Consider the following 57,671-nt stretch of genomic DNA (forward strand, 5'->3'; position numbering starts at 1 on the left):
CATGCCGAGGCGGAGCACCGCCCTGCGCGCGTCGTCGAACCGTGACCGCAGCTCCTGGTCGCGGCGGCGCTCCCGGTCGAACAGGTGCCGTGTCCGCTCCACCTCCAGGGCGTGCTCCGCCCGCCAGCGCTCCGTGCGCGCGGCCCGGTAGGCGGCCAGGGCGGTGGCGCCGAGTGTGCTCAGGGCTGTGACGGCGCCGGTGATGAGCGCGACCAGCACGGTGGTGTCCATCCGGTCGGGTCACCAGCTCCCGCGTGGGGTCAGCCCTCGGGCGGAGGTCAGCTCGGCGCGGATCCGGTTCCGGATGCGCCGGGCCTCGCTGGCCGACCGGTCGCCGACGAGGACGGAGTCGAGGACGTCGAGGGCGGACTGGCTCTGCCCGACGCGCCACAGGGCCTGGCCGATGCCGGTGCGCAGGCTCGGGTCCCCGTGCACGCGCCCCGCGGCCGCGCGCAGGCCGTCGAGCGCCGCCGCGCGCTGTCCCGCCTGGAGGCGGCTGCTCGACTGGGCGACGAGCAGCCGCGCCACACCGGTGCCGTCCCCGACCGCTTCCAGCAGCTCCGCCGCCTCGGCGTAGTAGGCGGCGGCGACGGCGGGGTCCCCGCGTTCGAAGGCGAGGTCGCCCAGGAGCGAGGTGAGCAGGGCGCGCTCGCGGGGTCGGGGCGGCGGGGTCGCCCGCAGCGCCCGCCTCGCGTGCTCCCCCGCCAGGTCGGGCTCACCCCGGGTGTGGGCCCGACGGGCGACGACGACGCGGTCGGCGATCGTCCACGGTTCCGGGGTGGCCTCGATGCGGGGATGGGCCGCCAGGTCCGCGAGGGGACGGGTCAGGCGCGGGTGGCGCAGGCGGTAGCCGGTCCCGTCGGCCCCGGGGGCGACCAGGTGGCGGTCCTGGAGTGTGTGGACCAGGCCCCAGGTGAGGTCGGGGTCGCGGACACCGTCCGCGGCGGGGGGCGGGGCGCCCGGCCCGCCCGCGGCGGCGGCGCGGCGCAGCCAGGCGTGGGGCAGGTCCCGGGGCACGAGGTGCTCCGCGGCGACTTCCTCCAGGACGAGGCTCAGGTGGACGGCGAGGGCGTGGTCGACGTCGTCGGCGGCGAAGGCGTCGGAGCCCTCGGCGTACAGGAGCGCGCCGACGGTCTGGAGCAGGGCGGGGTCGACGGTCTCGGTGAGGGCGGCGGTGTCGGCGCCCCGGGCGGGCGGGCCGGGGACGGTCCGCACCTCCTCGACGAGGCGCTCGGCGACGGGCAGGGGGCGCCGGACGCCGGCCGTGTCGAGGGCGCGGGCGGTGGCGTGGACGGCGGAGTCGGGGGGCAGCGCCCCGACGCGCACCTCGGTGTGGTCGGTCCCGTGCGCGGCGATCATCCGGCGCAGGTCGGCCAGGTGCTCGGTGCGGACGGTGAGGAGGAGGTGCAGCCCGGGGTGCTCGTCCAGCGCGACGAGGAGTTCGTCGACGAGCGCGGCGCGGTGCGGTCCGGGGCCGTCCGGTGCGCGCAGCAGGGGTTCGGTCTGGTCGAGGGCCGCGAAGAGGGGCCGCTGGCGGCCGTAGCGGTCGGTGCGCTCATGGTCGCGCAGGAAGTCGGTGGTGGAGGTGCCCGGCCCGTGGGTGGGGAACTCGCCCGGGTTCCAGGAGGCGAGGAGGGCGCGGGTGAAGGGGTTCTGTTCGGGAAGGACGGCACTGGGGAAGGCCGGGTCGAGGAGCAGGTGCCCCACCGGCAGGACGCGGGCGCCCCGGTCGGTGAGGGCGGGGACGGCCCCCGCGCGCAGGAGGGAGGTCTTCCCGACACCGGCGTCCCCGTGCAGAAGGGTCAGGCGCGTTCCGCTCCACGCCTCGACGAGGGTGTTCACCGTCGCCGTCCGGCCGTGGAACAGGTGGCGGTCACGGGCGCCGAAGGGCCGCGCGCCGACGAATGGTCCCGTGCGGTGCGCCCGACCGACGAAGTTTCGTGACATGAAATCATCTCCGAAGCGTGGAGAACGGTTCGGTGGCCCCGCGGACCGGTGGTGTCACCGGTGCGCCCGAGGGGTTCCGATTTCACCCCGGGGACGTCATTGTCCGGTGCCTTTTCCGGATCCGCGACCCCCACGACAGCACGTGTGGGGAATGGTCGCGAAGGGGCTCTTGGTCCGGAAGCGGACGCATCCCCGAGGATGAGGCGTCCCCGGCCGCCTGGGCGTCCGGACCCGGGCGAAGCGGCGGTCCCGGGACGGACACGGCCTGGGGCGTGTTTCTCGCAACGGCCCCCTGAGGGGGTGTGGTTCGGGCGTCGGCGGGGTTCTTGTGGAGGGGGCCGCGCCGTAGGCGTCGGTTGAGGGTGGTGGAGGGCGACGGGCGGTCCGAAGCGCGGCGAAGGACCCGAGAAACACCGCCTAGCCGTCCTCGTCCGGATCGCTCGTGAACGCGGCGATCGCCTCCGAGGCGGCCGATCCGGGTTCCAGGACCGACCGCAGCGCCCGCACGATCGCGCTGTCCCCGTACCCGTCGAGGTCACGCAGGGTCAGGCCGTCCGCCTCCACCAGGGCGGCCGCCCCGGGGACGTGCTCGTGTGGCATCGATCATGTCCTTCCGACCAGAGAGAAAGGAGAGAACGGTTGCGTTGACGCGGCAGCCGCCCTCCTTTACCGTTTTTTCGGTTGTCCCATGGAGTTTCTACCACCGGCCTGTCCTTCCCTAACATCTTCGCCTACGCTGAGTTCGTATTCGCAGTTCCCACACCCCGCTGACCGAAATCCTCGACTCAACACCAGGAATCTTCCGAAACCAATCCAGAATGCCTGGTGGGGACGATGTGAAACCGGAGGACATCGCGTGAGCGCTTCCAGGCCCAACTCCCCACGCTTCCCCAAGGTCTGGGGGAGGGTCCCACCGCAGAACAAGAACTTCACCGGTCGCGCCGAACAGCTCCAGAGCCTGTACGACGGGCTGCGCGGCCGGGTGACCGCGGTCGTACCGCACACCCTCCAGGGCTACGGAGGCGTCGGTAAGACGCTCATGGCGGTGGAGTACGCCCACCGCTACCGGGAGGAGTACGACCTGGTGTGGTGGATCATGGCCGACCAGCCCGGGCTCGTCCGCTCGGCGCTGGCCCACCTGGCCCCGCACCTGGACCTGCCCGGCCCCGGCCTGACCGGTGTGGAGGACGCGGCCAACGGGGTCCTCGACGCGCTGCGCCGGGGCGAGCCGTACGCGCGGTGGCTGCTGATCTTCGACAACGCCGACGAGCCCGAGGACCTCACCGACGTCATCCCGCAGGGGCCCGGCCACGTGCTGGTCACCACCCGCAACCACCGCTGGGAGGCGGTGGCACGGACCGTGTCGGTCAACGTCTTCCCCTCGCACGAGAGCGTGGAGTTCCTCAAGCGGCGCATCCCCCGGGGGATCAGTATCGAGGACGCGGTCGAGCTGGCGGAGGCGCTCGGCCACCTCCCCCTGGCGCTGGAGCAGGCCGGGGCTCTGCAGTCCGAGACCGGGATGTCGGCGCGCGAGTACATGCGGCTGCTCTCCGAGCGCACCGGCTCCCTCCTGCGCGAGGGCAAGCCCCCCGAGTACCCGGAGCCGATGACCGCCGCCTGGCAGCTGTCGGTGGCCAAACTCCAGGAGAACCTGCCCGAGGCCATGGAGCTGCTGCGCTGCTGCGCGTTCTTCGGCCCCGACCCCATCCCGCGCGACCTGTTCTTCCCGGTGGAGGGCGGGGAGATCCGCCCCGAGCTGGCGGAGCTGATGGCCGACCCCATCCGCCTGAGCCGGGCGATCGGCCAGCTGGGGCGGTACGCGCTGGTGCGGCTGGACAACGCCAACCGCACCGTCCAGGTGCACCGGCTCATCCAGGCCCTGCTGCGCGAGGAGCTCGATCCCGCGATGCGGGACTCGATCCGCGCCGAGGTGTGGTCCCTGCTCAGCGCGTCCGCGCCGGAGAGCCGGACCGACCCCGCCGCCCAGGCCCGCTACCAGGAGCTGCTGCCGCACGTGGGACCCTCCCGGGTGGCGGAGAGCACCCGCCCCGAGGTGCGCAGGTTCGCGCTGAGCATGCTCAGCTTCCTGTTCGTGGTCGGCAACTACGAGACCGCCAGCCGCTACGCGCGCGCGTTCATCGACCAGTGGGTGGCCGACTCCGGAGACGAGGACCCCCACGTCCTGGAGGCCCAGCGCCTGTACGCCAACCGGCTGCGCGACCTGGGCCGCTACCAGGAGGCCCACGACCTCAACCGCGCCATCCTGCCGAAGGTGCGCCGGACCCTGGGCCGCACCCACAGCGAGACCCTGAACGTGCTGTCGGGGCTGGGGGCCGACTACCGGGCGCGCGGGGACTTCTGGCAGGCCCGGGAGCACGACGAGGAGACTCTGCGGCTGCACGAGGAGACCCTGGGCCCCAACGAGTCCGCCACCCTGCGCGCGCTGCACAACCTCGGTATCGACTACGCGCTGACCAGTGACTTCACCGGCGCCCAGGCAAGGCACGAGCGCGCGTACATGCTGTACAAGCGGCGCAGCGCCGCCCCCGGTTCGCCGGTCCTGCTGTCGTTCTGGCATGGTCTGGCCCTGTCGGTGCGCCTGGCGGGGGACTTCACCGAGGCCTGCGACCTGGGTGAGGACGCGCTGTCCTACGGGCGTGAGCAGCTGGGGGTCGAGCACCCGAGGACGCTGCGCACCCAGATGGACCTGGCGATCGCCCGCCGCATGTCCGGTGAGTTCGAGGAGGCGCTCGAACTGGCGCTGGACGTGCACTCTCGGTACCTGCGGCTGTACGGGATCGACCACCCCGAGACCCTGGCCGCGGCCATGTGCCTGACCAACATCTGGCGGATGACCGGGGAGCTGACGGGTGCGCTGGAGCTGGGTGAGGACACCGACCTGCGGTACGTGCGGGCGTACGGCCCCGAGCACCCCTACAACCACGGGTGCACGAGCAACGTCGCCCTGCTGTACCGGCTGCTGGGCGACGCGTCGCGGGCGCGGTCGATGAACGAGTCGGCGCTCGCCGCCCTGGACGGCAAGCTGGGCCGCGACCACCACTACTCGTTGGGGGTGGCGATCAACCTGGCCAGCGACCTGTCGGCGCTGGGCGAGACCAAGAACGCGGTGCGCCTGGGCCGGGGCACCCTGCGCCGGCTGCGCTCCCTGCTGGGCGACGACCACCACAACACGCTGGCGTGCGCGGCCAACCTGGCGCTCGACCTGCGGGAGGAGGGCGTTTCGGAGGAGGCCGACGCCCTGGCGGAGACCACGCACACGGCGCTCGTGCGAACGCAGGGCAGGGAGCACCACATCACGGCGGCCGTGCGGCGGGGCAGTCGGATGATCACCGACTTCGACCCGCCGCTGCTGTGACCGTCCGCCGCCACGGGCGATGCGGGGCGGCGCCGAAGCCCGAGGGGCGTGAACCACCCGCTCCGTCCCCCGGTCCGGTCAGCCCGGCCGGACGCCGGGCCCGGGGCGCCCCGCCGCCACCGGATCTTCGTTGCGGGCGCGCCACCGGTCTCGGTGGCGGCGGGCCGCGGCGCAGGCCGCCTCGGCGGTCCCGTCGGGCACCTCCTCCTCCAGCCAGGAGGCGAGTGTCCGCTCGGTCGCCGCGAGGAACCGTGCTCCGTCGGGGGTGAGCCTCCCGGACCCGGCCACCGTACGCGCGGCCCCGTGGGCGGCGGAGCGCCAGTGCGCGAAGTCGGCGTGGGCGCGCCGGGCCTCCTCTCCCCGGGCCACCAGGCGGTGGCGGCGCCAGAACCCGGCCACCCCCAGGTGGGCGTACACCCCCTGGAGGAGCCCGGACACGGGCCTGGGGTCCGGGCGCCAGGGCGCGTAATGCGTGCTCCCGTCGTCCGGGAGGGTGAGCGGGACCAGGTCGAGCAGAGCCATGAGTTTGGCGTGCTGCACCTCGTGCGCGAAGGTGAGCGCGAACCACACGGGGCCGGGTGGGCCGGACAGCCCCAGGGCGCCGAAGGCGTGCCGGGCGGTCGCGCTCGTGTGCGCCCCGCCGGGCGCGATCATGGGGGTGAGCGCGACGACGGTGTCGGCGACCTCCTCGGCGATGGTCCAGTGGTCGGTGACCAGGAGTTCCCACGCCTCGCGCAGGCTCACCCGCCACTCCTCGACCTCCCGTTCCGGCAGGCGGCGGGCGACCAGGTCGGCGCCGGGGAGCCGGTCGGGGTCCTGGTCGTCCAGGAGCAGGTCGAGGCGCCGTCCGGCGTGTTCGGCTGACATCCGGCGCAGCGCGTGCCACCCGGGGGCGTCCTGGTGCGGGTCGTCGGGGACCTCCACCCGGGCGTTCCCCCTCGACAACAGCGCGCGGCCGCCCGCGGCCTCGACGACGGCCGGGCCGCCCTCGCCCCGACCGAGCAGGGCGCGGCCGAGGGCGGGCAGCGGCGCGGTCGGTCCGAACAGCGGAACCTCGATCCGCGCGGTCAGCCCGGCTCGCAGAGCGGCGGCCGCCGCGAGCGCCGACATCGCGCCCAGCCGGGGCTCCTCGTCGCGGTGGCCGTCCAGCGCCAGGGCGGTGCGGCGCGCCCACACCCCGACCGACGGGTGGCGCAGGACCGCGGCGACCGCGTCCGGGGCGGCCTCCTGCGCTGCGGCGAGCAGGTCGTAGGCCTCTCGGGCTCGTGCCGCGCCGGGGTGCGGCCGGGCGAGGGCGGCGTCCAGGACCCGGCGGACCAGGAGCAGGTGTTTGGCGTACTGGGTCCGGCGCAGGGGACCGGTGGCCGCGTGGCCCCCCGCGCCCCGGGCGAGCGCGTCGAACACGGTGTCCGGGAGCGGGCCTTCGGGGGCCATTCAGCGTCCTTCCCGCAGGCGTGCGACATCCGCGGCCACGGTCGCCCGGACGTGCGAGATGAGCCGGTACAGATCCCGGCAGTACACCGAGGGGTTGCGGAACCCGGATCCGCTCCGGTACCGGTGCGGGTACAGTCCGCCGCCGCACACGCGGGCCAGGGGGCAGGCCGCGCAGGTGGCGCTCAGGGCCCGGACTCCGATCTGGCGCGCGGCGACGGAGGGCAGGTACAGGGTCTCGTCGAAGGTGTGGGTGAGGGTGTGCAGTGGGGTGGCGGCCGCGCCGTCGTAGGCGGATCTGAGGCTGTCGACCTGTTCGATGGAACCGTCGGTCTCCACGACCACGAGCGCCGCGGGGGACAGGCCGACGCTCTCGGTGCGCGAGGGGCGGCCCAGGACCAGGCGGATGATCTCGTTGAACAGGCGGATGTTGGTCTCGCGCTCGGGCGCGTGGTACCAGCGGTCGAAGACGGCGACGAGCCAGGAGCCGTAGGCGGCGCCGTCCGGGGTCCAGCCCCGTGGCGGGGTGTCCCAGTTGCCGTGCGGGAGGAGCAGGTCGACGGTGGGCGGGTCGAACTCCAGAAGCGCCTCGTAGGTGGCCACGGGGTCGGACTCCAGGTCGACGGTGGCGAGGAGTCCGCTCATCAGGTGGCGGTGACGCGGGGAGCCGAGCAGCTCCAACCCGGCACGGACCTCGGCGTGGGTGCCGTGTCCGTTGGCGCGGCGGCGGTGTCGGTCGTGGTCCTCCTCCGTCCCGTCGACGCTGACGCCGACGCGCACGCCGAGTTCGTCGAACAGGTCGAGGAAGTGGGTGTCCAACAGGACACCGTTGGTCTGCAGGCGCAGGTCGACGTGGACGTCGGGTTCGTTGGCCTTGCGCAGGGCCTGGACGGTGTGGCGCAGGTGGTCGAGTCCGACGAGGAGCGGTTCGCCGCCGTGCAGGATGACGTCGACCCGGCCGCGGCCGTGGGCTCGGGCGTGCTCGGCGATCCGCTCGGCGACCCGCTCGACGACGGGCCTGGCCATGCGGCGGGGTTGGTCGCGCCACCCCTGGTCGGCCATCTCGTACATGTAGCAGTAGTCGCAGGCGAGGTTGCACCTGCTGTGCACCTTGAGGACGAACTCGCGCAAGGGGGTCGGGCGCCATCCCCGGGCGAGCAGGTCCTCGACGTCCAGGGTCTCGGGCCATTCTCCGTGGATCCGTGGCCGTTCACGGACCCGTGTTCCTCTGTTGTCGGCGCTCCGTGCCACGCTGGTGTCCTCCTGGGGGCGAGAGCACACGTGAAATATCCGCGAGTATCGCGTTTGGGTGATATGTACTCTCTTGGCGGGTGAGCAAACCTCACTCACTCTCCCTCCGGGCGGAGCCACCCGCACAGCCCGCCCCCAACCCGTCCACGGGGCCGGAGCGGCGAGCGCGCCCGCCTCTGGATTCCTTCCCCGGCCGCGGCCGCCCGACGCCATACCAGAGGGACATTGGCCGGTTTCGGTCACCACGAAAAAGATTAAACCCCTTTTCTTGCGGTAGCGCCGGATTAGACATGGTTCACACCGGAAATTCGGTGCGGTGACCCACGCTTTTACCATCGCCTTTCACCGCACGCCCGACGCGACCAGGAAACACCCCGGAGCGAACGCCCGGCGCAAAGGCGCGGTCGACCGGCGTCGGCGACGTCCCCGACTCCGGTGCCGATCGGAGCCGGACATGGACCAAGGTCCCGATTTCCGGCGTTCTCCCACACGCGAGCGGCCGACGGGGTTAGCCTGATGCTGCTTCGGAGATCCACTCTCGGTGAGTCCGCCATGACTGAACGCATCCTGTCCGCCGTCGACGAGTGTCTGGACTGGGCCCGGGGGCTCGGCCCCCCGGTCGTCGTGGACGTCGACGCCCTCCTGTTCCTCCTGATGACCCACCGGGACGTCGGGGCCCCCGACCCCGGGGACTGGACCACCACCGACGTCCACGACATCGCCCGCACCGTCCGCGACTGGGAGCGCGTGCCGGACACGCTCCGGGACACCTGGCTGACCTGGTGCGACCACCTCGTCGACCGGGGCGGGCTGCTCTCCGGCGAGAGCCCGCGCAGACTGCGCGCGGCCATAGCGGCGGTCGACCTGACCCCCGGCGGTCCTCCCCCGGAGCCCGCGGCCGCCGACCCCGCCGACGAGGCCGTCCTGCCGCTCCTGGACCGTCTGGGTGTCGGCGGGGACGGCGCCCCGGACCCGCTGCCCCCGATCGTGCCCGCGGCACCGGAGGAGCTGGGAGCCGCGGCGCGGTCGTGCCCTCCCCTGGCCGAGGCCGCGCGGCTCACCGCGTGGGTGGGCGAGGGGCGGCCGCTGGACCGCGCCCTGCCGCATGACGCGCTGAACCGCGAGGACACCGACGCCGCCGCCGGCTCCCTCGGGGTCGCCCCGGACGAGGTGCACCGGATCCTGCGGGTGGCCCGGGAGGCGGGGCTCCTGCGCTCGACCTACACCCGGATCCTGCCCGGGCGCGCTGCCCGCGCCTGGGCGGAGGGCGACCCGGGGACGGCGGCCGACGCCTGGGCGGACGCCTTGCTGGTGATGACCGGATCACGCGGTATGACGGCCTTCCTCCTGCTCACCGACCTGTTCGTCTGCGGGCGCCCACGCACCCCGGAGCAACTGGTCGAGGTGTACGGGCCCGGGGTCGCGCTCGGCCGGTGCCCGGACGGACCCGCCGACCACGTCCGCTCGGTCCTGGAGACGCTGGTCGGCCTGGGCGCGGTCGAACGGGTCGGTGGGAACGGCTTTCGCGTCACCCCGTTGGGGGACCACTTCGCGGTGCGGCAACTGCGCCACTCGGGTGCCGACGTCCAGCTCGCTCCCTCGTTGGAACGCATGGAGGCCGAACACGTCCTCACGGTCCTGGAGAAGGGGCGTCCGGTCGACGCCGAGGGCCTGATGGCACGGTGGACGTCCACCCGCGACGCCCACACCGTGGCCCGGGAGCTGCTGGAGGCCTCCGCGGAACCGCGCGCCTGGCACCGCAGGAACCTGGTCGTCGCCACCCTGGCCGACCTGCGCGCCGATCTCACGCCGGTGCTGCGCATGTACGTCCACCACCCCGTCCTCGGCGGGTGGGCGCGGCGGCTGCGCGGCACGCACACCGAACCGCCCACGTCGCACCAGGTGGTGTGGGCCGTCCTGGACAGCTACGCGGTCCTGGTCGAAGCCGGTCGGCCGTTGCCGGACCGGGACCGGGAGCGCTACGCCGGGTGCGCCGAGCAACTCACGCGCACGATGTGGCTGACGGGGCATCCGGCCGCCGAGACCGTGCTCGACCGGCTCGCCGACGGCGCCCTGGGCGAACCGCTGGCCGAGGCCGCCCGCCGGGTGCGGCCGGTCAGCTGTTGAACGTCCGCGGGCCCCTCCACCCCGGGGCCCGCGAACGGGGACGGTCGCGGTGCGAGGTGTTCAGCTCTTCAGCGCCAACGCGTAGACCTGCAGGTCGACCCCGGGCACGGGTGTCCAGTCGCGTTCCGGCACCCGTGTGAAGCCACGGGCGCGGTAGACGAACTGGGCCGCGCGCATCTGCGGCAGGGTGGACAACACGATCCGGACCACGCCCTCCTGGCGGGCTCGCTCCACGAGCGCGTTGACCAGGGCGCGGCCCACGCCGAGCCCCCGTGCCTGGGGCGCCACGGCGAACGCCCGGATCTCGGCCTCGTCGGCGCTCCGGGCGACCTCGCTGTCGGGCGACCACGGTTCGTACATGATCGTCCCCAGCAGCCTCTCCCCGTCCACGGCCACCAGAACCTCCCCCGTTCCGTCCGCCCCCAGCAGCCGGAGCGTCTCGGCGTACGCGGGGCTGGCCTCCAGCAGTCCGTCGGCGAGGTAGGCGGTCACGCGCAGGTCGCTGACGGCGGTCATCTCTTCAGGCAGTACTCGACGCACGATCATGCACGTCATTCAACAGGAAGAACCCCCGGCCGCGCGGCTCCCGAGGCTGCGGGTCGGGGGTTCTTGGGTCGCGTGTGGGGACGGAAAGGCCCGGACCGGCCCCGAGGAGGGGTCCGTCAGGTTCCCTTGATGGCCCCGCACTCCCCGCCGTCCGGGTCGGCGGCGTCCTCACGGGCGTTGTCCAGGTCGTAGGGGTCCTCGGGTCGGCCCTCGGGACGATCGCCCCTGGGCAGCTCGTCGGGGTAGGCGGGGGTCCAGGTGTGCTGGTCCAGGCAGTGCGCCGGACCCACCGAGCGCGTCCAGTAGGGCCAGAGCTCCCAGGTGCCGTCGCCCATGTCGTAGAAGGACACCTCGCCGAGGTGCGAGGTGACCAGGCGGACCGACGCGGGGTCGCCAGGGCGGGCGACCGGGTGGACGATCGTGTACTCGGTGCGGACCGCCAGGTAGTCCAGCCCGTTCGGGTCGCTCGCCTCCTCGGCCCACATCCGGCCGTCCACCTTGACCACGTCGCCGATCGGTTCGGCCGTGCCGGGGGTGAGGTTGAAGGGGATGTACCGGGTGTCGATCTCCGGGTCCTCGTGCCCGTGGTTCTCCAGGTACCAGTCCAGGGACTGGGGGGTGAGAAGGGCCGTGAACTCGCTGTTGTCCTCGTCGAAGACGGCGTCCTGATCGAGGTAGACGGCCTCCATGAGCTCCCGGGTGAGCTCGTAGGCCTCACGGACCCGCGCCTGCGGGTAGGGCCCGACGGCGTCGATCTCCCCTGGGACGTCGAACCCCTCGGCGTAGCCCTCCGCCTCGGTGCCGCCGAAGGGATCGTCGCGGTCGACCTCGTCGAGGATGACGATCCCGTTCTGTTCGAGCGCGTCGTCGGCGAGGTCCTCGAGCAGCTGTTCGACGGGTGCGCAGGCGGTGAGGGTCAGCGCGGCGGCCAGAGTGACGCACAGAGCCGTATGGGAGAGACGTGACATGGGGGATGCCTCGATGTGTTTGAGCGAAATGCGAACAATGACACCTTTCTTACCAGCGTGAAACGCACCCGATCCGACGTTGTCCACAGCCCTGCGTCAAACATCGTCGAAACGTGCCACACTCGCGACCAGGAGGAGACATGGCCCCCTGGACGAACGGCACCGCCGATCTCGCACCCGTCATCCGCGTCCACGGCGGTGTCGTGAGCCCCACGGCCCGCCACTGCCCCACCCACCTGCGCACCAGGACCGAGCACGCCTTCGGCGCGGCCGCTCCCGGCAAACACCCCTACCTCGCGCGATCCGCGCTGAGCCCCCTGACGGCCGTGCTGGATCTGGTCGAGCACCGCGGACGGTCCGTCGAGGACGCGTGTGCGCACCTGCCCACGCGCGGCGGACGCGCTGTCCGGATCATGGGGGAACCGGTCGCGCCCCCGCACGAGGGACTCCTGGCCTGGACCCGGCATGCGGCCCGTACCTACCTCGGCGCCCTGGCCGCCGGCTCCGGGGAGCGCGCCGACGGGGTGGACCGCGTCCCCGTCGCGGACCCGTGGATCCTCCGGTACCTCCCGGAGACCGGCTCGGGGCGTGCCCGGCCCTACGAGGTGTGCGTATGGGGGCGCCGGTACCTGCTGCGCGACGGCCCTCGGATCACCCGGGAACTGCGCGTGCCCGTTCCCGGACCCACACGGCCACCCGGGCCGGAGGAGGTGGCGGTCACCGCCTTCGTGGTGGCCACAGGGGCGCACGTCGACCGCGCGGCGTTCGAGGCCCGCCCCTGGCGGTACGTCGGCGGCGCGCCGTACGCGACGCGCCCGCACCGCCTCCCGGAGGAGGCGCCCGCGCGTGTCCGTGTGGTCCAGGTGTCGTGTCTGGACGGGAGCGAGGCCACGCTCTTCGAGGGAACGGTCACCGAGGCCGGGGAACGGTACGCCGCCTTCGGCCGGGAACCGCTGCGGGCGGTGCTGGCCCCGGGCGGGCGGGTGCCGGGAGCCGACTGCCGTCCGTGCCGGAGCCGGGACCGCTGCGGGCGGCTGCCGCGCGCTCCCGGCCTGTTGGGCGTGCGGGACCGGTCGCGCCCGCGCCGCACCTGGTCGGTGACGGCGGGGTCGTACCACCGGGAGTGCCCGGCCAAGGCCCACTTCCACGCGCTCGGGCTACCCTCCGGGGCGGGCGGCGATGGGCCCGAGGGCGCCGCCGCCCGACGCGGACACGCCGTCCTCTCCTGGATCGCCGGGCGGCACCGACGCTCCCCCGCCCGCGTCTGCACCGCCGACGACCTTCCTCCGGACGGGGACGCCTGGTCGGCGGGCGGGGTCGACGTCACCGGCCGCGCCGCACGGACGGGAGCATCGATGCTCGAACGCCATCTGGCCGTCTGCCCGCTGAGCGACGCCTCCCGACCGGGCGCGGTCCACGTCGACTATCCGCTGACCGTCGACGACCCACTCGCCGACGTCCTCGTCCGTTGCAGCGCCGGCCTCGTGTTCCGCCGCGACGGGGCGTGGGTGCTCCGAGAGCTCACGACGGCACGGACCGGCACCGTCGCGGACCTGGACCGCCTGCTTCACGACCAGCCGCGCCTCGCCCTGCTGGTCCTGCTGGGCACGGCGGTCGTGCCCCCGACGGCCCCTCGGCCGACGATCGAACTGGAGGTCCTCACCCCCGACGGAGCCCACGTGCGGGCGGTCGACCCCGACCTACCGCGGAACCGTGCCACGGCCCGGGCGGTCGTGCGGGCGCTGGCCGCTCCCTGGCACGCGGACACCGCCCACGTGGCCGTCCCCGGGCCGGCGTGCCGCACCTGCCCCTATCGGCGTTGGTGTCCGCAGGCGGCCGGTTCAGCCACCGGCCCGGCCGGTGTGGCCGGCTCACGCGTCGAATCATCGGCTTCTCAGTCCTGAAGGGCCGAGCTCGCGGGACGCCCGCCCGGCTGCCGGGTCGACCTCCAGCGCCCAGGAGCCTCCGGGAGTCACCAGGGGCGGAGGGCCGCCGCCCCGCCTCCTGCGCCTCCCGGTCTCCGCAGGGCCATGACGTGGGAAGCGTCGCGGTCCGCCCGGCGGCCGACGCCACCACATCTTTCCATTGACAAGTTACCCTCTCACAGGGGTATCTTGCCATTGGCAAGTCCTCTCCCGTGAAGCAATCTTTCCACTGGAAAGTTTAGAAGGAGCCACCGTGGAACCCCTCATCACCCTTGTCGGCGTCACCCTGGTCCTGGGGGTCTGCGGAGCTCTCGGCGTGCGTCGGCTGCGTCCGTGGCCGGTCGCCCTGCGCGGCGGGCTGGCGGCGATGTTCGCGCTCACCGGCACGGTCCACTTCGTCGGAATGCGCGAGGAACTCGTCGCGATGGTCCCGCCCGCGCTGCCCGCGCCGGGTCTGCTGGTCACCGTGACCGGTGTCCTGGAACTCGTCGGCGCCGCCGCGTTGCTGTGGACTCGGACCGCGCCCTGGTCGGCCGCCGGCCTCACCGTCCTGCTCCTGGCGATGTTCCCCGCCAACGTCCACCTGGCGCTGTCCGGCGCCGACCTGGCGGCGCACCAGGAACTCGTCCCGCGCACCGCGCTGCAGGCGGTGTTCCTGGCCGCGACCGTCACCGTCGCGGCCACACACCTGCACCGCGCTCGTCGGCCGAGCCCCGACACCGACGGGTCAGGTGTCGGTGGTGAGGGAGTGCGCCCAGTCCAGTAGTCTGCGGCGCCTGGCCCGCGCCGGGAGCTCCACCACCGGCCAGTGGTGTCCGGCGGAGGCGGTCGGGGTGTCGGCCGCATCGGCGCAGAGCCGGGCGTCGGACCGGCAGGCGCCACGCCGAGGGCCGGTGTCGTCGGCTTCCACGCACGTGTCGAGGCCACCCCACGGCGCTGGGGTGCCCGCGTCCTCGAACAGCAGGGCCGCGGCCCGCTCCAGTTCACCGTCGCCGAAACGGCCCCCGCCCCCGCGCACGTACCCGGCGAGCGCCCTGCCCAAGGGGCTGAGTGCACCCTGGGCGGCCACCCCCATCAGTTCCGCCTCGTACAGGGAGTGGACGAACGCCTCGACCACGGCTCCGGAGTCCCCGGCGGCCGGTCGGTACCACAACGCCGACCGGACCAGCCAGAACAGCCCGGGCGGCAGACTCTGGTCCCGGTCCTCGACGAGCCCGGCGGACAGCAGCGGACCGGACGTGACCCCGCTCCCCAACCCCTCGGGGAGGGCGCCCAGCGCCAGGACCAGGGCGGACCGCAGCGCGGTCGCGCCCGGCAGTGTCTGCGTCCCGGGGATGCCCGCCTCCGAGCCGTCCGGACCCCAGGTCGGCACCCCCGGAAGCCGCAGCCACGCCTCCAGAAGCGGGGCGACCCGCTTCGGCGGCTCGACGCTCCTCCAAACCGGAGCCCAGTCGGCCGTGGTGATCCGGCGTCCGTCACGTACGAGCAGCCCGGCCTCGTGGGCGGTCTCCACCCACAGCCGGGCCTCGGCCTCACCCACGCCCAGCGCCCGGACGAGCCGGTCGCGGTCCCCGGCGCTGACGCCGACCACCCGGCGCAGGACCAGGGGCCGGGCCGCGATCTCCTCGACCAACCGGTCGACCGCGTCCAGTGCCGCGCTGACCGCCGCCCTCGCCTGGTCCACCACGGCGGTCGGGTCAGTGGGGAGCCCCACGGGCTCGGGTGGTGACGGGGCGAAGGGGAGGGGCCCGCTCTCCCGAACCGTCGCGGCCACCTCGCGCGGCGGCATGGCCCTGGCCGGCCCGACCGGCACCAGGAGTCCGCGTTCGGCCAGCCAGTCGGTGTCCGGGTCGCCCGACCCCTCCGGACGGATCCGGTAACGCGACCGGCCATCCTCCTCGAAGCAGTCCGTGGCCAGGACCCTTCCCCTGGCCGCGAGCTGCCGTAGCAGAGTGACGGCCCCCTCCGGGGCGGTGTCGAGCAGCGCGCGCACCTGGTCGGGGTCGGTCAGACGCGCGACGATCGCACGCCTCACCACGGCGGGCTCCCGTGTGGGGTCGGCACCGAGCGCCAGGGCGACCCGGTGCAGCTCCGTGGCGGCCAGGACCTCGGTGAAGGCGGAGAAGACCCGTGGCCCCCACCGGTGGACGCCGAACGCCTCCACCAACCCCAGGGCGAGGTGGTAGCGGTCATCACCGGCGGGCCAGACGAGGGCACGCCCCTCCAACTCGCTGAGCGCCGCCTCGGCCGCGCGCCGAGCGGTGCCGTGCCAGGTGCCGATCCGGGCGAGGAGTTCGGCACGGTGCAGCGGTAGGGCGGTGGAGCCACCGGAGCGGCGCGGCCTCCTTCCGAGGCGCCGGGAGGCGGCCTCGGTCCTGGCGGTGACGTCCGCCGCCGCGACGAGCAGGTCGCACTGCGCCGCGGTCAGCGCGTCGAACACCCCGGTGCGGGCCACCGCGCTCGCCGCGTACGGCAGCAGGTCCCGCCGGGCGTCCTCCTCCACTCCCTCCACGAGCTCACCGAGGATGTCGGCGACCCGATCGATCGGCATCGATCTGAGATGCTCCCTGAGCGCAGTGAGACGATCCATGTACGCAACGCTAGTACCCCGCGCCACCGCTGGGGGCCGAACGGGGCGGAGCGGAACACCTGGGGCGTCCGGGTTCCGCGACCCGAACGGCTAGGGTGTCCGACATGTCACGTCATGGGATGAAACGCCGGTACTACTCAGTGATCCCCGCGAGGGAGGCCGCGTGAGGAGGAACGTCCTGGTCACCGGAGCCTCGCGAGGCATCGGCAGGGCGATCGCCCTGGCCTTCGCCGAACAGGGGGACCGGGTGGTCGTGCACTGCGGGAACCGTCGGACCGAGGCGCGGGCCACACTGGAACGGCTGCCCGGGGAGGGACACGTCCTCGTCCAGGCCGACCTCTCCGCCCCTGACGGGGCCGCGTCCCTGGTGGAGCAGGCGATCGAGCGCACCGACGGGATCGGCGTCCTGGTGAACAACGCCGCGCTCAACCCGGCGCACCCGATCGCTTCGGTCTCCTTCGACGCGTGGCGGACGGCCTGGCGTTCGGTCATGGACGTGAACGTCTTCGGTGCGGCCGACGTCAGCTACCTCGTCGCCCGGCACATGATCGACCGGGGCACGCGCGGGCACATCGTCAACGTCGGCTCCCGGGGCGCCTACCGGGGTGAGCCCGACCACCCCGCCTACGGAGCGAGCAAGGCGGCCCTGCACTCCCTCGGCCAGTCACTGGCGGTCGCGCTGGCCCCGCACGGCATCAGCGTCGCCTCGGTGGCTCCGGGCTTCGTCGAGACCGAGCGCGTCGCCGACCGCCTCACCGACGCGGTCCGCGCGGACAGCCCGTTCGGCCGCGTGGCCGAGCCCCGCGAGGTCGCCAACGCCGTGCGCTACCTGGCCTCCCCCGAGGCTGTGTGGAGTTCGGGCGCGATCCTGGACGTCAACGGCGCCTCCCACCTGCGCTGAGGCGGCCCGGGCCCGTGACCCGGACCGCGGTCGGCCCTGCGCGCCCCGCTTCCCGGCCCCGCTGTCGGAACGGGGCGGGCCGTGGCCGGATCCGGCCACGGGTCCGTGGCGTCGGTCACAGTGTCAACAGTCACAGCAGTTACAGCAGGTGCAGCATTCGCAGAGGCCGCACCAGGATTCGCGCGGTTTGCCCGACCACGGCCCGGGGTGGGGGTCCCGGCAGCAGAACTGACAGGTGCAGCACATGAACAGCGCGACCGCGCACCCCGGCAGGACGCCGCGTCCGCGGGGCGGGTGCGACCACGCGGGGGTGTCGCACGAGCAGGATCCGCAGCACCCCTTCCTGTCGGACGACCCGCCGGAACCGTGGTTCCCGCCGGAACCGCCACCGCCCCCGGTCCAGCCGTGGTCCCCTCCGCCGGCGGAGAAGTGGTCGCCTCCGCCATGGCGCGGCCGCTGGTTCGGGTGCCCGTGGCGGGGGTGCCGGTACGGCTGGTGGCCGTGGGCGGGATGTCCCTGCCCGGGGTACCCGGCGTGGACGAAGGAACGATCGACGGCACGGCGCAGTTCTCGCACAAGGAGCGCGCGCACCAGGCGGTCGTCGGTGAACTCCGCCTCGTCCAAGGCCAGCCGGACGCCCAGGACGGCGTCGTCGCACAACTCACGGGCTCGGGCGAGCCCGGTCCCGGTGGCCGTGAGCGGGTTCCAGGCGCCCTTGTCCGCGTCCTCCTCGCGGTCCTCGACGGCGTCCAACAGGTGCGCGAGGCGGCCGAACAGGCGTCCCGCCTCACGCAACGGTTCGGTGTTGGCCGGGCGTCCCGCCAGAGCCGCGGTATGGGCGAACGCCGTGCCGGTGGCCTCCTCCGTGGGACGGGTCACCGTCAGAACGTCGGTGCCCGGTCCCGCCGCGAGCTCGACCTCGCGCTGTCGCCCGACCACCGCCACCAGCCCGGAGCCGTCGAACCCGAGCCGCTCACCCGACGCCTGTGCGCCACGCCGCCAGCGCTCGGCCACCCGCCCGGCGAACGCTCGCACGCCGCGTCGGGCGTAGGGGCCGTCGCCGTCCTCGATGTGGTCGGTGATCTTGGCCGAGGCCAACAGCAACGACACCGACGCCGCCAGGTGCGCGCCGGAGCCGTCGGCGACCTCGGCGCCGCGCATCCCGCGCAGGGGGCAGGGACCGGCCGCGCGGGTGCTCGCGCACTCCTCGGACTGGGCCGCCGCCAGGACCGACACCACCAGTCCGTCGTAGTTCGTGGCGATCCGCGAGGTCTGCCCGTGATCGTCCCTCAAGGCCAGGCACAACCCGCACATGTGGGACATCCACTCCTCGGCGAGTCCGTCGGACAGGGTGTGCCGACAGGGACGCAGGATTCCGAACACGGGCCGCTACCTCATCTCGTGCCACCGCGGGCGGCGACGCGCCCGTGGTCTCGTGCGTGCGATGAGGTTGGACCCCCGAGTCAGGCACCAGGTTCCCGACCGGCCCCGACTTTCCGGTCCCGGTCCGGCGGCGACCGGAGGGCCTCCCGGCGGCGCGGTCCACGCGCCGCCGCTCCCTCGGGCTCGGCGGCTACCGGACCTCGCCGTCGATCCGCTTGCACTCCTGCAGTGTCACGGTGTCCTTGTCCAGGGCCTCCGAGCAGGTGGCGGCGCAGATCAGCAGGCCCCAGAACGAGTCCGTCGACCCGCAGCGGACCTTGACCGGCTCATCCGGGGTCTGGGCGTAGGCCACCCCCGGGACCAGTCCGACCACGACCGCGAGCGCGACGGTCCACAGCGTTTTCCGAACGGACATGCCTTCTCCTTACGAAAGCCGACTCGACGCAACTGTCGGAGACCAGCCAATGACACGGAGACACGATCCTCGGGAAGGCGCACCAAAGCCATACGCAATCGTGTCCTCCGTACCGTCACCAAACGTGACGAAAGGGGCCGCACGCCCTCGCCGGCGGGCCACCCGCCCCGTGCCCGCCACGGGACCGCTGCGTAGGGTGGACGCCGTCCACGTACGCGGGGAGGGACGACAGTATGAGCCTGGTCGCCATCAGCGACCTCCACGTCCGGCACGGGGAGAACCGCGCCTTCACCGAGGCGCTGCGGCCGGAGTCCGACGACGACTGGCTCCTGGTCGCTGGTGACGTCGCCGAGACCGCCGACGACATCCTGTGGGCCATGGAACTGCTGAGCAAGAGGTTCTCCACGGTGGTGTGGGTTCCCGGAAACCACGACCTGTGGACGGTGCCCACCGATCCCGTCCGACTGCGCGGCCTGGCCCGCTACGAGTACCTCGTGCGTGCCCTGCGCGACCTGGGCGTGCACACCCCCGAGGACCCCTACCCGGTCTGGGAGGGTCCCGACGGCCCGGTCGTCGTCGCTCCCCTGTTCCTCCTCTACGACCACACCTTCCGCCCCGAGGGAACACGCACCAAGGAGGAGGCCCTGGCGGTCGCCCACGACGCCGGGGTGGTGTGCACGGACGAGTACCTACTGCACCCGGACCCCTATCCCGGCCGCGACGCCTGGTGCCGCGCCAGGCTCGACTACACCCGCGGGCGCCTGGACGCCCTCCCCCAGGGCGCCCCCACGGTGCTCGTCAACCACTGGCCGATGGTGCGCGAACCCACGCGCGTCCTGCGCTATCCCGAGTTCGCCCAGTGGTGCGGCACGGAGGAGACCGCCGACTGGCACGTGCGCTACCGGGCCCGCGCCGTCGTCTACGGGCACCTGCACATCCCCCGCACCATCGTCGTGGACGGCGTGCCCCACATCGAGGTGTCCCTCGGTTACCCCCGTGAGTGGGGTCCCCGGCCCGCGCCCCCGGAGGGCCCGCGCCGGGTGCTGCCCCTCCCCCGCTGACCGCCCGGGTGTGTCGCCCGACCGGTGGGTCAGGTCGCCTGAACGTCGACCTTGCGGCCGTCGGGGTCGGTGAGCACATGGCGTCCGGGCGCGAGCGGCGGTCGGGCCGAGGCGCCGTCGACGCTCACGCCCAGCCGGACGGCGCCGGTGGGCCGGTCGCGGACGGGGTAGATCTCGAACACGGTGCCGTCGTCGAGCACGGCGGCGTGGTGCCGTGGGCCCCGGCCGTGCCGTTCGAGCTCGAAGCGCAGCCCCAGGGCGGAGTAGAAGTCGCGGCACTCCTCCACGCGCTCGGTGTAGAGCACCAGGAGGGTGATGCGTGCGCTCGACGTCGCCATGGGGCTCCTTCACGGGTCGCCGGTCGGACACCGGCCAACCTATCCGTGCCCCGTCGGCGCCGTGCGGGCGGGCGGCGCGCCACCGGGGGCGGAGAGAGCGGCGTCCGCTCAGGCCGGGTCGGGCCGGTGCGCGACGTGGTCCGGCGCCTCCAGGCCGGGTGCGAGCGCGGGGTCGGGCTCGGGCTTGCCGAAGACCTGCCGCACCGGCAGGACGCCCGCCCACACCGGCAGCGTGTAGTCCTCCTCGTCGTCGGCGGGCGGTCCGGTCCGCACCTTGACCGAGGCCTCCTCCAGCGACAGCGCCAGCACGCGCGTGGCCGCCATCTCCTTGGCGTTGGGCCTACGGGCCACATCCCACTGGCCCGGCGCCAGCTGTTCGGTCAGCGCGCGCAGCCCGGCCATCCGCTCGTCCTCGTCGGTGACCACACGCGGTGTCCCGTAGATCATGGCGGAGCGGTGGTTGACCGAGTGGTGGAACGTGGAGCGGGCCATGACGATGCCGTCGAGCAGGGTCACGGTGACGCACACCTCTCCCGGGACGCGCAGCGACCGCGCCCCGGTGGACCCGTGCAGGTAGAGGGTGTCGTCGATGCGGCCGTACCCGGTGGGGACCACCATGGGCGCGCCGTTCGCGACCACTCCGAGGTGGCAGACCAGTCCGGCGTCCAGGAGGTCGTACAGTTCGGCGCGGTCGGTCCTGGCCTTGTGCTTGGCCCGGCCGAGCCGGGTCCGTTCGGTGGTGGAGAGCATGCTCCTACGCTAGACAGAAGTGGATACCCAGACCATGTCCACTTCTGACCCAAAATGGGAGACCACTGTGGCCCGGCACCTCACCGACCTGCCCATCGACCTGGACCGCGACGCCGCCCCGCCCCTCACCGCACAGTTGGCGGACGCGCTGCGCGAGGGCATGTCGGGGCGCTACCTCCAGCCCGGCGAGCGCCTGCCCGCCAGCCGTGCCCTCGCCGCGCAGCTGGGGGTCAGCCGGACCGTGGTGACCGAGGCCTACCAGCAGCTCTACGCCGAGGGCTGGCTGGAGGGGCGGCACGGGTCCGGCACCTTCGTCGCCGACCACGGCCCCCTTCCCGCCGTCGATCCGCCCCCGGTGCGGCCCTTGGCGCCGCGTCTGTCCCGACCGGAGGCCAGACGGCGGGGGATGGTCGACCTCCGGCCGGGAGCCCCCTGGGTGTTCGACATCGACCGCGCCGCCTGGCGCCGGGCCTGGCGGCACGCGGCCGAGGAGCCCTTCGGCGACGACCCCGACCCCCGCGGCCTGCCCCGTCTGCGCGCACTGCTGGCCGAACACCTACGCCGGGCGCGCGGCGTGCGGGTGGGGCCGGAGAACGTCCTGGTCACCCGGGGCACCGGCAACGGCCTCGACCTGGTCGCCGCGACCCTCCTCGGCCCCGGCACGCGCGTGGGGGTGGAGAGCCCCGGCTACGCCAAGGCCCACCGTGTGCTGGGGTCGCGCGGGGCCGAGGTCGTCTCCTGCCCGGTCGACCGCGAGGGGATCCTGACCGACGGTCTTCCTCCCGACCTGTCCGTCGCCTACACGACGCCCGCCCACCAGTACCCGCTGGGCGGGCGGCTGCCGATCCCGCGCCGCGAACGGCTCCTGACGTGGGCGCGCACGTGCGGGGCGATGGTCGTCGAGGACGACTACGACGCCGAGTTCCGCTACGACGTCGCGCCGCTGCCCGCCCTGTACGGCCTGGACCCCGGCAGGGTGATCCTCCTGGGCACCCTGTCCAAGACGCTCTCGCCCGACCTGGGCATCGGGTGGCTCGTCGCCGAACCCGCCCTGGTGGAGCGGGTGGCCGAGGTGCGCGCCGACCTGTCCGACCGCACGAGCGGTCCCGTCCAGGCGGCCACGGCGCTGCTGCTGGAGCGCGGCGACCTGGACCGGCACCTGCGCCGCATGCGCCGGGAGTACGCCCGCCGCCGCGGGCTGCTGGTGGAGTACCTGGGGCCGAGGCTGACCGGTGACACGGCGGGGCTGCACGTCATGCTGCCGCTGCCCGCGCACGCCGTGGCCGGGGTGGTCGACGCCGCGGCCGAACGCGGCGTCCTGGTCGCGGACACGGGTCACGCGAGCCCCGGCGAGCCCACCGTGCACGGTCTCATCCTCGGCTACGGCTCCGCCACCCTGTCCCAGCTGCGCCGCGCCTGCGAGGTCCTCGCCGACGTGCTCGACCACCGCGTCTGAGGGCGGTCCTCCCCGGACGAATGGGCACGGGTCCAGCGTGGGATGCTCGCCTCACCGGGTCCCCGCTGACACGATCGGTGTCGGTACGTCGTCGGGGGGAGGCGGTCGGGTGACGGACGTGATCGCGTTCGCCGTGCTGCTGCTCGGCTACGCGCTGATCTCGGGGCGCACACAGGGCACGTCCCTGACCGCGCCGATGGTGTTCACGACCGGTGGCCTGGTGCTCGGCGCCGGAGGACTGGACCTGCTGGGCGGCAGCGCCACGGGCACCACGGTCCGTGTCCTCACCGAGGTGGCCCTGACACTCGTGCTGTTCACCGACGCCGTCCGCATCGACCTTCGGGTACTGCGGCGCGAGTACCACCTGCCCCTCCTCCTGCTCGGGATCGGCATGCCCGTCGGCATCGCCCTCGGCACCGCGGCCGCCCAGGGGATCCTGCCCGGGCTCGGCCTGGCGGGCGCGGCGCTGCTGGCGTCGGTGCTCGCCCCGACCGACGCGGCCCTGGGCCAGGCGGTGATCTCCGACCGGCGCCTGCCCGTCCGGATCCGCCAGACCCTCAACGTGGAGAGCGGGCTCAACGACGGCATCGCCCTGCCCGCCGTCATGGTGTTCGCCGCGCTCGCCGCCTCGCAGGAGGTGGGCGGGTCCGCGTGGTCGTGGGCGGGCTTCGCCGCCGGACAGATCGGGGTGGGGGCGCTGGTCGGCGTCTGCGTGGGCGGGCTCGGCGCGTGGGCGATCACCCGTGCCGACGCCGCGGGGTGGGTCAACGCGACCCATCGTCGTCTGTTCTCGGTCGGTGTCGCCGGGTTGTCCTACGCGGGCGCCGAGGTGACGACGGGCAGCGGCTTCCTGGCCGCGTTCGTCGCGGGTCTGGTCTTCGGTGCGCTGGCCAGGCAGCAGCGGGAGTTCGTGCACCAGTTCGCCGAGCGGGAGGGCGAACTCCTCACACTGATGACGTTCGCCCTGTTCGGGGCGGTGATCATCGGTCCTCGTCTCGGCGACGTCGACGGCAGGACCCTGGTCTACGCGGTGCTGAGTCTGGCGGTGGTGCGCCCCCTGGCCGTGGCCGTGGCGACCCTCGGCATGCGGCTGCGTCCGGAGACCGTGTGCTTCCTCGGCTGGTTCGGCCCGCGCGGGCTCGCGTCGATCGTGTTCGCCCTGCTCGTGGTCGAACACGGCGATGTCGCCGAGGCGGACCGGATCCTCCTGGTCGCGGGTGTGACCGTCCTGCTCAGTGTGTACGCGCACGGGATCACGGCCGCCCCGTGGGCGCGTTCGTTCGGCCGCCGCGCGGGCCGCTACGATCCGACGGCGCCCGAGCACCGGGACGTCACCGTGCACCACCACCGGTGGCACGCTCCCCGGGGGCAGGACACCGGCCGGGGGGACTGACGACGCGGGACGGGTCCGGTCCGTTGAGGGGGCGGGCGCGACTCGCCCGTGGGCGGCCGACGCGCGGCGCCCGGCGCGCTCAGGCGGTCCGGTTCCAGGAGGTGATGACCGGACGTCCGTGCTCGCGGCCGAGTGTGCTCACGGCCCCGGTGTCCAGCCGAAGCAGCGCCCCGTCGGAGGGGGCCAGACCCAGCCAGCGCGCGGTGAGCACCCGCAGGACGTGGCCGTGCGCCACCAGCGCGACGTCGGGCCCGGAGCCGCCGCCCAGGATCAGCGACACCGCGGCCAGGACCCGGTCGGCGCGTTCCCCGACCTGTTCGACGCTCTCCCCGGGGTGCTCCGCGTCGCCCTCGGGCACCCCGTCGGTCCACAGGTTCCACTCCGGGCGCTCGCGTTGGATCTCGGCGGTGGTGATTCCCTCGTACCCGCCGTAGTCCCACTCCATGAGGTCGGGATCGGGCACCGTCTCCCCCAGCCCCGCCAGCTCGGCGGTGCGCACCGCCCGCCGGAGCGGGCTGGTCACCACCAGGTCGATGTCGAGCCCGGCGAGGAGGGGGAGCAGGGCCACGGCCTGCCGCTCCCCCTCCTCGGTCAGGGGGAGGTCCGTGCGCCCGGTGTGCCGTCGCGCCCGGCTCCACTCGGTCTGCCCGTGTCTGATCAGCACCAGTTCACCCATGGCACCGATCCTGCCGCACCGGGCGCGCGCCCGCTCCCCCGACGCGTCGGGTCAGCCCTTGTCGACGGGCAGGCCGGCCTCCACCCAGTCCTGGATCCCCTCGCGGTACTTGCGCACGCGGGTGTAGCCGAGCCCCTCCAGGGCGGTGGCCACGGCCTGGCTGTTCCCGCACGCGGGGTTGGAGCAGTAGACGGCGATGAGGGCGTCCTTGTCGGGCAGCACCTCGGCGGAGCGGTCGCTCACCTCGTCGGCGACCAGGGCGACGGCGCCGGGAAGGTGCTGCTGCTCGTAGTAGGTGCCGCCGAGGGCGTCCACCACGGTCACCGTCCCGGTGTCGATGTGCCTCTTGAGTTCCTCGCGGCTGATGAGTGCGGTCATGGTTCCTCTCCTATCCGGACTGCGGTCCGCTTGCATGAACGAACATAACCGGACCAAAGTCCGTTTGTCTAGTAGGCTGGTCCCCGTGAACGACGAACTGCTTCAGGTGCTGCGCCGACCGCCGCGGGAGCGGGCCGACGCCGCACGCAATCGGGCCCGGGTCCTGGACGCCGCCGCGCGCCTGTTCGCGGAGGGGGGTGTGGAGGCGCTGACCGTCGACGCCGTCGCCCGCGCGGCGCAGGTCGGCAAGGGGACGGTCTTTCGCCGCTTCGGCGACAAGTCCGGACTGGTCGCCGCGCTGCTGGACCAGCGCGAGCGGCGACTGCAGGAGCGGATCGTCTTCGGTGATCCCCCCTTGGGGCCGGGAGCGCCCGCCCGGGACCGCGCGCTGGCCTTCTTCGACGCCTACCTCACCCACCTGGCCGACCACCTGGACCTGGTCCGGCTGTCCGAGACGGCCTCGCCCGGCGCCCGCTACCGCGTCGGGTCCTACGTGTTCTGGCACCGGCACCTGGCGATCCTGTGCGCCGACCGCCCCGACCCCGACCACCTCGCGCACGTCCTGCTCGGAACGGTCGACGCCGACCTCAACGCCGAACTGCGCGAACACGGGTACGACTGGGACCGGATCCGCTCCGGTGTCGCGGCCGCGGTCGGCGCGCTCCTCGGACCGACCCCGGACCCGTAGGCCGCCCGATTCCGTGGATCGCGGACAACAAGCACCGAATCGTCGCTACCCTCCTCACCATGACGCAACGCACCGTGACCAGTGACGTGCACGTCTCCTCCCGTTCCGCGAAGGTCCCCCAGCCCCGGTTCCACAAGCCCAACGAGGACCTGGCCGCGGCGATGGAGTGCACGCGCTGCGCCGAACTCGGGATCAGCACGCCGCCCGGTTGGGCCGACCGCAGGAAGCTCTCGACCAAGAAGGAGCGCAAGAGGAAGCAACTGGAGCACATCCGACGACAGCGCGAGGCGCCCAAGAAGCCGCACAAGCGCGGCCCGCTGCCGCTCAACGAACTCCAGTCCGCCTTCCTGCGCGACGTGTGGGCGTACCTGACGCGCGAGGCGGTCGGCGACGACCCCGACAGCCGTCTGCTCGCGCTCACCTGCGCCCTGCGCGGTGCGATCAAGGGCCACGCGAACATGACGGGGCAGGACGTGCGGTCGCTCCGGATGGAGGACCCGCACGCCGCCCTCACCACGCTGGTCTCGTCCGGGTGGCTCGACACCACCCCCGAGCGGGCGATCAACGCCGAGCCCTCCAACCTCGCCCGGTGCGGCCTGCCCGACCTCCAGGGCAACCCGTGGGACGTCGGCAACGGCGTGCGCTCACGCGCCTCGGGATGGGTGACCCGCAGCCTCACCCACAAGAAGATGCGCAAGAAGCCCAACCGCCTGCGCCTGGTGGCGGCCTACCTCGCCGCACAGGCCGACAGCGACGGGCGGATCTGCCTGCCGGCGGACGAGGTCGTGGCGGCGTGCGCCCTGACCGACGGCCCCGACGAGGTCACCGAGCTGGCCGAGTGGCTGCTGCGGCTCGACTGGATCCAGGACCTGCGCGTGGCGGGCGGGACCGTCGAGGCGCACCTGACCGAGCTCACCATGCCCATGGCCCCGCAGCCGTTCCCGCCGCCGACCCCGCCGCGGGACGCCCCGGCCACCACCCCCGCCGAGGTCCCCGTCCCCGACCGCGCCCGTGACCTGCTCGCCGGACGCGAGGCCGAGGTCGCCCGGTGGGTGGCCGGCTACCGCGCCGAACACGGCCACGGCCCGAGCTGGGCCATGGTCTCCGACGAGTTCGGTTGGCCGCCCCGCCAGGCCCCGGACCAGGAGGTGACCCGGGAGGTCTTCCGGCTCCTGGAGGAGGGCGGCTGGCTCACGGGCCTGGGCGTGCCGTTCGGGCTGCGCCCCGGCCCCGCGCACGGGGGCGCGAACTCCTGACCCGAACGAACTCCCGCCGACCCGCCGCGGGCCGCCCGGAAGCACCGGGCGGCCCCACGGTCGTACAGCACCAGATCACGATCGGGGCACTCCGGTGGTGAGGTTCAGACGGATCAGGGTCGGCTCACGGCGATGGGAACGTCGGCCCGAAGAAGAGCGCGAAGGCCCCACCGGCTGAGACCTCAGCCAGTGCCGGGGCGACACGATCGGCGGTCAGTGGTCGGCCTGCGGTCGCCACGACCGCTCCGCGAACGTGGTCGCTCCATTGCGTCGGAACACTCCTGGCACCCGACACCGACATCCTCCACGGCACGCACCTCGAACACCGCCGCAGTGGCGCCGGTGACACGGCCTTCCTGCTCCCGCAATGCTGTCAGAACAGGGGGTCCCACACTTCCAGGGTGTCCGGGTCCGCCAACGCGACACGGTCATCAGGAGTGACGATGGCGAGAACCTCACCGTCGGGGTGGAGGGAAAGCTGCGTGAACAGGAAGTCCTCCGAACCGACGATGAGGTCCTCGCCGGTCTCCATGTCCCACACATGGCTCCTGAACACAGCGCCAGAGTCCTCGTCGAACGTCATCCGACTCGCGTAGAGACGCGACCTCCCGGGATCCACGGTGAGCTCGTAGAAGGGCGAGTAGCCCGTGTCGGGAAGAAACGCGGCCCGCTCGGCAGTCAGTTCGCCCGTGAAATCATACGAGGCCCCATCCGCGTCGAAGCCCTCAAGAACGACCGTTCTCTCTGCCGTGCGCTCCACGGGGTCCCACAGCACGAGTCGGCCACCGTCGAAATAGACAAGCTCGTCGCCACCTGGGATCAACGCGAAGTCGGACTCATCCATGTTGCTCACCCGGTTGAGCAACGAGCCCGACCCCGTGTCCCATACGAAGATCTCGTCGCGGGTTCTGGTGATCAGACGGTCATCGTCAAAAAACGCCGTTCGTTCATGGTCGTCGTTCAACTCGCCGACCTCGATGAGTGCCCCTGTTCCTCCCCCACTCGTCGTGTCGAGAAGTCCGACGGCGGCGTCCCCGCGGGCCTCCAGAGTCAGTGCCATACGGGACCCGTCAGGGCTGAAAGCGACTGACAGCGCGTCACGAGGCACGCTCGTCCAAAGACCGTCAGGCCCCTCCGGACCTGACTGGGGGCCGAAATGCACGGTCGTCGTTCCCGACGGAACGTCGAACGTGTGCACCACCGTAACGGGGGGCGCGTAGTCGTCGTACTCGACTGGGACGCCTGCCGCCACCATGCACCCCACAGGGGCGAAGAACGGCTTCACCCGCCAACTCGCGCCGTCCGACAGGCGAGCGACCTCCTCACCGTCCCTCCAGTCCCAGAGCATCAGTCCATGCTCCTCGGTGCCGACGGCCAGAACGTCGCCTCCCGGGCCGAAGGCCGTGTTCCACACCGTGGTGTCCCCACCCCTCACCTCACCCTCCGGAACCGGATACCCGCTGCCGTCCGAACACGTCGCGTCCGTGATCATCCCGGTCATTGCCGTCACTTCCTCCTCCGGGGTGTCCCCGGTCCAACGGGGCCATCCCCAGACCGCGCCGACTCCGGCCACGAGCGACAACGCCACGCAGGCGCTGACGAGGAGCAGTGTGCGGCGTCCGCGCCCGGAGACAGGAACGTCTCCCGACGTTCCTGTCTGCAAGACTCGGCGTTGGCGCAGGCCCACGGCCTCGACGGCCTCCAGGGTCCGCTGCGGCCACGGCCGGACGGCGGCCGGTCCCCCGAGACCGCGTACCAGGTCGGCGGCGCTGGGACGCAGGGCCGGGCTCCGCCTGAGACATGCCTGGACGAGCCCGCGCAGTTCAAGGGGAAGTCGGGACAACCCCGACGGCCCTTCCTCTCCACTGGCCGCATACACCAGTGTCGCCGCCCACGCGAAGACGTCTCCGGAGAACGCGGAGCCATCCACGTGCGGCACGAACGACGGGTGCGGCGCGTACGGTCTGGTATCGCCGACCGCCCTCCCCAGTCCCGGATCGGCCAGGACGGCTTCCCTCGTGGTCATCAGGACGCCGTCGGGCCACAGCGATCCGTGGGGGAATCCTGCGGAGTGCATGTCGAACAGGGCCTGGGCGAGGGCCGACCCCAGGGAGTGCAGGGCGTCGGCGGTCAGTGGGCCGCGCACTCGGACATAGTCGGCCAGCGTGGGACCGAGCGGGCGTGACAGGGCCACCCACGGCACCACACCGCCGAGGTCGGCGTCCTTGATCTCACACACGTGCGCGCTGTCCATGCCTGAGGACTCGGAGACCAGTCGCTCAAGGGCAGAGCGGAACTCGGAGTCGGTCGCCTGTTCGGCGCGCACCACTGTGACCGCCACGGACTCGAGGCCCGAAGCCGAAGCCAGGTAAGTGCGAGACCAGGCGTTATCGCCCAGACGTGCGTGGAAGGTAAAGGGACCGGCGGATGGTGGGTCGTACGGGTGCAATGGTTCCATAGGCCTTCAGGTTCGTGATGGGGTTGGGGTCAGCCGATACCCGTGACCAAGCGCAGCGTAGTCGTGTCCAGGACCCACAGGGGGGCGTTGTCGATGGGCAGAGCGATGATCACCTCGCCGTCCGGGTGGGCGTCGAGCAGCCGCACGCACTCTTCGTCTCGCCGGGTGGAGAGCCGCTCTCCACTGGAGAACTCCCACACCGTCAGGCCGCAGGATTCTTCGTCAGTCATGACGATCTCGCCGCTGAAATCGACGTGGGGTGCGAACAACCGGTCGGACCGAAGGCTCAGCGCGAACTCGCCGAGACGCCGTGGAGCGTCGAAGGTGCGCCCGCTCTCCCCGGTCAGATAGTTGGAGTGCACGACGCTCTCCTCATCCCAGCCCAAGTAGAGGATGTCACCGTCGTTGGTCGGTATGGACAGGCTGTCGCCCTCGCCCACGGTGCCGTAGAACGTGTTGATCTCCTGCCCGGTTCGGACATCCCAGACCGTGACGGATCCGCTGCGGCCGAGCGCGCCGACGTGCTCGCCGTCCGGTGAGTAGACGATGTTTCTGGCCGCGCCCGCCCCCCTCAGGGTCTGGATCACCTCGCCTGATTCCAGGTCCAGGACGGGCATCGCCGACCCGGTCCCGCCGCCCGTCTCGGTCAGGGCCACGGTCTCACCGTCCGGTGAGAAGGCCATGGCGGAGATCGCCGTGCCCGTGCGGTAGATCGTGTGTTCCCCGGTCTCCAAGACGTACACGTGCGCGCCGTCGGAGTTGGCGAAACCCAGTCGGCACCCGTCGGGGCTCAGGACTGGCCTGACCGTGTCCGCGTCGGAGTCCACGTCGATGCGTGCGACTTCGGTCTCCTGTTCCCAGTCCCACACGACGATGCCCCGGTTGCTACCGACGGCGACCGCGCTGCCGTCGGCGGAGAACATCGGCGTGTTGTGGATGTTCGTGGGCAGGGTCGGACGGTCGCTCGCCGCCTCGCCGAACTCGGGAGCGATGTGTCGGGTCACGTCGCACCGGTCACGTTCCCCCGCCGGCTCGTGGGGTGCCGCGCCGCCCCCGGACCCGGTAATCGCCCATGTGCCCGCACCCACGAGCAGGACGAGGGCGGCCGCCGAACCCCCGACGAGCATCGGGCGTCGGCGTGCGAGCACCTTCGTGCCGCTCGCCGGGAACGCCGCCAGGGCCGCCCTGTACTCGTCGCCGACGGAGTCGACGATCCGCGCGGCGGACGGTGGCAGCCACTCCTCGGCCTCTGGCAGCGGATCATCTGGGCTGCCCAGTTCGCGCAGGACTTCGGCGGCTGTGGGCCGACCGTGGGGATCCTTGTCCAGGCAGGCCGATACGAGGGCGATGAGGCTGTCCGGGACTCCGGTGAGCTCCGGATCCCGGCTGGTGATGCGGTACTGGATGGCGGCGGGGTGACCGGTGCCGAACGGCCCGGTACCAGTCAGGGCGTAGACGAGGACACCGCCGAACGCGAAGACGTCGGCCGCTGATCCGCCCTCCCCGCCGCGCACCGTTTCGGGAGCCATGTACCCGGGCGTACCGATGATCTCGGCCTTCTCCTCGCTCGAGGGCTCCGCCAAGGCACGGGCGATACCGAAGTCGATGACCTGCGGGCCGACAGCGTCCACCATGACGTTGCCGGGTTTGAGGTCACGGTGGACCAGCCCGGCGGTGTGGACACGCTCGAGCGCCTGCGCGATCCCCCTGGCCAGGAGCAGGACGGTGCGCTCAGGGAGTGGGCCGGCGCGTCGGACCAAGTCGTGCAGAGAAGGACCCAGGACGTACTCGGTGGCCATCCAGGGGGTCGGCGCATGCGGGTCGGCGGCCAGAACACGCGGTGTGTGGGGGCCGTGGACCTGCTGAACGAGATCGAGTTCGCGGGCGAAGCGGGCCCGAAAGTCCGGCTCGTAGGCGTATTCGGCGCGAACGACCTTGACGGCCGCGGGCGTCCTCTCGGAGTCCAGACCGAGATAGACACGGCCCATGCCGCCGGCGCCGAGCAGGGTGATGATCCGGTAGGGACCGACCTGGCGCGGATCATGGGAAGCGAGTCGCTGCATGAGGGATTCCGGTCAGGTGAACTCGGTGACGACGTCGAGGTCGGAGTCCAGAACGAGCATTCGATGGTCGCGGGCCATGGTGGCGATGTGTTCTCCATCGGGATGAAGGGCGAGGGGGTAGAAGAGAGGCAGGTCGGTCTGCGTGACCTGGCCGGTCTCGGCGTCCCAGACGCTGCCTAGTCCGTCGAGATGCAGGCACGGGGCGGCGTAAACGGAGGAGCCGTCGGCGGAATAGGCGAGGTCGCAGACATTGTTTTTGTCCAAGTCCGCCAACCGCCCCGAGAGTTGCCCTGTGTCGAGGTCGATCAGCCGGTAAGACGTGTCCGAGTTCTCCGCTTGGTACAGAAGCACCATGGTCCGGCTGTCGGGGGAGAGCGCGATCTTCGGGCGGTACCCCCCGTCGATCCGATGGACCGGGTCACCCGTGTCCACTGCCCACACATGGACGGCGGCGGGCTCGAACTCGCCGTGCTCCCAGCCGAGCAGGAGAGAACCGTCAGGGGTGAAACGGAGTTCTCTGACGGCTTCGTCCAACTGGATCTCGGCTGTGACCTCTCCCGCCCGCACATCCCATATCTGGACGACCTCTCCCTTGTAGGGCCGACCGTCCTCGGCTGCGGTGACGGCGAACGTGGTCCCATCGTCGGTGATCGCGGGCGTACCGTACTGGAAGATGCGACCGTCGGTCTCACTCTCCCTCTCGCCGGTGAAGCTGGAGGGCACCGTGGTGCTGTCGCCGTCCCACATCTGAACGCGGTCGTCGTAGACGGCGAGGATGTGTCCCCCCGCGCCGAAGCCGGTGTTCCTCGGCGCGGGTTCATAGCGGTCGACCGGTTCGCCCTCGTTCCAGTCCCAGGCCGACAACTCCAGATCGAAGACGTACAGGGTCTGCCCGTCCGCGGAGAAGCCCATGTCGTAGGGCGGGTTGAGCCGCACTGACGACAAGTCCGGCTCCGATGGCGACGTCGCTTCCGCGGAGGGGTGTGTGGAGGTCGGGCCTCCGGGTGTCTCGTGTGTTCCGAAGGGGAGTCCGGTGAACACGAGGGTGCAAGCGCCCGCGACGGCCACCGCCGTGGCCGCGGCGGTGGCCGCCAGGGTGGCGCGGCGACGCCACCACGGACGTCGGCTCCCCTTCTCCTGAGAGTCCGTAGTGCCATCGGCCTCCTGGGTCCGTCGGCTCTCCTCCGCTCTGAGTTCGATCTGATCGGTGACAAGCGGTGGGAGCCATCCATGCTCGGCCGGTGTCAGCGACATCGAGGACAGTTCGTGCTCGATCTCCGCCGTGTCGGGACGCTCTCGCGGGTCCTTGGCCAGGCAACGGGCCAGAAGGGCGCGGAGCGGCCCCTCGGGCAGCGCGTCGAGCCGCGGTTCGCCGGACAGAACGCTCCTCAACACCTGTGCACGCCGGTCCGCGGGCCCCCCGCCCACGGAGACGATCGGGAACGGTGGCCGCCCCAAGGCCGCGAAGACGACCGTCCCCGCCAGCGAGAACACATCACTGCGCGGGGTGGCGTCCGCGCCTGTGACCAGCTCGGGAGAGATGTAGGCGGGGGTACCGAAGGCCTGACCCGTACGGGTGAGCACGGTGCCCTCCACCGCCTTGGCGATGCCGAAGTCGATCACCTGGGGGCCACGCGGAGACAGGAGGACGTTGCCCGGCTTCAGGTCACGGTGCACGAGTCCGACGTCGTGCACGGCGGCCAGGGCGCGCGTGAGGCCCAAGGTCAGGATCGACAGCGAGGGTTCGCGAAAAGGGCCTCCCGCTGTGACGGCCTCCGCCAAGGTGGGGCCGGCCACGTACTCGGTGGCCATCCACGGGATCGATGCGTCAGGCGCGGCGTCCACCACCGCGGGAGTGAATGGACCGCGGACCCGCTGGGCCACACGGACCTCCCGGGCGAAGCGTGCGCGAAAGTCGGTGTCGTGTGCCAGATCCTCCTTGACCACCTTGAGCGCGCAGAGGTGGCCGTCCGGGCTACGGGCCAGGTAGACCCTGCCCATCCCCCCGGCCCCGAGACGGGCGAGCGACCGATAAGGGCCGATACGGCGAGGGTCGACCGAGGTGAGGGACTCCACTTCAGCAGGCGCTCCGTTCACTGCCCGACCTCCGCTCCCTGCGGGTGTCGGTGGGCTCGGGGAACATCCCGACAATGTAACCATCGTCACCCACACCGTCACGGTTCTGGCCTGATCCGGCCACGACGGCCGTGTGGTGTACTGGCTCGCGATCGGATCGGGGACGGACGACGGACGGTGACGGACATGCTGCTGGGTTCCGGGACGGGCGACGGGCTCGCGGTGAGGGTCGGCGACGAGGCACTCGACAGCGAGGGGCTCTGGTCGGCGGCCGCGGCCGTGGCCGACCGGATCGCCGGTGCCCGCGCCGTCGCCGTGCACGGGGAGGCGTCGCTGCGCACGGTGGTCGCCGTGGTCGGCGGCCTGTTGGCGGGGGTTCCCGTGGTCCCGGTCCCATCCGACTCCGGGGTGGCCGAGCGTCGCCACATCGTGCGCGACTCCGGCGCCGCCCTGTGGTTGGGCGAGCCGCGGGACGGCGTCGACCTGCCCGCGGTCCCCGTCGACCCGGCCGAGCGCTCCTGCGCCGCCTTCCCCGAGCCCTCCCCCGAATCCACCGGGCTGATCCTGTACACCTCCGGCACCACCGGCCCGCCCAAGGGCGTCGTGATCTCCCGGGGAGCCATGGCGGCCTGCCTGGACGGCCTCGCCGACGCCTGGGCCTGGACCCCCGACGACGTGCTGGTCCACGGCCTGCCGCTGTTCCACGTGCACGGTCTGGTCCTGGGCGTGCTGGGGGCCCTGCGGGTGGGCGGCCCGCTCGTGCACACCGTCCGCCCGACCCCCGCCGCCTACGCCGCCGCGGCCAAGGAGGGGGGCACGCTGTTCTTCGGCGTCCCGACCGTGTGGTCGCGGATCGTCCGCGATCCCGACAGCGCCCGCGCCCTGGCCGGTGCCCGGCTGCTGGTGTCCGGCAGCGCTCCCCTCCCCGACCCGGTGGCCGAGGACCTGCGCGCGCTGGTCGGCCACAGCCCCGTGGAGCGGTACGGGATGACCGAGTCGCTGATCACGGTCGCCGCGCGCGCCGACGCCCCGCGCCGCACCGGCTGGGTGGGAACAACGCTGCCCGGCGTGGAGTCGCGGCTGCGCGGTGAGCACGGCGAGCACGTCCCGTCGGACGGGGAGTCGATCGGGGAGCTCCAGGTGCGCGGCGCCACCCTGTTCGACGGATACCTCGGCCTGCCGGAGGCCACGGCGGCCGCGTGGACCGACGACGGCTGGTTCCGCACCGGGGACGCGGCCGTCCTGGACGGGGAGGGCTGGCACCGGATCGTGGGGCGGATGTCGGTCGACATGATCAAGACCGGCGGCTACCGGGTCGGCGCGGGCGAGATCGAGGCGGCGCTGCTCGGCCACCCCTCGGTCCGGGAGGCCGCCGTGGTGGGCGAGCCCGACGACGACCTGGGGCAGCGGATCGTCGCCTACCTGGTGGGCGACGGCATCGCCCCGGGAGAGGTCATCGACCACGTGGCCGCCCGCCTGTCCGCCCACAAGCGCCCGCGCGAGGTGCGCGTGGTGGAGGCGCTGCCGCGCAACGCCATGGGCAAGGTGCAAAAGAAGCTGCTGGTCGACGGGCGGCGCTGACCGTCGGCCGTGTCCGGGACGGACGCTTCGGCGTCCCCTCACCGCCGAACGCGGGACCCGCCTCGATCCACCCTGTGGACAACCCGATCCGGCCGGGTCGGCGCGCGCATACTCAAAACATGCTCTCTCCTCGCGCCCACGCCCTGCTGTGCGCCGTCCTGAACGGCCTGCCCCACGACCACCACCTGCTGACCCTGCACACCCGACACGCGATGTCCACCGCCGTCGACCGTCGGCGCGGCGGCCTGTACGTCGAGCATCCGCCCGTGGTGGAACGGCTGTGCGCCGCCGTCGACGGTGGCGGCGCCGCGGCGCTGATCCTGCGCAGTTTCACCGGCCAGGTCTCCCACACGTTGCCCAACGGGGTCGACATCCCCGTCAAGCTGGTGCGCGGCTGGACGATCGCCGACCGGCGGCTGATCCCCCTCGACGAGGCGCGGATGTTCGACGCCCACTGCACCGACGCCGCCTCCGGCGAACCCATCCCGCCCGAGCGCGGTGTGGTGTACACCGACGCCCCCGACGTCGACCTCACCGGTTTCCACGACCCGTGAGGCGGAGGCGGGCGCGGCTCACGGGTCGTCGTTCCTGCGTCAGATCCAGCCGATGTACCGAAGCGTCGGAACCAGATGAGTGACGGCATAGAGCGCGACCGGGGCGACCTCTTCCGACTCGCCGAACAGGGCGCGAAGCTGGTTCTTCGTCCGGTCGCCTTCCTTGGTCGGAAGGAGTTGGGACTTCGGTCCCAGATCAGCGATTCCCAGATCGCGGACTCGCTCGACGAGTTCTCGCCCGCAATGCATGTGCAAGCCCTCCAACGCCGGAGAGGTTCGTTTCGGCCAGTCGTCCTCTCCCGGGAAAACCACGTTGACCGCCATCCAGACACGGTCGCTCCGAGTGGGTACGCGGTGGATTCCGGCTCGGCGCCTTCCGTTGAGCAGCATCAGTGGATGAGGAGTGTCGACAGGTACCGGATCCGGGAGGCGCGGCTTCAGGTCGCGTTCTCCGTTCTTCCACCGGGTATCCCGGATCGTGACGCTGGAATGCCCCTCAACGGAGAGGGTCCAATCACGAACAGCGCCTTCCGACTTCACACTCTTACACGTCAAGCCGCTGACCTGCGTTTCTCCCAAAGGAGGAGTGAGGGTGAGCTTCTCATTAAGGGGGATGGACAACGAAGGAGATCTCCTTGCCTTTACGGGGGTCACATCCTAGCACCAGAAGGATTTCGAATGAAACCACAGCCCACCAACCTGGAAACGCGAAGATAGGCCAAGGATCCCACCGAAGGCCCACACATTCACGACTCGGAATCAGCAGGCGCAGATCCCATCCGCCAATCATCCATGATCGCCCACCCAACAATACTTGAAACAAAATACCAAGTCCACAGGAAGTCCTTTTCATCCATATTCGCGAAGTTGAAGCACGACACAGCAACTTCATGTCGCATCTCTAACAATCAGGTGATTCGTGGTCATACAGAGTGTCGACGTGATGCCTCACGAGGAGCGGCGGGAACGCTCGGAGAACAGCGGTCTCCAGCCACCGGCTCGCGACCTCCGGGACAGAGCCGACATCCAGTCTGTTTCGGTGCCGAGGGTTCCCACTGGGTGAGCCAAACCGCAGAACCGCCCCCTCAGTCCCACCAGAAGGTCCAGACGGGACGGTCGACGAGACGTTCGGCGTAGTCCCGGAGCCGGTGAGCGTGCCCCTGCCAGATCTGGTCCGGGCAGAACGCGAAGTGCTCGGCGGCCACGCGCAGAGCCTGTTCGGTGTCGGCGGGCGGCGCGGCGACGCTCAGTGTCAGGGTGTCGAAGCCCAGGCCCAGGACGCGCGCGCCGAAGCGGTGTTGCCAGTCGGCGACGACGGCGGCGAACACGGCGGTGTCGTTGTCGTAGTTGAGCGGGCCCGACCATCCGCACGCGATCAGGGCCTGCGCCCCCGATGAGGCCCGCACCAGGCCCAGACGCTGCCCGGACACGTGCTCGACCAGGAGATCGGCGCACTCGGCGGCCTCGTCCTCCGCCGCCCCCTCGGGCAGCGAAGCGGCGGGAACCGTCCCTGGCCAGTCCGCACCGAAAGGGGCGGTCACGTTCGGGCGCGGTTCCGTCTCCCCCAGATCGGGGTCGAAGGGGCCGGTGTACCCCGCCCACCACCCGGCGAGGAGTTCCGCCGGATCGTGGTCCGTGAGCGGGGTGAACCGCTTGAGCGTCGGCGCCTCCCGGAACCGATCCCGGTAGCGGTCGAAGTCCTCCAAGAGCAGCGGCCACCACCCCGAACGCGGGGACTCGGCGAGCAGCCGGGGCCACAGACCCACCGGGACGGGTTCGTCGCTCACCCAGAGCAGGGGGTCCCCCGCGTGGGAGGAGAGCATGCGGCCGGAGGGAAGCGGGACGGACAGACACGCCTGAGGATCCATGGCCGCCAAGGTAGAGGGGCGGAGTGACGATCGACGGCGGACGCGGTCCGGGAAACCCGTCACGGTGACATCGCCCATCGCCGTGGCCAACGGCACCGGACAGGCGCGGCTCCACTGGACGACCCGAAAGTGCTCAAGGCAGTGGAGTTTCTCTCTTCGCAGGAAAACGGACCGGTGGACGGAACACGGCCAACCCGGGACTCCCCCAAGCACAGCACAGGGACATCGCCCTACTATCGCCCTACTTCTGGCCGAGCAGGCGTTCGCGTTCTTCGGCGACGATTTCGCGGGTGAGTTCAGCCTCGGACACGTCGAAGGCCTCGGGGGCGCTCTCCGCCGTCGCGGACTGGCGGGCGAAGTCGTCGAACAGAACGCTCTTGCGCGCCAGGATCTGCCTGATCCGCTGGTCAACGCCCTCCTCGCTCAGCAACCGGTGGACCTGCACGGATTCGAGCTGGCCCATGCGGTGTGCCCGTGCGATGGCCTGCCACTCGATGGTGGGCTTGAGCTGGGGCTCACAGATCACGACCACGGAGGCGGCCTGGATGTTCAGGCCCACGCCACCCGCCTGAACCTGCGAGACCAGGACCGCTCCCCTGCGGGCTGCGGAGAAGTCATCCACCATTCGTTGCCGCTGCACGGCCGCCACGGAACCTGTCAGGGGCCCGAAGACCTTGCCTGGCAGCACCTTGGCCACCAGCTTCAGGACATCCAGGAAGTGGGAGAAGACGATCACACGTCGGCCGTTGGCCTCAGCTTCCTCGACAATCTCCAGCAGCCGCCCGACCTTGCCCGAAGCTCGACCCTCCAGCATGGCGGCCTGCCGCATGGCCGCGAAGTTCCCCTCATCGACTGCCCTGAGGTAGGCGGTTCGGTCTGTCTGGGAAAGCGGGACGAACTCGTCGACCTCGACGAGGTCCGGGAGCTCGTCGAGCACGTCCTCCTGATTGCGACGCAGGTAAGCGGGAGCGACCTGCTTGCGGAACCTGCGCGGGGACAACTCGGAGGTGTCCACGACGAGACCGGGCTGCAGATAGCGCACGAGGTTGGCGAACTCCTCGATCCTGTTCTCGAGCGGAGTACCGGTCAGCAGGATCGCGCGTGGGGAACGTGTGATCAGCTGCGCTGTGCGGCGGGAGCGTTTGGCGTCCGGGTTCTTGACGTAGTGGGCCTCGTCGACCACAACGCACGCCAACTCCTGGATGCTCGACAGCTGGCTCTCGAACCGGGCGAGGGTCTCGAACGTGGTCACGGCGACCCCGCCTCGGTGGATCCAGGAGCGCAGTGCCTGGTCACGCTCGGGACCGTGTGCGCGGTGGACACGCAATGTGGACTTGGCGGTGACCTCACGTGTCCAGTTGGTGACCACTGCCGCAGGGCAGATCACCAGGAAATGGCTCTCGCCGAGCGCGCTCAGATGGGCGAGGACGGCGAGGGCTTCGACGGTCTTCCCCAGACCCATCTCGTCGCCGATGATGACCTTGCGCTGCACGAGGGCAAAGCGTGCGGCGAAGCTCTGGTAACCGCGCAGAGCCGAGACCTTGAGGTGGTCGGTCTTCAGCGCGAGGTCGCGGATGGCCTGGACGATCTCGTCAGGCAGGTCACCGGTGGACGTGGACTCGTCCTCGGGGTTGAGCCCGAGTTCGGCCAGCAGGGCGAAGTAGTCCGCGGGGCGGGAGATGAAGTCGTCCCACACGTCCCCGTCGGTGACCGCCCCGGCGGCAAAGGTACCCAGGCGGGCGGCACCTTCGCACACGGCCCTGACGTCTTCGGTCAACTGATCGGGGGCAGGAGCGTGCGCGGTGGGATAGAGAGCCAGGTGTGTGGCCCTCACGAACTTCAGGCGGTCGGCCAGTGGGGCGAGTTCCTCCGTTCGAGCCACCAGGGTGGAGGTGCCCGACAGGCCGCGGGCGGCGTCCCAGGCGCGCAGGGACTGGAGGAACCTCGTGGTGTGGTCGGTGCGGTTGCGAATGTCGATGCGGGCGGGCATCTCGTCGAACGTGGTCTGCCACAGCGTCCGAGCGGCCCCGACGAGTTGTGTGGCCGACCTCTCCCCGATCCCCGGCAGCCGCATGACGTGTCCGCCGAGATTCAGGACCTCAAGCACGGTCGTGAACCCCGCGTTCGCCAGTGGGGCCGTGCGCAGCCGGTCACGGGTGGCCTCCCGCAGCCGGTCCAGGGGCATCTCGGCGAGTACCTTCAGGGTCTCCGCCTCGCGGACCTCGTTGCCCGCCCGCAGCGCGGCGTCGCGGTAATAGACCACCTGGTGCTGGGCCTGCCGAACCCTGTCGATCGCGGTGCCCAGGTCCGCGAGCACGCGCACGTCCAGAAGAGTCGGCCGGCCCGCCAGCTGCGGCACATGCTCGCCCAACGGCACCCTCCCCCGAGGCAGGTCATGGGCGGCGTCCACCCTGACTCGGCTGACGGGGACATCGAACGTGTCCAGCCGGTGAGACAGTCGTTCCCGCTCCGCCCAGGCCCGGTACTCGGCGAGGTGGGCGGCGGCGTCGGCGGCCGTGTCCTTCTTGGTGGATGAGGAGAGGAACCGGCGCAGGCCCAGCAGCGAGCGAGCCGCCTGGACCTGCGCGGGCATGTCTTCGGCCAGGGCGCGCAGGATCTGGAGATCCGTGCGAGCCATCTCCGGCCGCCCGTCCCATGCGAGGACGCCACCCAGCCGGTCCTCGGTCTCAGCGGTGATCGGCAGGACCTGCCAGGCGACCTGTCCGTCGCGGTGGACCGAGAACAGGGAACGCCGGAGATACTCGAGCGACACCCGCAAGTCCTCGTGCGCGCCTCTGCGCTGCTCCAGGACCGTACGGGCACGTGCGCTCCAGGCGTTGACCTGGGTGACGAGGGCTCCCAGGTCCTGGCGTTCTTCTCGGTTCATAAGGCTTTTCTGCGAGCGTGGGGGAGAAATGCTGCGAAGGTAAAGAGGAGGCAATGAGGAGCTTATCCTCATACTCGCGGCTTGTCTGGCGGACCAATCACACGAAGGCGATGGCCAGAAGGCCACCGACTGGGGATGACAGGAGGCTGGCAGTGCAGCTGGAAGAACTCGGGCAGGGGCTGCAGATCGAAGGTGTGGTCCCCGCTGAGCCGGTCACCGTCATCTTCGTCCAGTGGCACGGCACCTCCGCTGTCGAACTGACCTACAAGACCGCCAAGGGGGCACTGGACCAGCAGGTCATCTTCCGCAAGGACGAGGATCGCCTACGGATCGCGCAGTCCGGTTCGCGTTCCTTCGACGGCGACGCGACCGACTTCAAGGTCGCGGCCGAGGCCAAGCGCATCACCCTCGCCGGCCTGTTCGACCCGATGCTCGCGGTGGCCACGAGCGACGTGGAACCGCTACCGCACCAGATCCGTGCCGTCTACGGAGAGCTGCTGCCTCGTACCCCGCTGCGGTTCCTCCTCGCGGACGATCCCGGTGCGGGCAAGACGATCATGGCCGGTCTGTACGTCAAGGAGCTGATCCTCCGCGACGACGTCACACGATGCCTGATCGTCGCGCCCGGCGGGTTGGTGGAACAGTGGCAGGATGAGCTGTTCCTCAAGTTCGGCCTGCACTTCGACCTGCTGACCAACGACCTGGTCGAGTCGAACGTCAACCTCAACGTCTTCGAGACCCATCCCCTGCTGATCGCGCGCATGGACCACCTGGCACGCAACGAGCGCCTGCTGGCCCAGCTCAAGGACTCCGGGTGGGACCTGGTCATCGTGGACGAGGCCCACCGGATGGGAGCGCACCACTTCGGCGGGAAGGTCGACAGGACCAAGAGGTTCCAGCTCGGTGAACTCCTCGGCGAGGTCACCCGACACCTGCTGCTGATGACCGCGACCCCGCACTCGGGCAAGGAGGAGGACTTCCAACTCTTCCTGACCCTGCTGGACAGGGACCGGTTCGAAGGACGTGCCGAGAGGTCCGCCGACACCACCGGGATCATGCGCCGCATGATCAAGGAGGACCTGTTGACCTTCGACGGCAGGCGACTGTTCCCCGAGCGCATCGCCGAGACCGTCCCCTACGAGCTCACCGCCCTGGAGTACGACCTGTACGAGCAGGTCACCGCCTATGTTCGTGAGGGTATGAACCGCGCCGAACGCGTCGGCGGCAAGCGCCGCAACACCATCGGGTTCGCCCTGACCGTGCTTCAACGGCGCCTGGCCTCCAGCCCGGAGGCGATCCACCGGTCCCTCATCCGCCGGGCGGAACGGCTGGAGCTGAAGAAGCAGGCCGTCCTGAACGGCACCTACCGGGAGCCGTCCCCGAGGTTCGACTACGACCTCCTGGACGGGGACGAGTACAACGTCGAGGAGATCGAGGGTTTCGAGGACGAACTGCTGGATTCGGCCACCGCGGCACAGACAGTCGAAGAACTGGACACCGAACTCGCTGAGCTCGCCGACCTCGCCAGGACCGCCCGCGCCGCGCGCGACAGCGGCCGGGACCGCAAATGGACCGAGCTGTCCCGCATCCTCCAGGACCACGCCCTCACCGCCGACGGCGACGGGAACCCGCGCAAGCTCATCGTCTTCACCGAGCACCGCGACACACTCTCCTACCTCGCCTCCCGTATCCGCGCCCTCCTCGGCCAGGACCGGGCCGTACGGACCATCCACGGCGGTGTGAGCCGCCGTGAACGCCGAGCGATCACCGAGGAGTTCACCCACGACCGCGACTGTCGGATCCTTATCGCCACCGACGCGGCCGGTGAAGGCCTCAACCTCCAGGCCGCCCATCTGATGGTCAACTACGACCTCCCCTGGAATCCCAACCGCATCGAGCAGCGGTTCGGCCGCATCCACCGCATCGGCCAGACCGAGGTCTGCCGTCTGTGGAACCTGGTCGCCGCCAACACCCGCGAGGGCATGGTCTTCACGCGCCTGCTCGACAAGGTCGACGAGCAGCGCAGGGCCTACGGCGGCAAGGTCTTCGACGTCCTCGGCGAATCCTTCACCGGCACGCCGCTGCGCGAACTGCTCCAAGACGCCATCCGGTACGGTGAACACCCCGAGACACGCGCGAGGATGCACCAGGTCATCGACGCCTCCGTCGGCGACGGCCTCGTCGAACTCCTCAACGAACGCGCACTGGCCTCGGACCGCCTACCCGACGCGGAGCTGCGGGCCCTGCGGGCCGCGATGGACGAGGCCCGCGCGAGGCGCCTACAGCCCCACTACATCGAGGCGGCCTTCAAGGCCGCCTTCACCCGGCTCGGCGGCAGGATCGTGCACAGGGAGAGGGGCCGCCACGAGATCACCGGTGTCCCAGCCGCCGTACGCGCGACCGGGAAGGCGGCCATCGCCTCGCGCTACTCCCGGGTGACGTTCTCCCCGGGACACGTCCAGCCTGAGGGCCTGGAACGCGCCGACCTGCTGGCACCCGGGCATCCGCTGCACGACGCCGTCATGGACGAGACGATCCGCCGTTACGAAGGGGCACTGAACACCGGCACCGTCCTGGTCTCACCCGCCCTCGAAGAGCCCCGCCTGCTCGTGGGCGTCGTCGAGGAGGTGACGGACGGGACCGGGGCGAGCGTGAACCGCCGGTTGGGGTACTCCTACGTCGACGAGTACGGCATCGTCACCCCTGCCGGTCCCGCCCCCTACCTGGACTGCGTCGCCGCTCCCGACACCCCGGCCGTCGCCTCAGCGAGGCACTGGAAGTGGATGGCGGAGGCGGAGGACCAGGCGACGAGTTGGATCATCAGCCACCGGCTGCCCGAGTACGTGGCAGAAGTGCGCCCCCGTCGTGAGGCCGAGCTGACCCGCACCCGACACCTGGTCGGGGAACGTCTGCGGTCCGAGTCCGAGCGCCTGCTCGCGAGCGCTGCTCTGGCCCGCGGAAAGGAGCTGAACGGTGAGCGGCCCAAGGAGTCCTCCGAGAGCCTGACCCGCAAGGCCGCCGAGCTCGACGTCCGCCTTCAGCGGCGGTTGGAGGAGATCGACCGGCAGACTCTCATGTCCGCCAAGCCGCCCAGGCTCGTGACGACCGCGCTCGTGCTCCCCGCGACGATGGTCGAGGACGACCTCCCCGCGAAGGCGCCTCTCCACGCCAAGGAGACCAAGGAGGTCGAGCGCCGCGGTGTCGAGGCGGTCCTGCCCCTGGAGCGCGCGCTGGGTCGCACCCCGCAGGAGCAGGCGTTCGACAACCCGGGATACGACATCCTCTCGACCCAGGCAGACGGGGAGACGATCCGGATCGAGGTCAAGGCCAGGATGGAGGGGGCGGAGAACTTCTTCGTCACCCACAACGAGGTCATCACCGGCAAGAACGCCGCTCCCCGCTACCGGTTGGCCCTCGTCAGGGTCGATGTCCGCGGCCCGGAGTACGACGAGGTGCGCTACCTGGAGGACCCGTTCGCGACGACCGACCTCGGCGGGTTCGAGGCCACCGGGGTACTGGGCAACTGGAACAAGACCTGGGCCAAGGGGAGGAACCCGTTCTGACCGGGCCGTGGTGTGGCCTCGCGGCGTTCGGCCGGATCATCAACCCACACCTCACAGGAGTCCCAGGCGGGCACGGCTCGCGGGGGAACCCCCTGATCAAGCGATCCTGACCCCTGTCAGGCGGTCGAAGGACTCCAGGACCAACTCCTTCGTGCGGTAGGTACCGAACCTGGCGATCTCGTTGTTCCTCAGGCCACCCCTGGCGGTCTGGAAGGTCTCCAGGACGTACTCCGCATCGGCGCGTTCAAGCCCGTAGAGGTGGAGGCAGTAGGCGTCCAGTTCGGCGCGCAGGGCGGCCCTACGCGCCTCGTCCCACGGGAATGGCGGCCCGTCGTAACCGAGGTCGCGCGCGAACGGCGCCATGTCGTGGGTGCTGTAGACCAGTTCGAGCACACGGGGCACAAGGAACCCCGTGTGCGGCTCCAGGTCCGCGGGGGCGGGAACCGGAAGCTGTCTCCACGTCATGAGCGCCATGTGCGCACCAGTCGCTTTCTGACGGCTGGTGAAGTCGAACACGAGAGAGCTCTGTACCGCGTAGAGCGCCGCGATGAGGCGCGGCTCCTGTAGTGACAGCATCAGCGGAAAGGTGTGCCCGACCGCTGTGCACGGAATCAGAGCGGGAATCGCGGTCCGCTCGTCGGTCGCGCGGCAGACATCGCGCCACCCGTAAAGCCATCCCCGTTCCCATCCCAAAGCCCTCAGCCGCGTCGCGACGCCCTCGCGCACGTCCGGGTATCCGTGCCGCCCGATTTTGTCTCCTCTCGTGTCGTGTTCGGGCACCCAGTAGCGAGGCATGGCGACCTCAGTCTGTGACTGCTTCTCGGCGTTGGTGAGCTGGCGGATACACCCGGGCCCCGCGCCTGTGAAGGTGTTCCACCGGTGGTCGAAGTGGTGGACCATCTTGCCTTCGAGCAGGGGGAGCATTCGCTGGCCGTCACGGACGAAGACGTTCCCGTCCAGGCTCCACCCCTCGTCCTCCAGTTCCACCCGGGTACGGAAGAGACCGGAGTCGTCGGTCATGTTGAACAGGTTCTTGAACATGACATTCCAGCGGTTCCCTCCGCGCTCCGACTCGTTCCACAACACCGGCACGCGGTGGTAGATCGACAGGGTGAGGTCCGCGTCCCGGCGGGACCGGAAGACGGGCAGGGTTTGCGTGTTGGGGTTGAGCAGCCGAACCTCGCCGGGGGACAGCTGGAACACCCTGCGGCGGTCATCGAGCTCGGCCGTGTCCTGGAGGTGGAACGCGAGTTCAGCCGTCGGCTCTGGTTTCTCTTCGCCAGCCAGGGAGAGCAGACAGAATTTCTGACGACCGTCCACGCCCCGGAAGATCTTCCTGGTGTTCTCGAAGTCGTAGAGCGAGGCGACAGACCCGTGCCTGACCAGGCTGCGGATGAGCTTCTGGGAACCCGCCCCCGTCGCGATGGCGCTGGGGGCGATCACACCGATACGCCCCTGCCGATGGGTGATCGCCGTGCACCGCTCCACGAAGATCTGGTCCACCTGGAAGGAGTTGACCCCCTTGACCGCCAACCCTTTCGCGCACAGGGGATAGGCGCCCGACCTGCTGGCGAACAGGAAACTCGACTTCACATACCGACGCGCCTGCCGGTACTGCCCGCCCTCCCGCGGATGGTCGCGCGCCCACTGCGTGATGCGCTCGCGCCGTGCCACGCCGGAGATCCGGGCGATGGAGGGTTCCACCACACTGAAGTACTTCTTGTCCTCGAAGTCCAACTTGTCCCAGGGCGGGTTGGTCAGGACGCAGTCGAATCCGCCGTCCCAGCCCGTGTCGGGGTCCACGCCTTGGCCGTCGCTGGGCACCCGGAACACATCGGGGAACTCCAGGTGCCAGTGGAAGAACCCGTAACGTTCGCGCAGCCGAACGATCTCCTCGTGGGTCGCGGCCGGAACCGAGTGGCCGCCCGACGCCCTCAGGTCCTGAAAGATCTCCTGCGTGACCGGGGGCGGAGCCTCGGCGACCTTCTCCCACATGAACGCGGCACACCAGGCGTCGGCCAGGTGCACGGCCTGTCGATACCGACCAGAGGCACGCCACTCGCGGTAGACGTTCTCCTGTTCGCGCACGTCGCGGAGCTCTCCGACACGGATCTGGTAGATCTCGTGCACTTCCAGCGCGAACTCGGTGTTGGCCACCAGGGCCGCGGACCGGGCGGGCAGCAGCTCACCCTGTCCGGCGCGTTCCCACGCGTTCCGCCGGGCCAGGGCCGAAGCCACGCCCTTGTCGTCGCCCTCCACGGGCACGAAGGCGCTGTCGGGTATCCCTTCCTTGGCACGCAGCCACCCAGGGCTGGCACCAATGAGAGCGTTGCCCTGCTTGATGTGCGGGTCCAGCAGGTCGAGGGGCTTGCCGGGGGCCATTCCCTCCAGCCACAGTGACACCTTGGCGAGATTCACCGCCATGGGGTTGAGGTCCACACCGTAGACGCACCGAGCCACGGCCTCGTGCATGGCCTCCTGGAGCGCCTTCTCTGTGGGCTCGGGGGTTCCCTCCCGCAGGGCCGCGACCCTCCGGGCGATGCGGTGGGCCGCGGCCACGAGGAAGTGCCCGGACCCGCAGGCGGGGTCACACACGGTGACCGAAAGGAGCTTCCTGATGACGGCCTCGGCCGGGTCGCTTCCTCCCCCGGCCTCGGGGCCCGTCTCGGCCTGCTTGACCGCGTCGTCCAGGACGGGCTCCAGGGTCGCGTCCAGGAGGCGTTCGACCAGTGAGGACGGCGTGTAGTAGGCGCCGGTCCGCTTGCGCTCGTTGCCCGCCCGGGGCACCAGGCGGAACGAACGATCCGCCTCGTCGCACTGGGGCACGGTCTCCAGGAGGGACTCGTACACGCTGCCGAGTTCACGGGATCCCAAGCTGCGGTAGTCGACGGCCCGCCATCGCCCTGCTGCCGGATCCCACACCCTGGCCAGGTGGCGAACGGCCGTCAACAGTGCTGCGTTGGACAGCTTCGCCCCCGCCAGCGGACGGTCCTCCTCGGTCTGGGTGAACAGGCCGCCCAGGCCGATCAGCCCGAGTTCGGTCCGACCGTTCGCCTCACCCAGCGCGTCGAGAACGATCCTGAGCGCTTCGTACAGGTCGCCGTGCGGCCCCCCGCCGCCGCGGCTCGCCAGACGGCGGAGCCGGTCGGTCGAGAAGTAGTCGGCGTAGCGCTGCCGTGCGCGCTGGTCGGCGTCGGGGTGGTGCAGCAGCCCCCGGTCCTCGGTCACGACAAGGAACAGGAGGCGAAAGACGAACCGGAGCAGCGCTCCGTGCAGCGCACGCGCGTCCGCACCCGCCCGCAGATCGGTGTTGGCCGGATGACGCAGAAACCCCGTCCCCAGGGCGGTGAGAGCGCGCTCCACGTTGTCACGCAGCGCGTCCAGGGCCTGCACCTCGGAGTGGAGGGCCTCCGTTCGCCAGCGCTCCAGTCGGCAGGCCGACGCGGGCTCGCCCTCGCCCACCTCGAAGCTGGTGGCGTGCAGAACGCGGAACAGGAGGACGAACTCGTTGAAGAGCTCGCCGTCGAAGATCGTCTGCACATCGAACTCGACGTAGGAGGGCCCGGCCAGGGAGCTGGAATCGCGCAGCAGGCGAACCCGTCGTCCGTTGGTCGCGATCCCCCACAGGTGATCCGAGGTGCGGTTGAGTGCTTCCTGTACCAGGGCCTGGCCGAAGGCCCCACCCGATCGACGACTCCGGTCGAGGTCGCTGTCCCACGCCGTGATGTGGATCGGGGTGTGCTGCCACCGGTGGGTGATGGGGATGGTCCGCCCTGGTTCATCGTCCGCGGTGATCCCGCGGATCCGCAGAGCGGGCAGACGACCGTAGCCGAGTTCGTCGAACAGTGGGCCCAGCCAGTGAGCGACAGCAACCCCCATAGGGTCAGGTGACGGCTCACCCTCCCGGGTGACCGGAAGCCGCTCGCGCAGGTCACTCCACGCGTTCAGGAGGTAGTTCCAATGGCGTTCGGCCTCGTCGCTCACCGACCGGGCGCCCACGGCCCCGTAGTCGGCGGGATGGCATCCGGACAGTCCCCGCCCTTCGCTCACACGCAGAAGCATGTCGCCGGGAAGGAGGGAACCGACGGTGCGGACGGCGGACGGGGGCAGGGCGTGACCGGTGGCTGACATCGACAGTTCCTCCGGCGGGGGCTGCGGGAAGAGCAGGCGAACATGCACGCGCATGAACAGCGTCAGCCGAGAAATGCCATAACACAAGGCCACATGGCAGGTTTATCCGGTAACGGATATTCCCAACAGAAACTGTTCTCCCGTCTCCCTCTTACGCCTCAAAAACCCTCCGGGAAGAACCGGCGGCGGTGGTCAGCGACGCCGACGGCGCGCGCGGCCGCGCCATACCTCAGGCGTCTCGGGGCCAGTTCCACAGCGCGGCCCGGGCGAACAGCTTCCCCTTGGCGGTCGGACGGGCATCGCGTCCCCTCCCTTCCAGGGCGCCCAGGAAGGAGAGCACGTCATGGGAGTCGCGGACCATGTCGAGCACCGCGCCACGTGAGAGCGACCCGTCATCGGAGTCACTGTCCCTCCACCCGAGCGCGGTGAGGGCCCGGCCCACGCCAGCGAGCACATCGTCGCCTCCCCCGGCCACCACGAGCAGCAACAGCAGTCCGCCATGGGAGCGCCCGAACCTGGCCTCATCCGCGGGCATCCGCTCAGCCAGATGGGCCCACAGAGCGACCGGATCGGTGGCTGCCTTCCGTCCCGCCGGGGTCACCATCAGACGCCCCCGGTAACGGCGAAGCAGTCTCATACGTTGCGCGGTCTCCCGCAGGACACGCACGGGCATGGTCTGGTCCTCGCGGTTGAGCTTTCCCACCCAGGTTCCCCTCAGACCGAGCACGTCCGCGGCCGCCTCGACACTGGCGGGCCTGAGGTACCCGGCCTGGGTCAGCGGTATCCCGTCGGTCCCGGCATGGTCGAGCAGCCAGGCGTAGGGGGCCACCATGCGACGGGCCGTGGTCTCGTCGACCTCCGAGGGGGTGTCGGGTCCGGCCCGGTCCACCATGGCCGCCAGCAGGTCCTCCTCACCAACGTAGGAGGCATCGACGAGGAGATCCGCCACGGGACCGGAAAGTCGTGCTCCCCCTCCCGGCCCGGAGGTCCTCCGTTGTTCCCCGGCGGGACCGGGTTCGGAGAACAGTCGTCCCAGGGCCTCGTTGACGGCTGCCCGGTCGAAGGGGACCGGCGCCCAGTAGGACGGGTCCTCGTCCGCGTCGCGGTGGGCGCGAAAGTCGGCCAGTGCCTCCTCGTGGTGGGGGTGATCCGGGCGGTTGACGGCGTCCCAGAACGCGTAGCCGGGCGCACCTCCGCAGTCCTCGACCGGTGAGGGACGGCGTCCGTCCATGCACCTGGCCCGAGGGGTGGCATCGGTCAGCGGACCGGTCTCCTGGAGGGTGAGCACGAGCTCCCAGCAGTCCCCGAAGTCGTACAGGTAGAGGAGCCGGTCCCCCTTGCGTTCGAGGACCTCGTCCAGCCGCACCTGCTCCTCCGAGATCCCGGATTCCCCTTCCTCCAGGTCGTAGGGGGTCAGGAAGTGCGCGGTGGCGCGGTCGTAGAAGCGTTTGCCACCCTTGCCGAACTTGTGCAGGTGGTCGTCATCCCAACCGAACACGGCCTGGAGGATGTCGTGCACCTCGTCCAGGTACAGGTCGGACGCCAGTTCCAGACGCCGCCACAGCGGAGGGGAGGTGTGCGCGAGCTCGGCCCGGACCGTGAACAGGGCGGGCTCGTCCCGTCGGGGAAACAGGTTCGGTGTGGAGGATCCGAGTCCGAGGAACATACTGTGACCGTAGCGACTACTCCCGGTCCTCGTGCACCTTTCGCCCGAGCAGCCCGATCGTCGTTACAGATCTGGAGGCGGCCGTGGCGGCTCCTCCAGGATTGGGTTACGTCCTGGCAGACCGACAGCGGAGTCCGACTTGCGCATCGAGCGCATCAGCGTCGACGGCGTCCGTGGGTTCAGCGGACCCACCGCCGCCGGGGAACTGGAGTTTCCGGTTCCCACCGATGGTCACGGTAGCTGGACCGTCCTGGCCGACCGTAACGGGTCGGGGAAGACCACACTGCTGCGCGCCATCGCTCTAGGCCTGGTCGGACCCTCCTGCGCTCGAAATCTTGTTCCGGACCTCGAACACCGGGTCACCCGGGGAGAGGACTTCGCGGAAGTAGCCGCCACGGTCACCCCAGCGGGTGGAACACCTACACCGGCCCGGGGCGCACTCCGGAACGCTCCTTCACCGGCGTGATCCGCTGGCGCCAGGGCGAGTCCACGCGCGGCGGTTCCCGTGTCACGGGCCCGGAGGACGTGACGGACGGTCGTGACACCGAGCTCCCCGGTCGCGGTCCCTGGGCGGAGGACAGCAGCGGCTGGTTCGTCGCTGGCTACGGCCCCTTCCGTCGGCTCGAAGGCGGTGCCTCACCCGCCCAACGCCTGACCATGAGCCCCGGACCCGTCTCCCGTCTCGCCAGTCTCCTCAACGAGGACGTCTCCCTGTCCGAGGCGGTCGAATGGCTCAAAGACCTGCACCTACGTCAGCTTGAAGGCAGAGAACAAGCCGGGGAACGCCTGGGTTTCGTCAAGGACATGCTCAACGACGGCCTGTTGCCCGACGGTTTCCGAGTCGAACGGGTGGACGCCGACGGCCTGTGGGTGCGCCACGGTGCCCACACATCCGCCCTGCCCGAACTGAGCGACGGCCATAGATTCCCCCTAATCGCACCAAGCGGACGAGAAGCGGGAGAGGGGACTCCCCCCGAACGGCGGGGCACATCCCGTGTGGTGTTCCCTCGGACGGTCCCTCACCAGAACTTCCCGTCCGCTTCTCCGGCATCAGAGTCGAGGGGCAGTTCCACTCCGAGTGCACTGAGCCTTTCCCGGAACCTACGGTCCGCCGCTGCGCTGCGCTCCCACAGCTGCCTGAGGGGATCACCGTAGCGCTCCTTCCAGTCGTACACGGTGTCCACCAGCACCCGCTGACGGGCCTGCACCAGGTCCCGCGCCTGGTCCAGCAGGGTTTCGCCCAGTTCCCGCGTGAGGAGGTCCGCCAGGGCGTCGCGTTCTCCGTAGAACCGGCTGGTGATCTTCTCGGCGTGCTCCGCCCAGCACTGCGCGAACACTCCGGCGAGATCGTATTCATCCAGGACACCCGTGGACACGAGCTGCCGGCAGAAGAGGTCGACCAGGGTCTGTCTGAAATCTCCGAGGGTGCGGCGGGAGGAGATGGTGTACGCCTGGCGCACCACCGAGGGCCAGGAGAGCCGGAGTGTCTCACCGAAATGGTCGATCGCCGGTTCACACAGGTCGGAGAGGCGGGCGGCGACCGCTTCGTAGTCTTCTCCGTCTCGGGGAACCACATGGCCGTCACAACGAAGGGCGAAGAGCTGCAGCACGTCGAGGCCGAAGGCTCGGAACGGGCCGCGTACACGCATAACCTCGTCCGGGGGAACCCCGCCGTTCAGGGCGGCGTTCAGGTCGAGAACGGGACCCTCCTCACCCACACGATCGACGTACCCGCCGATGTGGAGGCTGTGGGAGTTGCGGGCGATCTCCTCCCAGGGCACCAGTCGTGAGAACCCGGGCACGGTGTCACGTCTGTCGAAGACCCGGACGATCTTCTCGATGTGGTGGGGCTCCAACCGGTTCTGGTTGCGTCCGGTGGCCACCTCGCTCTCGGCGTCGACGAACAGCACGTCCGACGGCGTCGGCCGGTCTTCCTCAGGGCGCCTGAGAACGAGGAGACAGGACGGGATGGCCGTGCCCTGGAAGAGGTTGGGGCCAATGCCGATGACCGCCTCGATCTCCCCTCGGTCCAGGAGCGCACGGCGAATGCTCTGCTCCTGCCCGCCGCGGAAGAGGGGGCCGTGTGCCATCGCCACGATGGCCCGGCCTCCGGGTCGGAGCGAGGCCAGGACCTGCTGGACCACCATGAGTTCGGCCCGTCCCGCCGACGTCCTGCCACGCAGGTCGCTGGGCTCACGGAACGTGCCGGGATCGTAGGCCAGGGCGAAGGGAGGATTGGACAGGACCCGATCGAAGCAACGCCCTCGCTCATCCGTGGGCCGCCACGAGGTGAGTGTGTCCTCGTGGCGGACGAGGGATGGATCCGCTCCGTGCAGGTAGAGGTTGACCCGGGCCAGGAACACGCTCTCGCCGTTGATATCGGCACCGCTGACGGGCGTCTCCCCCCTGGACGGCAGACCCACATGAGCGAGAGCCGCCACCAGGGTTCCACCGACGCCGGCGTAGAAGTCACCCACCACCATGCCCAGGCGCAGGTCGGCCAGGCGAATGATGAGCTCGTTCACCGATCGGGGAGTGAAGAACGCTCCTCCGGCTTTGCCCATGCGCTCACCGACCAGGCTCAGAAAGCGGTCGAAGACCTCACCGATCCGTGTGTCGTCCCCTTCCACCTCAGTCTGACGGAGCAGCCCGTGAACCGCTCGGACAGCCTCCGCCAGACGCGCCTCCGGAAAGTCCGTGAAGGGGACGGTGTCGGGGAACAGACCAGCGTCGTCCTCCTCCTCGCGCCACTGCTCCCACTCGGATCGCAGAGCACGCGCCGGACGCTCGAAGGCCGTGGCGACCACCCTGTCCAACCTGGTGGTCCGTCGTCCGTCGTCCCAGCTGTCGAAGAGGATCGAGGTGCCGTCCGGAGCACCGCCGAGCACGAGCATCGCCGCGATCGCCCGGGCCGCGTCGAGATCGCCCCTGCCGGCGAGCCTTTCCTTGGCTCGCAGGAGTTCGTCGGCCTGTTCGTCCACCGTCCAGATGTCGTTCACACCCAGGTCCCTTCCAGGAGCGCGGCGAAGACGGACGGACGCAGGGCCTCCATGCGTTCCACGACCGCCCGTTTGGCCGTGATCGCCGCGTTCATGTCCGTGAGCGTGTCCACGATCTCACCTTGCAGGCCCCACGGCGGCACGACGACGTCCAGGTCCCGCAGCGCAGCGGCGTTGAACGAGGGAACCGTACCCGACAGCGCGGGTTTCCTCAGCGCTTCCATGGTCTGCGGTTGGGACAGGTAGGCGGCCAGGTACTCGGGCATCACGGGCGTTTGAGGGTTGAGCCGCACACGCAGGCACGAGGAGCCGTAGACCCATCCGACCTGTCCCGGTTCGATGAGAGCGAGTCTTCCCAAAGACCCCTGTCTGACGACGAGGAGGTCCCCCGCTTCCAGGACGTACGACGCGAGCTTCGGCTCGTGGGAGCGGGGGACACGTCGCAGGTGCCGTGGGTCGACACGGTGGTCATCGGTGAAATCGGCGGGCGTGACCACGGGGATGCCGTCCGGGTGGTCCCCCAACTCCTTGAGGTGGGCACCGGAGGGCCCCGCCTTGACCCGAGCGATCTCACCGAGCCTTTCCCGCCCGTTCTCACCAGGCCCTGTCAATCGCATGGTTCCCTCTTCCTGGGTCCTCGTTCGCGCGGCCGGCCCCGGCCGCAGCGGTGGGGCGCCCCGAAGGGCGCCGGGCGCCCCGGTCAGTGTCAAGCCTCGCAGGACCGGCAGCCGTTCAGCGGCCGGAGAAGACCGGCGAGGAAATCCCGGACCTTGCCCTTGACCTCCTCGGGGGCGTTGTCCGCCAGGTACAGGAGCACGGCCCCGCAGAACGCGGCCGGGTCCTCGCGGACGGCGGTGGTGACGAGCAGAAGAAGGACGACGATCACCAGGACCGCACGCGCTCCGCGGGTCCGGGGGGTTGCCCCGTCGGTACGGGACGGGGCACCATGATCGTCGGGGGTGTGCATCAAGTCCTACCTCCTGGTTCCCGTGTGGACACGGGGTGAGCCGCACCGCCCTACCGGGCGCCAACCACATGGGGCGGTGCGGTGGTTTCGGTGGAATCAGCGTTCGGAGCGGGAACAGGGCACCGAACCGCGGAGGAGCCGACTGACGACTTCGGCTTCGATGACACTGCCTAGGCTAGCACCAACAAAAAATCTAAGCCACCTTCGAATCCACACTCAGGCACTCGCCGCAACGCCGCCACGCCCCTCCACGCCCCTCCACGCCCACGACACGGAAAACCAAAGGGCGCATCATCGCACATCAGACCCCACATTGCGCCCCCACCGCGCATCTGTGTCGCCATGAAGCCTTCCCATGCACTCACAATAGTGACTCACATCACTATCCCCAAAGCCAACGAGCGCACCCGTCAGCGACCCGCACAAGCAAGTAAGCAAAACCTGTTTCGCTTGAACTCCATTCGCCCGATCATCTGCTCCCTACCGATGAGCAGCGATAGACGCGCCCCAGGCTCTGGTCCCGCCACCAGTGTGTGGTGGGGCCAGAGCCCGAGGAGGTCTCAGTCGAGCGTCCGGAATGCGATCTCACGTTCGTCCAGGAACGCCTCCACCCAGGGAAGGTGCTCGTCACACAGGGCGAAGGCCAGCAGACGGCGGGCACGGGTGGCCCCGACGTAGAGGACGTTCAGGTCCTCCGCCGACTCGCGGATCCGGGGCGGCGCCCCGTCCACCCAGGAGGAGAGCAGTTCCTCCACACGTTTCCGCGTCCTCACCGTCGGTCTCGGCACGATGACCAGGACCGCGTCGGCCTCCTCCCCCTTGACCTGGTGGATGTTGGTCACCGTGCCCACCTCCACCCGAGGTGTGGCCAGGGGTCCGCTGTGACCACCCACCTCATACGCCGGTCTGGCGTCGGTGGGAGCGTGCCTTCGCACCCACCTGGGTGTGGCCTCGGGCAGGCTCCTGCCGGGGTCCGGGGCGTGGCGTCCGAACACCTCCTGGGCCCGGGCCCGCCACTCCCCCGTCGTCCGGTCCAGGTCCGGTAGGTCCCGCAGCACCAGTGCCCGGGCGCGCTCGATCCCCTGAGCCGTGACCGCGTGGCGCTCCAGTCTGTCGGCGAGTGGGATCCCGTCCGGCCCGTACCACACGTCCAGGATGTTCGCCCGGATGATCTCGGCGGCCCTGTCCCGTTGCCGGGTCGGTGCCGCCTCAGCGCGCAGTACACCCACCGCCCAGGCGACCTGTCCGATGGGGGACCCCGGCGGCCGGGGCGCACCTGCGAGGTCCCTGGGCAGGCACGACCGCCAGGGAGCGACCACGTACCTCTCCGGTACGGAAATCCGCAGCCGATCGGCTTCCCCGCAGAAGGCCCGGACGTGATCGACTCCGTGCGTCGGCAGGGGGATGAGGCGGATCGGCTCCTTGTCACCCGCGTGCTCACCCACGGCCGTATCGGGCTCCGGTTCGGCCACGCGCAGTGTCGCGGCCAGGTCGCAGATGACCTGGCTGGAGCGCCAGTTGTGCCGCAGGCCCAACGTCCGAGCCCCGTTGAGGACGACCGGCTCCTGTTCGGCGGCCACCGTGTCCCGGAAGCCGTAGATGGCCTGGGCTGGATCACCGACGACCATGACCGGCAGGCCGAGGTCCACCAGAGACCGTACGATCCCGCGCTCTTCGGCCGAACAGTCCTGCGCCTCGTCGATGACGAGTTCACCGAACCGACGTGTGAGGACGGTCCTGACCACACTGGCCAGCCGCTCGTGGGCGAGGTGCCGCAGGGCCATGCCCCGGATGAGGTCGCCGGTGACGTACCCCTGCGCGAACAGTGCCTTGAGCTTTTTCGCCGCCCACCACTCCAGGTGGTCCGGATCGCGTCCCTGAAGCCTGTCCCGGGCTGACTCGTTCAGGGATGCCTTTCCCACGCGTAAGCCGTCGACGTCAACGAAGGAGAAATCCTCCAGGCTCAGGTCGCCGTTGTGGGCTTCGGGATGGCGCTCCCACGATTCCAACCGGCGCCAGGACCGTCCGCCCTTCTCCGGCGGCCGGAGGTGGGGCCGGACCAGATGGAGCCAGATGAAGGTGTCGAGCGTGCCGATGAAGTGCGGGAAGGTGGTCAGGTCCGGCCTTGCCGCCTCATGGCAGCGCCTGCGCAGCTCACCTCCGGCGGCCTTGGTGAACGACGTGATCGCCCTCCCCTGGCGTGCCGGAAGCGCTCGCTCCAGGTGGCGGTCCACGATGACGCGGGTCTTACCGGCTCCGGGGCAGGCGCGAACGCTGAGGAGCTGTCCAGGCCCGATATCGGCCTCGGTGACCGCGCGCTGTGCCGCTCGTGCGTGTTCGCACAGTTCATGCACGTGATCGTCGTTTCGTGCCTCAGCCAGCATCGGTGGGCTCCTTCCGGGTGATCCACTGGAGGGCGTCACGGAAGTAGGCGGGGGGTGTCAGCGGTCCGAGCTGGGCCGAGACCTCCAACAGGTCCTGGGCAAAGTCACCCTTGCGGACCTTGCGTTCGCCGAACATGTCGGCGAACGCCCGGTCCCGTTCATGGACGGGTTTGGCGAGGAGGCCGTCCCAGTCCTGCGCCCACACCTGGGGACGCTGGTTCCTCCAAGCCCGCTTCAGGAGGGGGATGTTGCGCTCGTCGGCCGACATCAGCTCGGGTTCGAGGGTGGTGCGGTTGGCGAAGACCCGTGCCACGTCCTCGGTGGCGCCCAGGTCGGAGAGGATCTCGCGGAGGTTGCCGGGGCGGTCGACTCTCCTCGCGGGGTCCAGGCCGTGGAAGTCTCCGTCGGTGACCACCGCGACGCGCCGAGCGATGCGGTGGCCGGTGCGCGGATCCTTCTTCAGCAGGATCCGCAGGTACGGCTCGAAGTCGACCCCGTCGATGGGCACCACCGCCGTTCCGCGCAGACGCTGCACCCCTGCCCGGTCCAGAACCCGCTCGGCGAGGACCGGGGTCAGGATGGTCTCGGCGATCCCTTCCAGGAGCAGGACCCGTGGGCCGAACAGCATCGTGCTGCGGGTGGCGTTGAGGTACTGGCGCACCTTGTTCAGCACCGGGTCCTCAAGACCGAGGCCACCGACGGCGACCGCCTTCGAGCGGTACTCCGGCCGACTCGACCGCACGGGCGGTTGGGTGCTCTCATCCCCCTGCCGTGCTCCGGCTTCCCGGCGCTCCGGCTCCACGTGGCGGTGCCGTTGGAGGACGACGAGGTTGCGCGGACCGACGGCGGTGGCGATGTGGGGCGAGTGCGTCGTGACGACGACCTGGATGCGGCCCAGCCACGCGCCCCCGGCCGCCTGGCGTCGGTGGCTCCTGGCGGCTTCCTGTTCCAGGTAGTCCATGAGGATGGTCTGGAGCTGGGGGTGCAGGTGCGCCTCGGGCTCCTCCACCAGCAGCAGGGTGAGGTCGGCCTCCGCGGCGTCCTGGAGCTGGGTGAGGACCGTCGCCATGAACAGGAGGTTGGCGTACCCCAGCCCGCTCTGCGCGAGGTCGCGCGGGTCGAGTTCGGCCTGTTCCAGGCGCAGACGAAGGGCGCGGGCCACGGAGGTGAGGGTGGCCTCCGCGAAGCCGACGCCGACCCGTTGCGGGGACACCCCCTCGGTGAGCCGGGTCAGCCCCTCCTGGACCTGGTCCGCCGCTGCGGTCAGCGGCGTGAGCCCCTCGATGTCCGCGAAACGCTTCTCCACATCGTCGATGAACGCCCTCCGCTCGTGCTCGTCCTGCAACAGGCGTTCCATCACGTACTGGATCCGGCTGCTCGCGCTGGATGCGAGATCGCGCTGGGCGTCCCGGAGGGGAGGCAGGTACAGGTGGCGGATGCGTTCGCGGGCGGCGGGTTCGGGATCACGGTCGGATGTGTCGGTCTCCCCGGCCTGCCAGGAGACGGTGCCGCGCTGGCCGCTGAAGGCGGGGGGCGCGTAGGTGAGCCGGTAGCCCATCGAGGCCTGGTCGGAGTTCAGGGCCTGGTTGTAGACGGCCAGGTCGTCGAAGTCGTGCGA

40 protein-coding genes (1 of these 40 only partly in view) are annotated in these 57,671 nt (G+C 70.9%); 13 read left to right on the forward strand and 27 right to left on the reverse strand.

Translation table 11 applies throughout. The features are described 5' to 3' along the window. Positions 1–240 precede the first annotated feature (240 nt). Both KIK06_RS09695 and fxsA read right to left on the reverse strand, forming a co-directional pair. Complete coding sequence (locus tag KIK06_RS09695; protein ID WP_268642884.1) at positions 241–1,947, reverse strand: nSTAND1 domain-containing NTPase; 1,707 nt, start codon at positions 1,945–1,947, stop codon at positions 241–243. 417 nt (positions 1,948–2,364) lie between these two features. Beyond that, positions 2,365–2,547: an FxSxx-COOH cyclophane-containing RiPP peptide gene (fxsA, locus tag KIK06_RS09700; protein WP_017599904.1), complete on the reverse strand. Its 183-nt coding sequence runs from the start codon at positions 2,545–2,547 to the stop codon at positions 2,365–2,367. A 256-nt stretch (positions 2,548–2,803) separates the two neighbouring features. On the opposite strand from fxsA, the gene fxsT reads away from it, so the two are divergent. Next, on the forward strand, positions 2,804–5,323 hold the full coding sequence (gene fxsT, locus KIK06_RS09705; protein ID WP_268642885.1) for an FxSxx-COOH system tetratricopeptide repeat protein: 2,520 nt from the start codon (positions 2,804–2,806) through the stop codon (positions 5,321–5,323). Between the two features lie 78 nt (positions 5,324–5,401). On the opposite strand, the gene KIK06_RS09710 is transcribed toward fxsT, so the two are convergent. Then, positions 5,402–6,757, reverse strand: a complete 1,356-nt coding sequence (locus KIK06_RS09710) for an HEXXH motif domain-containing protein (protein WP_268642886.1) — start codon at positions 6,755–6,757, stop codon at positions 5,402–5,404. Then, positions 6,758–7,930, reverse strand: coding sequence for an FxsB family cyclophane-forming radical SAM/SPASM peptide maturase (locus tag KIK06_RS09715; RefSeq protein WP_442789820.1), 1,173 nt, complete (start codon positions 7,928–7,930; stop codon positions 6,758–6,760). Between the two features lie 627 nt (positions 7,931–8,557). Between KIK06_RS09715 and KIK06_RS09720 the strand changes: the two genes are divergently transcribed. After that, positions 8,558–10,132 (forward strand): hypothetical protein, encoded by a 1,575-nt coding sequence (locus KIK06_RS09720; protein ID WP_268642888.1) that lies wholly within the window; start codon positions 8,558–8,560, stop codon positions 10,130–10,132. A gap of 60 nt (positions 10,133–10,192) precedes the next feature. Here KIK06_RS09720 and KIK06_RS09725 read toward each other — a convergent pair whose 3' ends face one another. Both KIK06_RS09725 and KIK06_RS09730 read right to left on the reverse strand, forming a co-directional pair. Further along, entirely contained in the window at positions 10,193–10,648 is a 456-nt protein-coding gene (locus KIK06_RS09725) for a GNAT family N-acetyltransferase (protein ID WP_268645928.1), read from the reverse strand. A 146-nt stretch (positions 10,649–10,794) separates the two neighbouring features. After that, entirely contained in the window at positions 10,795–11,646 is an 852-nt protein-coding gene (locus tag KIK06_RS09730) for a hypothetical protein (RefSeq protein WP_268642889.1), read from the reverse strand. A 140-nt stretch (positions 11,647–11,786) separates the two neighbouring features. Between KIK06_RS09730 and KIK06_RS09735 the strand changes: the two genes are divergently transcribed. Together KIK06_RS09735 and KIK06_RS09740 are read left to right on the forward strand one after the other, a co-directional pair. Further along, positions 11,787–13,550, forward strand: coding sequence for a PD-(D/E)XK nuclease family protein (locus KIK06_RS09735; RefSeq protein WP_268642890.1), 1,764 nt, complete (start codon positions 11,787–11,789; stop codon positions 13,548–13,550). Between the two features lie 274 nt (positions 13,551–13,824). Then, positions 13,825–14,337 carry a DoxX family protein gene (locus KIK06_RS09740; protein WP_268642892.1) on the forward strand — a complete coding sequence of 171 codons (513 nt, stop codon included), beginning with the start codon at positions 13,825–13,827 and terminating at the stop codon, positions 14,335–14,337. On the opposite strand, the gene KIK06_RS09745 is transcribed toward KIK06_RS09740, so the two are convergent. Then, entirely contained in the window at positions 14,299–16,161 is a 1,863-nt protein-coding gene (locus tag KIK06_RS09745; RefSeq protein ID WP_268642893.1) for a hypothetical protein, read from the reverse strand. The genes KIK06_RS09740 and KIK06_RS09745 overlap by 39 nt on opposite strands. A gap of 163 nt (positions 16,162–16,324) precedes the next feature. Here KIK06_RS09745 and KIK06_RS09750 point away from each other — a divergent pair, with 163 nt between their 5' ends. Continuing rightward, the gene (locus KIK06_RS09750; RefSeq protein ID WP_268642894.1) at positions 16,325–17,062 is read left to right on the forward strand and encodes an SDR family NAD(P)-dependent oxidoreductase; all 738 of its coding nucleotides are present in this window, start codon (positions 16,325–16,327) and stop codon (positions 17,060–17,062) included. A gap of 123 nt (positions 17,063–17,185) precedes the next feature. On the opposite strand, the gene KIK06_RS09755 is transcribed toward KIK06_RS09750, so the two are convergent. Further along, a complete protein-coding gene (locus tag KIK06_RS09755; protein ID WP_268642895.1) occupies positions 17,186–18,445 on the reverse strand; it encodes a DUF5685 family protein in 1,260 nt (419 codons plus the stop codon). Positions 18,446–18,635: 190 nt separating this feature from the next. Continuing rightward, positions 18,636–18,860, reverse strand: coding sequence for a hypothetical protein (locus KIK06_RS09760; RefSeq protein ID WP_268642897.1), 225 nt, complete (start codon positions 18,858–18,860; stop codon positions 18,636–18,638). Positions 18,861–19,093: 233 nt separating this feature from the next. Between KIK06_RS09760 and KIK06_RS09765 the strand changes: the two genes are divergently transcribed. Continuing rightward, positions 19,094–19,921, forward strand: coding sequence for a metallophosphoesterase family protein (locus KIK06_RS09765; protein ID WP_017599892.1), 828 nt, complete (start codon positions 19,094–19,096; stop codon positions 19,919–19,921). A 29-nt stretch (positions 19,922–19,950) separates the two neighbouring features. On the opposite strand, the gene KIK06_RS09770 is transcribed toward KIK06_RS09765, so the two are convergent. Both KIK06_RS09770 and KIK06_RS09775 read right to left on the reverse strand, forming a co-directional pair. Further along, positions 19,951–20,259, reverse strand: a complete 309-nt coding sequence (locus tag KIK06_RS09770) for a glyoxalase/bleomycin resistance/dioxygenase family protein (protein WP_268642899.1) — start codon at positions 20,257–20,259, stop codon at positions 19,951–19,953. Positions 20,260–20,367: 108 nt separating this feature from the next. Further along, positions 20,368–21,009, reverse strand: a complete 642-nt coding sequence (locus tag KIK06_RS09775; RefSeq protein ID WP_268642900.1) for a pyridoxamine 5'-phosphate oxidase family protein — start codon at positions 21,007–21,009, stop codon at positions 20,368–20,370. A 34-nt stretch (positions 21,010–21,043) separates the two neighbouring features. Between KIK06_RS09775 and pdxR the strand changes: the two genes are divergently transcribed. Both pdxR and KIK06_RS09785 read left to right on the forward strand, forming a co-directional pair. Further along, the gene (gene pdxR / locus KIK06_RS09780) at positions 21,044–22,465 is read left to right on the forward strand and encodes a MocR-like pyridoxine biosynthesis transcription factor PdxR (RefSeq protein WP_268642901.1); all 1,422 of its coding nucleotides are present in this window, start codon (positions 21,044–21,046) and stop codon (positions 22,463–22,465) included. A 109-nt stretch (positions 22,466–22,574) separates the two neighbouring features. Beyond that, on the forward strand, positions 22,575–23,858 hold the full coding sequence (locus KIK06_RS09785) for a cation:proton antiporter (protein ID WP_268642902.1): 1,284 nt from the start codon (positions 22,575–22,577) through the stop codon (positions 23,856–23,858). A gap of 79 nt (positions 23,859–23,937) precedes the next feature. Here KIK06_RS09785 and KIK06_RS09790 read toward each other — a convergent pair whose 3' ends face one another. Beyond that, positions 23,938–24,534 carry a histidine phosphatase family protein gene (locus KIK06_RS09790; RefSeq protein ID WP_017599886.1) on the reverse strand — a complete coding sequence of 199 codons (597 nt, stop codon included), beginning with the start codon at positions 24,532–24,534 and terminating at the stop codon, positions 23,938–23,940. Positions 24,535–24,585: 51 nt separating this feature from the next. Next, positions 24,586–24,912 (reverse strand): rhodanese-like domain-containing protein, encoded by a 327-nt coding sequence (locus tag KIK06_RS09795; protein ID WP_017599885.1) that lies wholly within the window; start codon positions 24,910–24,912, stop codon positions 24,586–24,588. Between the two features lie 85 nt (positions 24,913–24,997). Between KIK06_RS09795 and KIK06_RS09800 the strand changes: the two genes are divergently transcribed. Both KIK06_RS09800 and KIK06_RS09805 read left to right on the forward strand, forming a co-directional pair. Then, positions 24,998–25,600, forward strand: coding sequence for a TetR/AcrR family transcriptional regulator (locus KIK06_RS09800; protein ID WP_268642905.1), 603 nt, complete (start codon positions 24,998–25,000; stop codon positions 25,598–25,600). Positions 25,601–25,659: 59 nt separating this feature from the next. Next, positions 25,660–26,856 (forward strand): hypothetical protein, encoded by a 1,197-nt coding sequence (locus KIK06_RS09805; RefSeq protein ID WP_268642906.1) that lies wholly within the window; start codon positions 25,660–25,662, stop codon positions 26,854–26,856. Between the two features lie 373 nt (positions 26,857–27,229). Here KIK06_RS09805 and KIK06_RS09810 read toward each other — a convergent pair whose 3' ends face one another. Genes KIK06_RS09810 through KIK06_RS09820 form a run of 3 tightly spaced genes read right to left on the reverse strand, consistent with a single transcriptional unit; the run spans position 27,230 to position 33,453 of the window. Further along, positions 27,230–29,305 carry an acyl-ACP thioesterase gene (locus KIK06_RS09810; RefSeq protein ID WP_442789757.1) on the reverse strand — a complete coding sequence of 692 codons (2,076 nt, stop codon included), beginning with the start codon at positions 29,303–29,305 and terminating at the stop codon, positions 27,230–27,232. 38 nt (positions 29,306–29,343) lie between these two features. Further along, positions 29,344–31,377, reverse strand: a complete 2,034-nt coding sequence (locus KIK06_RS09815) for a WD40 repeat domain-containing serine/threonine protein kinase (RefSeq protein ID WP_268642910.1) — start codon at positions 31,375–31,377, stop codon at positions 29,344–29,346. 12 nt (positions 31,378–31,389) lie between these two features. Continuing rightward, complete coding sequence (locus tag KIK06_RS09820; RefSeq protein ID WP_268642911.1) at positions 31,390–33,453, reverse strand: WD40 repeat domain-containing serine/threonine protein kinase; 2,064 nt, start codon at positions 33,451–33,453, stop codon at positions 31,390–31,392. Between the two features lie 186 nt (positions 33,454–33,639). Between KIK06_RS09820 and KIK06_RS09825 the strand changes: the two genes are divergently transcribed. Both KIK06_RS09825 and KIK06_RS09830 read left to right on the forward strand, forming a co-directional pair. Beyond that, positions 33,640–35,034, forward strand: coding sequence for an acyl-CoA synthetase (locus KIK06_RS09825; RefSeq protein WP_268642912.1), 1,395 nt, complete (start codon positions 33,640–33,642; stop codon positions 35,032–35,034). 119 nt (positions 35,035–35,153) lie between these two features. Further along, positions 35,154–35,588, forward strand: coding sequence for a hypothetical protein (locus KIK06_RS09830; RefSeq protein ID WP_268642913.1), 435 nt, complete (start codon positions 35,154–35,156; stop codon positions 35,586–35,588). 39 nt (positions 35,589–35,627) lie between these two features. Here the strand turns inward: KIK06_RS09830 and KIK06_RS09835 are convergent, their stop codons facing one another. From KIK06_RS09835 to KIK06_RS09845, 3 genes are all read right to left on the reverse strand, one after another. Next, positions 35,628–35,912: a hypothetical protein gene (locus KIK06_RS09835; RefSeq protein WP_268642914.1), complete on the reverse strand. Its 285-nt coding sequence runs from the start codon at positions 35,910–35,912 to the stop codon at positions 35,628–35,630. Positions 35,913–36,673: 761 nt separating this feature from the next. Then, positions 36,674–37,456: a DUF4253 domain-containing protein gene (locus KIK06_RS09840; protein WP_268642915.1), complete on the reverse strand. Its 783-nt coding sequence runs from the start codon at positions 37,454–37,456 to the stop codon at positions 36,674–36,676. Between the two features lie 241 nt (positions 37,457–37,697). Further along, positions 37,698–40,343, reverse strand: coding sequence for a DEAD/DEAH box helicase (locus KIK06_RS09845; protein ID WP_268642916.1), 2,646 nt, complete (start codon positions 40,341–40,343; stop codon positions 37,698–37,700). Between the two features lie 152 nt (positions 40,344–40,495). Between KIK06_RS09845 and KIK06_RS09850 the strand changes: the two genes are divergently transcribed. After that, positions 40,496–43,906 carry a helicase-related protein gene (locus KIK06_RS09850; RefSeq protein WP_268642917.1) on the forward strand — a complete coding sequence of 1,137 codons (3,411 nt, stop codon included), beginning with the start codon at positions 40,496–40,498 and terminating at the stop codon, positions 43,904–43,906. Positions 43,907–44,002: 96 nt separating this feature from the next. Here the strand turns inward: KIK06_RS09850 and KIK06_RS09855 are convergent, their stop codons facing one another. The 8 genes from KIK06_RS09855 to KIK06_RS09890 form a co-directional block, all read right to left on the reverse strand. After that, positions 44,003–48,037 (reverse strand): Eco57I restriction-modification methylase domain-containing protein, encoded by a 4,035-nt coding sequence (locus tag KIK06_RS09855; protein WP_268642918.1) that lies wholly within the window; start codon positions 48,035–48,037, stop codon positions 44,003–44,005. Positions 48,038–48,266: 229 nt separating this feature from the next. Continuing rightward, positions 48,267–49,703 carry a plasmid pRiA4b ORF-3 family protein gene (locus KIK06_RS09860; RefSeq protein ID WP_268642919.1) on the reverse strand — a complete coding sequence of 479 codons (1,437 nt, stop codon included), beginning with the start codon at positions 49,701–49,703 and terminating at the stop codon, positions 48,267–48,269. Positions 49,704–50,450: 747 nt separating this feature from the next. Continuing rightward, positions 50,451–50,624 carry a hypothetical protein gene (locus tag KIK06_RS09865; protein WP_268642920.1) on the reverse strand — a complete coding sequence of 58 codons (174 nt, stop codon included), beginning with the start codon at positions 50,622–50,624 and terminating at the stop codon, positions 50,451–50,453. A gap of 98 nt (positions 50,625–50,722) precedes the next feature. Continuing rightward, on the reverse strand, positions 50,723–52,702 hold the full coding sequence (locus KIK06_RS09870; RefSeq protein ID WP_268642921.1) for an N-6 DNA methylase: 1,980 nt from the start codon (positions 52,700–52,702) through the stop codon (positions 50,723–50,725). Next, positions 52,699–53,319 (reverse strand): restriction endonuclease subunit S, encoded by a 621-nt coding sequence (locus KIK06_RS09875; RefSeq protein WP_268642922.1) that lies wholly within the window; start codon positions 53,317–53,319, stop codon positions 52,699–52,701. The genes KIK06_RS09870 and KIK06_RS09875 overlap by 4 nt, the downstream gene beginning before the upstream one ends. Positions 53,320–53,408: 89 nt before the next feature. Then, complete coding sequence (locus KIK06_RS09880; RefSeq protein WP_268642923.1) at positions 53,409–53,669, reverse strand: hypothetical protein; 261 nt, start codon at positions 53,667–53,669, stop codon at positions 53,409–53,411. Positions 53,670–54,229: 560 nt separating this feature from the next. Beyond that, a complete protein-coding gene (locus KIK06_RS09885) occupies positions 54,230–56,053 on the reverse strand; it encodes a UvrD-helicase domain-containing protein (RefSeq protein WP_268642924.1) in 1,824 nt (607 codons plus the stop codon). Further along, positions 56,043–57,671 carry the 3' portion of an ATP-dependent nuclease gene (locus KIK06_RS09890; RefSeq protein WP_268642925.1) on the reverse strand. Its footprint extends 264 nt past the window's final position, so 1,629 of the gene's 1,893 nt are visible here — the last part of the coding sequence; the start codon falls outside the window, past its right edge; its stop codon occupies positions 56,043–56,045. Before KIK06_RS09890 ends, KIK06_RS09885 begins: the two co-directional genes overlap by 11 nt.

Origin of the sequence: Nocardiopsis sp. EMB25 (assembly GCF_026797795.1) — a bacterium.
GTDB classification, from domain to species: domain Bacteria; phylum Actinomycetota; class Actinomycetes; order Streptosporangiales; family Streptosporangiaceae; genus Nocardiopsis; species Nocardiopsis lucentensis.

Coding starts and splice junctions, on each gene's coding strand:
- KIK06_RS09695 (WP_268642884.1), bottom strand. CDS start 1,947: ATGTCACGAAACTTCGTCGGTCGGGCGCACCGCACGGGACCATTCGTC.
- fxsA (WP_017599904.1), bottom strand. CDS start 2,547: ATGCCACACGAGCACGTCCCCGGGGCGGCCGCCCTGGTGGAGGCGGAC.
- KIK06_RS09710 (WP_268642886.1), bottom strand. CDS start 6,757: ATGGCCCCCGAAGGCCCGCTCCCGGACACCGTGTTCGACGCGCTCGCC.
- KIK06_RS09720 (WP_268642888.1), top strand. CDS start 8,558: ATGACTGAACGCATCCTGTCCGCCGTCGACGAGTGTCTGGACTGGGCC.
- KIK06_RS09725 (WP_268645928.1), bottom strand. CDS start 10,648: ATGACCGCCGTCAGCGACCTGCGCGTGACCGCCTACCTCGCCGACGGA.
- KIK06_RS09730 (WP_268642889.1), bottom strand. CDS start 11,646: ATGTCACGTCTCTCCCATACGGCTCTGTGCGTCACTCTGGCCGCCGCG.
- KIK06_RS09735 (WP_268642890.1), top strand. CDS start 11,787: ATGGCCCCCTGGACGAACGGCACCGCCGATCTCGCACCCGTCATCCGC.
- KIK06_RS09745 (WP_268642893.1), bottom strand. CDS start 16,161: ATGGATCGTCTCACTGCGCTCAGGGAGCATCTCAGATCGATGCCGATC.
- KIK06_RS09760 (WP_268642897.1), bottom strand. CDS start 18,860: ATGTCCGTTCGGAAAACGCTGTGGACCGTCGCGCTCGCGGTCGTGGTC.
- KIK06_RS09765 (WP_017599892.1), top strand. CDS start 19,094: ATGAGCCTGGTCGCCATCAGCGACCTCCACGTCCGGCACGGGGAGAAC.
- KIK06_RS09770 (WP_268642899.1), bottom strand. CDS start 20,259: ATGGCGACGTCGAGCGCACGCATCACCCTCCTGGTGCTCTACACCGAG.
- KIK06_RS09775 (WP_268642900.1), bottom strand. CDS start 21,009: ATGCTCTCCACCACCGAACGGACCCGGCTCGGCCGGGCCAAGCACAAG.
- pdxR (WP_268642901.1), top strand. CDS start 21,044: ATGTCCACTTCTGACCCAAAATGGGAGACCACTGTGGCCCGGCACCTC.
- KIK06_RS09790 (WP_017599886.1), bottom strand. CDS start 24,534: ATGGGTGAACTGGTGCTGATCAGACACGGGCAGACCGAGTGGAGCCGG.
- KIK06_RS09795 (WP_017599885.1), bottom strand. CDS start 24,912: ATGACCGCACTCATCAGCCGCGAGGAACTCAAGAGGCACATCGACACC.
- KIK06_RS09805 (WP_268642906.1), top strand. CDS start 25,660: ATGACGCAACGCACCGTGACCAGTGACGTGCACGTCTCCTCCCGTTCC.
- KIK06_RS09815 (WP_268642910.1), bottom strand. CDS start 31,377: ATGCAGCGACTCGCTTCCCATGATCCGCGCCAGGTCGGTCCCTACCGG.
- KIK06_RS09825 (WP_268642912.1), top strand. CDS start 33,640: ATGCTGCTGGGTTCCGGGACGGGCGACGGGCTCGCGGTGAGGGTCGGC.
- KIK06_RS09830 (WP_268642913.1), top strand. CDS start 35,154: ATGCTCTCTCCTCGCGCCCACGCCCTGCTGTGCGCCGTCCTGAACGGC.
- KIK06_RS09835 (WP_268642914.1), bottom strand. CDS start 35,912: ATGGCGGTCAACGTGGTTTTCCCGGGAGAGGACGACTGGCCGAAACGA.
- KIK06_RS09840 (WP_268642915.1), bottom strand. CDS start 37,456: ATGGATCCTCAGGCGTGTCTGTCCGTCCCGCTTCCCTCCGGCCGCATG.
- KIK06_RS09845 (WP_268642916.1), bottom strand. CDS start 40,343: ATGAACCGAGAAGAACGCCAGGACCTGGGAGCCCTCGTCACCCAGGTC.
- KIK06_RS09855 (WP_268642918.1), bottom strand. CDS start 48,037: ATGTCAGCCACCGGTCACGCCCTGCCCCCGTCCGCCGTCCGCACCGTC.
- KIK06_RS09860 (WP_268642919.1), bottom strand. CDS start 49,703: ATGTTCCTCGGACTCGGATCCTCCACACCGAACCTGTTTCCCCGACGG.
- KIK06_RS09865 (WP_268642920.1), bottom strand. CDS start 50,624: ATGGCCGTCGCTCAGTTCGGGCAGGGCGGATGTGTGGGCACCGTGGCG.
- KIK06_RS09875 (WP_268642922.1), bottom strand. CDS start 53,319: ATGCGATTGACAGGGCCTGGTGAGAACGGGCGGGAAAGGCTCGGTGAG.
- KIK06_RS09880 (WP_268642923.1), bottom strand. CDS start 53,669: ATGCACACCCCCGACGATCATGGTGCCCCGTCCCGTACCGACGGGGCA.
- KIK06_RS09885 (WP_268642924.1), bottom strand. CDS start 56,053: ATGCTGGCTGAGGCACGAAACGACGATCACGTGCATGAACTGTGCGAA.